Source organism: Embleya scabrispora DSM 41855, assembly GCF_000372745.1.
Taxonomy (GTDB): domain Bacteria; phylum Actinomycetota; class Actinomycetes; order Streptomycetales; family Streptomycetaceae; genus Embleya; species Embleya scabrispora.
Genome location: NZ_KB889596.1, coordinates 110798 through 165988, shown reverse-complemented (window position 1 = coordinate 165988; position 55191 = coordinate 110798). Strand labels below are relative to the sequence as shown.

At 72.1% G+C, this 55191-nt stretch carries 60 protein-coding genes, 3 pseudogenes and 1 riboswitch (2 of these 64 only partly in view); of the genes and pseudogenes, 35 read left to right on the top strand and 28 right to left on the bottom strand.

Translation table 11 applies throughout. The features are described 5' to 3' along the window. Positions 1-77, bottom strand: partial view of a sensor histidine kinase gene (locus tag A3IC_RS53550; RefSeq protein ID WP_158695891.1) — the start only. It extends 2479 nt beyond the left edge of the window; 77 of the gene's 2556 nt are visible here — the first part of the coding sequence; the start codon lies at positions 75-77; its stop codon lies beyond the left edge, outside the window. A 210-nt stretch (positions 78-287) separates the two neighbouring features. Between A3IC_RS53550 and A3IC_RS53545 the strand changes: the two genes are divergently transcribed. From A3IC_RS53545 to A3IC_RS0110365, 5 genes are all read left to right on the top strand, one after another. Further along, entirely contained in the window at positions 288-1544 is a 1257-nt protein-coding gene (locus tag A3IC_RS53545; RefSeq protein WP_020549994.1) for a helix-turn-helix transcriptional regulator, read from the top strand. A gap of 42 nt (positions 1545-1586) precedes the next feature. After that, positions 1587-1802 (top strand): hypothetical protein, encoded by a 216-nt coding sequence (locus A3IC_RS0110380; RefSeq protein ID WP_020549993.1) that lies wholly within the window; start codon positions 1587-1589, stop codon positions 1800-1802. 136 nt (positions 1803-1938) lie between these two features. Beyond that, positions 1939-2301, top strand: coding sequence for a DUF2203 domain-containing protein (locus A3IC_RS0110375; RefSeq protein WP_020549992.1), 363 nt, complete (start codon positions 1939-1941; stop codon positions 2299-2301). Positions 2302-2521: 220 nt separating this feature from the next. Next, positions 2522-3607: a WD40/YVTN/BNR-like repeat-containing protein gene (locus A3IC_RS0110370; RefSeq protein ID WP_020549991.1), complete on the top strand. Its 1086-nt coding sequence runs from the start codon at positions 2522-2524 to the stop codon at positions 3605-3607. 137 nt (positions 3608-3744) lie between these two features. Beyond that, a complete protein-coding gene (locus tag A3IC_RS0110365; RefSeq protein ID WP_020549990.1) occupies positions 3745-4410 on the top strand; it encodes an HAD family hydrolase in 666 nt (221 codons plus the stop codon). 35 nt (positions 4411-4445) lie between these two features. Here the strand turns inward: A3IC_RS0110365 and A3IC_RS0110360 are convergent, their stop codons facing one another. Further along, a complete protein-coding gene (locus A3IC_RS0110360) occupies positions 4446-5438 on the bottom strand; it encodes an aldo/keto reductase (protein ID WP_026218095.1) in 993 nt (330 codons plus the stop codon). Here A3IC_RS0110360 and A3IC_RS0110355 point away from each other — a divergent pair. Continuing rightward, positions 5437-5790 (top strand): hypothetical protein, encoded by a 354-nt coding sequence (locus A3IC_RS0110355; RefSeq protein WP_020549988.1) that lies wholly within the window; start codon positions 5437-5439, stop codon positions 5788-5790. The genes A3IC_RS0110360 and A3IC_RS0110355 overlap by 2 nt on opposite strands. A gap of 94 nt (positions 5791-5884) precedes the next feature. Here A3IC_RS0110355 and A3IC_RS0110350 read toward each other — a convergent pair whose 3' ends face one another. The 9 genes from A3IC_RS0110350 to A3IC_RS0110310 form a co-directional block, all read right to left on the bottom strand. Further along, the gene (locus A3IC_RS0110350) at positions 5885-7027 is read right to left on the bottom strand and encodes a zinc-binding dehydrogenase (protein WP_020549987.1); all 1143 of its coding nucleotides are present in this window, start codon (positions 7025-7027) and stop codon (positions 5885-5887) included. Continuing rightward, a complete protein-coding gene (locus tag A3IC_RS0110345) occupies positions 7024-7332 on the bottom strand; it encodes a putative quinol monooxygenase (protein ID WP_020549986.1) in 309 nt (102 codons plus the stop codon). Before A3IC_RS0110345 ends, A3IC_RS0110350 begins: the two co-directional genes overlap by 4 nt. Then, positions 7329-8012, bottom strand: coding sequence for a glycerol-3-phosphate responsive antiterminator (locus A3IC_RS0110340; protein WP_020549985.1), 684 nt, complete (start codon positions 8010-8012; stop codon positions 7329-7331). Before A3IC_RS0110340 ends, A3IC_RS0110345 begins: the two co-directional genes overlap by 4 nt. A 28-nt stretch (positions 8013-8040) precedes the next feature. Next, a complete protein-coding gene (locus A3IC_RS0110335) occupies positions 8041-9582 on the bottom strand; it encodes an FAD-binding oxidoreductase (RefSeq protein ID WP_020549984.1) in 1542 nt (513 codons plus the stop codon). 70 nt (positions 9583-9652) lie between these two features. Next, a complete protein-coding gene (locus A3IC_RS0110330) occupies positions 9653-11398 on the bottom strand; it encodes a glycerol-3-phosphate dehydrogenase/oxidase (RefSeq protein ID WP_020549983.1) in 1746 nt (581 codons plus the stop codon). 212 nt (positions 11399-11610) lie between these two features. After that, a complete protein-coding gene (locus tag A3IC_RS0110325) occupies positions 11611-13143 on the bottom strand; it encodes an FGGY family carbohydrate kinase (protein WP_020549982.1) in 1533 nt (510 codons plus the stop codon). Positions 13144-13209: 66 nt separating this feature from the next. Beyond that, complete coding sequence (locus A3IC_RS0110320; protein ID WP_020549981.1) at positions 13210-14682, bottom strand: MFS transporter; 1473 nt, start codon at positions 14680-14682, stop codon at positions 13210-13212. 291 nt (positions 14683-14973) lie between these two features. Further along, on the bottom strand, positions 14974-15180 hold the full coding sequence (locus tag A3IC_RS0110315; RefSeq protein WP_020549980.1) for a hypothetical protein: 207 nt from the start codon (positions 15178-15180) through the stop codon (positions 14974-14976). 224 nt (positions 15181-15404) lie between these two features. Next, the gene (locus A3IC_RS0110310) at positions 15405-15608 is read right to left on the bottom strand and encodes a hypothetical protein (RefSeq protein ID WP_158695890.1); all 204 of its coding nucleotides are present in this window, start codon (positions 15606-15608) and stop codon (positions 15405-15407) included. 155 nt (positions 15609-15763) lie between these two features. Between A3IC_RS0110310 and A3IC_RS73425 the strand changes: the two are divergent. The 4 genes and pseudogenes from A3IC_RS73425 to A3IC_RS0110295 form a co-directional block, all read left to right on the top strand. Then, positions 15764-15988 (top strand): annotated as a pseudogene (locus A3IC_RS73425) (helix-turn-helix domain-containing protein); the annotation flags it as partial. 151 nt (positions 15989-16139) lie between these two features. After that, positions 16140-17114 carry an NsdA family TPR-like regulatory protein gene (locus tag A3IC_RS70755; protein WP_483782873.1) on the top strand — a complete coding sequence of 325 codons (975 nt, stop codon included), beginning with the start codon at positions 16140-16142 and terminating at the stop codon, positions 17112-17114. 16 nt (positions 17115-17130) lie between these two features. Further along, positions 17131-17442: a 4a-hydroxytetrahydrobiopterin dehydratase gene (locus A3IC_RS0110300; protein ID WP_026218094.1), complete on the top strand. Its 312-nt coding sequence runs from the start codon at positions 17131-17133 to the stop codon at positions 17440-17442. Between the two features lie 167 nt (positions 17443-17609). Then, positions 17610-17909 (top strand): DUF6247 family protein, encoded by a 300-nt coding sequence (locus A3IC_RS0110295; protein WP_020549976.1) that lies wholly within the window; start codon positions 17610-17612, stop codon positions 17907-17909. Positions 17910-18086: 177 nt separating this feature from the next. On the opposite strand, the pseudogene A3IC_RS70750 reads toward A3IC_RS0110295, so the two are convergent. Beyond that, positions 18087-18218: pseudogene (locus A3IC_RS70750) on the bottom strand (DivIVA domain-containing protein); the annotation flags it as partial. A gap of 630 nt (positions 18219-18848) precedes the next feature. Between A3IC_RS70750 and A3IC_RS53535 the strand changes: the two are divergent. Beyond that, positions 18849-20036 (top strand): Dyp-type peroxidase, encoded by a 1188-nt coding sequence (locus tag A3IC_RS53535; protein ID WP_079026364.1) that lies wholly within the window; start codon positions 18849-18851, stop codon positions 20034-20036. A gap of 89 nt (positions 20037-20125) precedes the next feature. Next, complete coding sequence (locus A3IC_RS0110280) at positions 20126-20926, top strand: family 1 encapsulin nanocompartment shell protein (RefSeq protein WP_020549973.1); 801 nt, start codon at positions 20126-20128, stop codon at positions 20924-20926. 79 nt (positions 20927-21005) lie between these two features. Here the strand turns inward: A3IC_RS0110280 and A3IC_RS53530 are convergent, their stop codons facing one another. After that, on the bottom strand, positions 21006-21302 hold the full coding sequence (locus A3IC_RS53530) for a hypothetical protein (RefSeq protein ID WP_158695887.1): 297 nt from the start codon (positions 21300-21302) through the stop codon (positions 21006-21008). 164 nt (positions 21303-21466) lie between these two features. Further along, the gene (locus tag A3IC_RS0110270; protein ID WP_026218093.1) at positions 21467-21925 is read right to left on the bottom strand and encodes a MarR family winged helix-turn-helix transcriptional regulator; all 459 of its coding nucleotides are present in this window, start codon (positions 21923-21925) and stop codon (positions 21467-21469) included. Positions 21926-21988: 63 nt separating this feature from the next. Between A3IC_RS0110270 and A3IC_RS0110265 the strand changes: the two genes are divergently transcribed. Further along, entirely contained in the window at positions 21989-22357 is a 369-nt protein-coding gene (locus tag A3IC_RS0110265) for a VOC family protein (protein WP_020549970.1), read from the top strand. Between the two features lie 201 nt (positions 22358-22558). On the opposite strand, the gene A3IC_RS72445 is transcribed toward A3IC_RS0110265, so the two are convergent. Then, a complete protein-coding gene (locus A3IC_RS72445) occupies positions 22559-23380 on the bottom strand; it encodes a GNAT family N-acetyltransferase (protein WP_020549969.1) in 822 nt (273 codons plus the stop codon). A gap of 52 nt (positions 23381-23432) precedes the next feature. Then, positions 23433-23609, bottom strand: a complete 177-nt coding sequence (locus A3IC_RS68485) for a hypothetical protein (protein WP_158695886.1) — start codon at positions 23607-23609, stop codon at positions 23433-23435. A 258-nt stretch (positions 23610-23867) separates the two neighbouring features. Here A3IC_RS68485 and A3IC_RS68480 point away from each other — a divergent pair, with 258 nt between their 5' ends. The 4 genes from A3IC_RS68480 (at position 23868) to A3IC_RS62055 (ending at position 27178) form a co-directional block, all read left to right on the top strand. Next, the gene (locus A3IC_RS68480; protein WP_158695885.1) at positions 23868-24662 is read left to right on the top strand and encodes a tetratricopeptide repeat protein; all 795 of its coding nucleotides are present in this window, start codon (positions 23868-23870) and stop codon (positions 24660-24662) included. Beyond that, positions 24659-25324, top strand: a complete 666-nt coding sequence (locus A3IC_RS68475; protein WP_158695884.1) for a hypothetical protein — start codon at positions 24659-24661, stop codon at positions 25322-25324. Before A3IC_RS68480 ends, A3IC_RS68475 begins: the two co-directional genes overlap by 4 nt. A 514-nt stretch (positions 25325-25838) precedes the next feature. Beyond that, complete coding sequence (locus tag A3IC_RS62060; RefSeq protein WP_158695883.1) at positions 25839-26192, top strand: ATP-binding protein; 354 nt, start codon at positions 25839-25841, stop codon at positions 26190-26192. A 377-nt stretch (positions 26193-26569) separates the two neighbouring features. Continuing rightward, positions 26570-27178: a hypothetical protein gene (locus tag A3IC_RS62055; protein ID WP_158695882.1), complete on the top strand. Its 609-nt coding sequence runs from the start codon at positions 26570-26572 to the stop codon at positions 27176-27178. A gap of 208 nt (positions 27179-27386) precedes the next feature. Here the strand turns inward: A3IC_RS62055 and A3IC_RS0110235 are convergent, their stop codons facing one another. Then, entirely contained in the window at positions 27387-28223 is an 837-nt protein-coding gene (locus A3IC_RS0110235; protein ID WP_026218091.1) for an undecaprenyl-diphosphate phosphatase, read from the bottom strand. Positions 28224-28854: 631 nt separating this feature from the next. Between A3IC_RS0110235 and A3IC_RS73420 the strand changes: the two are divergent. Together A3IC_RS73420 and A3IC_RS72975 are read left to right on the top strand one after the other, a co-directional pair. Next, a pseudogene (locus A3IC_RS73420) lies at positions 28855-28995 on the top strand (sensor histidine kinase); the annotation flags it as partial. After that, positions 28947-29420, top strand: coding sequence for an ATP-binding protein (locus tag A3IC_RS72975; protein WP_425387325.1), 474 nt, complete (start codon positions 28947-28949; stop codon positions 29418-29420). The pseudogene A3IC_RS73420 and the gene A3IC_RS72975, both read left to right, overlap by 49 nt. Here the strand turns inward: A3IC_RS72975 and A3IC_RS53515 are convergent. Then, entirely contained in the window at positions 29356-29721 is a 366-nt protein-coding gene (locus A3IC_RS53515) for a YrdB family protein (RefSeq protein ID WP_020549962.1), read from the bottom strand. The genes A3IC_RS72975 and A3IC_RS53515 overlap by 65 nt on opposite strands. A 225-nt stretch (positions 29722-29946) precedes the next feature. Further along, the gene (locus A3IC_RS0110215; RefSeq protein ID WP_020549961.1) at positions 29947-30480 is read right to left on the bottom strand and encodes a hypothetical protein; all 534 of its coding nucleotides are present in this window, start codon (positions 30478-30480) and stop codon (positions 29947-29949) included. Between the two features lie 167 nt (positions 30481-30647). Here A3IC_RS0110215 and A3IC_RS0110210 point away from each other — a divergent pair, with 167 nt between their 5' ends. Further along, positions 30648-31079 carry a DUF3995 domain-containing protein gene (locus tag A3IC_RS0110210; protein ID WP_205354091.1) on the top strand — a complete coding sequence of 144 codons (432 nt, stop codon included), beginning with the start codon at positions 30648-30650 and terminating at the stop codon, positions 31077-31079. Then, complete coding sequence (locus A3IC_RS0110205; RefSeq protein WP_020549959.1) at positions 31076-31483, top strand: VOC family protein; 408 nt, start codon at positions 31076-31078, stop codon at positions 31481-31483. The genes A3IC_RS0110210 and A3IC_RS0110205 overlap by 4 nt, the downstream gene beginning before the upstream one ends. A 54-nt stretch (positions 31484-31537) precedes the next feature. Here the strand turns inward: A3IC_RS0110205 and A3IC_RS0110200 are convergent, their stop codons facing one another. Next, complete coding sequence (locus A3IC_RS0110200; RefSeq protein ID WP_020549958.1) at positions 31538-32302, bottom strand: ZIP family metal transporter; 765 nt, start codon at positions 32300-32302, stop codon at positions 31538-31540. Between the two features lie 504 nt (positions 32303-32806). Between A3IC_RS0110200 and A3IC_RS0110195 the strand changes: the two genes are divergently transcribed. The 4 genes from A3IC_RS0110195 (at position 32807) to A3IC_RS62050 (ending at position 36535) form a co-directional block, all read left to right on the top strand. After that, positions 32807-33010, top strand: a complete 204-nt coding sequence (locus tag A3IC_RS0110195; RefSeq protein ID WP_158695881.1) for a hypothetical protein — start codon at positions 32807-32809, stop codon at positions 33008-33010. Between the two features lie 340 nt (positions 33011-33350). Beyond that, complete coding sequence (locus A3IC_RS0110190) at positions 33351-35366, top strand: hypothetical protein (protein WP_020549956.1); 2016 nt, start codon at positions 33351-33353, stop codon at positions 35364-35366. Positions 35367-35438: 72 nt separating this feature from the next. Further along, positions 35439-35957, top strand: a complete 519-nt coding sequence (locus A3IC_RS0110185) for a cupin domain-containing protein (protein ID WP_106668845.1) — start codon at positions 35439-35441, stop codon at positions 35955-35957. A gap of 71 nt (positions 35958-36028) precedes the next feature. Next, positions 36029-36535 (top strand): MarR family winged helix-turn-helix transcriptional regulator, encoded by a 507-nt coding sequence (locus A3IC_RS62050; RefSeq protein ID WP_158695880.1) that lies wholly within the window; start codon positions 36029-36031, stop codon positions 36533-36535. Between the two features lie 98 nt (positions 36536-36633). Here the strand turns inward: A3IC_RS62050 and A3IC_RS0110175 are convergent, their stop codons facing one another. After that, on the bottom strand, positions 36634-37191 hold the full coding sequence (locus A3IC_RS0110175; RefSeq protein ID WP_026218087.1) for a CGNR zinc finger domain-containing protein: 558 nt from the start codon (positions 37189-37191) through the stop codon (positions 36634-36636). 104 nt (positions 37192-37295) lie between these two features. Here A3IC_RS0110175 and A3IC_RS0110170 point away from each other — a divergent pair, with 104 nt between their 5' ends. Then, the gene (locus A3IC_RS0110170; protein WP_020549952.1) at positions 37296-38345 is read left to right on the top strand and encodes a DMT family transporter; all 1050 of its coding nucleotides are present in this window, start codon (positions 37296-37298) and stop codon (positions 38343-38345) included. A gap of 95 nt (positions 38346-38440) precedes the next feature. On the opposite strand, the gene A3IC_RS0110165 is transcribed toward A3IC_RS0110170, so the two are convergent. After that, entirely contained in the window at positions 38441-39220 is a 780-nt protein-coding gene (locus A3IC_RS0110165; RefSeq protein WP_020549951.1) for an alpha/beta hydrolase, read from the bottom strand. Between the two features lie 51 nt (positions 39221-39271). Next, on the bottom strand, positions 39272-40228 hold the full coding sequence (gene pip, locus A3IC_RS0110160; RefSeq protein WP_020549950.1) for a prolyl aminopeptidase: 957 nt from the start codon (positions 40226-40228) through the stop codon (positions 39272-39274). A 308-nt stretch (positions 40229-40536) separates the two neighbouring features. Here pip and A3IC_RS70735 point away from each other — a divergent pair, with 308 nt between their 5' ends. Further along, positions 40537-41058, top strand: coding sequence for an excalibur calcium-binding domain-containing protein (locus A3IC_RS70735; RefSeq protein ID WP_020549949.1), 522 nt, complete (start codon positions 40537-40539; stop codon positions 41056-41058). Between the two features lie 162 nt (positions 41059-41220). Next, positions 41221-43335, top strand: coding sequence for a restriction endonuclease (locus A3IC_RS0110150; protein ID WP_245599197.1), 2115 nt, complete (start codon positions 41221-41223; stop codon positions 43333-43335). 31 nt (positions 43336-43366) lie between these two features. On the opposite strand, the gene A3IC_RS0110145 is transcribed toward A3IC_RS0110150, so the two are convergent. After that, positions 43367-43681, bottom strand: a complete 315-nt coding sequence (locus A3IC_RS0110145) for a type II toxin-antitoxin system PemK/MazF family toxin (RefSeq protein WP_040876411.1) — start codon at positions 43679-43681, stop codon at positions 43367-43369. Between the two features lie 29 nt (positions 43682-43710). Then, on the bottom strand, positions 43711-43956 hold the full coding sequence (locus A3IC_RS0110140; RefSeq protein ID WP_040876380.1) for a hypothetical protein: 246 nt from the start codon (positions 43954-43956) through the stop codon (positions 43711-43713). A 116-nt stretch (positions 43957-44072) separates the two neighbouring features. Here A3IC_RS0110140 and A3IC_RS0110135 point away from each other — a divergent pair, with 116 nt between their 5' ends. After that, positions 44073-46304 (top strand): primosomal protein N', encoded by a 2232-nt coding sequence (locus A3IC_RS0110135; protein WP_040876379.1) that lies wholly within the window; start codon positions 44073-44075, stop codon positions 46302-46304. Between the two features lie 332 nt (positions 46305-46636). On the opposite strand, the gene A3IC_RS0110130 is transcribed toward A3IC_RS0110135, so the two are convergent. Both A3IC_RS0110130 and A3IC_RS0110125 read right to left on the bottom strand, forming a co-directional pair. Further along, positions 46637-47749, bottom strand: coding sequence for a hypothetical protein (locus A3IC_RS0110130; protein ID WP_026218082.1), 1113 nt, complete (start codon positions 47747-47749; stop codon positions 46637-46639). Continuing rightward, positions 47746-48354: an RNA polymerase sigma factor gene (locus tag A3IC_RS0110125; RefSeq protein WP_020549944.1), complete on the bottom strand. Its 609-nt coding sequence runs from the start codon at positions 48352-48354 to the stop codon at positions 47746-47748. Before A3IC_RS0110125 ends, A3IC_RS0110130 begins: the two co-directional genes overlap by 4 nt. Positions 48355-48712: 358 nt before the next feature. Here A3IC_RS0110125 and def point away from each other — a divergent pair, with 358 nt between their 5' ends. The 5 genes from def to A3IC_RS0110095 all read left to right on the top strand — a co-directional run bounded on the left by def (position 48713) and on the right by A3IC_RS0110095 (position 53433). After that, on the top strand, positions 48713-49258 hold the full coding sequence (gene def, locus A3IC_RS0110115) for a peptide deformylase (RefSeq protein WP_026218081.1): 546 nt from the start codon (positions 48713-48715) through the stop codon (positions 49256-49258). A 6-nt stretch (positions 49259-49264) separates the two neighbouring features. Beyond that, positions 49265-50197 (top strand): methionyl-tRNA formyltransferase, encoded by a 933-nt coding sequence (gene fmt, locus A3IC_RS0110110; RefSeq protein ID WP_020549941.1) that lies wholly within the window; start codon positions 49265-49267, stop codon positions 50195-50197. Between the two features lie 5 nt (positions 50198-50202). Beyond that, on the top strand, positions 50203-51597 hold the full coding sequence (locus A3IC_RS0110105; RefSeq protein WP_020549940.1) for an RsmB/NOP family class I SAM-dependent RNA methyltransferase: 1395 nt from the start codon (positions 50203-50205) through the stop codon (positions 51595-51597). A gap of 179 nt (positions 51598-51776) precedes the next feature. After that, complete coding sequence (locus tag A3IC_RS68470; protein WP_020549939.1) at positions 51777-52568, top strand: hypothetical protein; 792 nt, start codon at positions 51777-51779, stop codon at positions 52566-52568. A gap of 91 nt (positions 52569-52659) precedes the next feature. After that, positions 52660-53433, top strand: a complete 774-nt coding sequence (locus A3IC_RS0110095; protein ID WP_020549938.1) for a class I SAM-dependent methyltransferase — start codon at positions 52660-52662, stop codon at positions 53431-53433. A 152-nt stretch (positions 53434-53585) separates the two neighbouring features. Here the strand turns inward: A3IC_RS0110095 and rpe are convergent, their stop codons facing one another. Beyond that, on the bottom strand, positions 53586-54260 hold the full coding sequence (gene rpe / locus A3IC_RS0110090; RefSeq protein ID WP_020549937.1) for a ribulose-phosphate 3-epimerase: 675 nt from the start codon (positions 54258-54260) through the stop codon (positions 53586-53588). Positions 54261-54447: 187 nt separating this feature from the next. Beyond that, positions 54448-54594: riboswitch (FMN riboswitch) on the top strand. Between the two features lie 163 nt (positions 54595-54757). Here rpe and ribD point away from each other — a divergent pair. Then, on the top strand, positions 54758-55191 hold the 5' end (the start) of the coding sequence (gene ribD / locus A3IC_RS0110085; RefSeq protein WP_026218080.1) for a bifunctional diaminohydroxyphosphoribosylaminopyrimidine deaminase/5-amino-6-(5-phosphoribosylamino)uracil reductase RibD. Its footprint extends 643 nt past the window's final position; 434 of the gene's 1077 nt are visible here — the first part of the coding sequence; it begins with the start codon at positions 54758-54760; its stop codon lies off the right edge, out of view.

Here is a 55191-nt window from a genome sequence, read left to right as displayed (position 1 = left end):
ATGGACAGCGTACGACCCGGCCGCGAGCGAGCCGCTCGGGTCCGACCGACCCCGGGGACACGCATCAGTTTTCTCATCGACTCTCCCGCAAGGGCAACCCGGCCCGAAATGCGGTTGCCGCGACCCGGCCGAAGGTACCGGCGGGGCACCCGACAGAATCCACGCAGTGTGCGTGGGGAACTTCCCGCCCGTGCGGCACAAACGGCACACAACGACGAACGTGCGGCGGCGCGTGGCGACTCGGTCACCGGGCGCGCACTCGGCAATACCCAAAGGAGCGGCCCGACATGCATACGGCGCCCGGAATCGGCCGGCGAATCGCCTACTGGCGCGCGCGTCGCGGCCTGACCCAGGCCGAATTCGCCCGTCTGATGGGCCGGTCCGTGCGCTGGGTGGAGGACGTGGAGGCCGGCCACCGACAGGCCGACCCGCGCCTGTCGGTGCTCGCCGAGGCCGCGCTCGTCCTGCACATCGGGATCGACCGACTGCTGCCCGCCGAGCGGAACCGCGAGCACCACGACCACGATCCGCTCGCCGCGGTGCGCGCGGTACTGCGCCGGGCGGACACCGCGCTCGTGGTCGGGGCCGGCGCCGCCCCGGCCGACATCGAGGTGCTGCGGCGGGAGCTGACCTACGGGTGGACCGCGTACGCCGCGGCGGACTACGGGTGCCTGGACCGGGTGGTGTCCTCGGTTCTGGCGGCGACCACCGAGGCGAGCGGGGGAGTGGCCGCGGGGGTGGGCCCGGGCGCGACGGTGGCGGCGGGCGGGCCCGACGAAAGCACCGGGGAAGGGGCGCTCACGCCGGCCGCCGTGCGCTCCGCCGCACTCGGCCTGGCCTCCGCCGTCGCGCACGTGTACGGCGAGCCGGACCTGGCCTGGCGCGCGGCCGACCGGGCGGTCACCTCGGCCGGCCGCAGCGCCGATGTGGTGGTGCTGGCCCGGGCGGCCCACCGGCTCACCGACGCCATGGTCGGGCACGAAGGCGCGAGCGCCGCCGTCGAGTTCGCGCTCGGGGCGGAGGCGGACCTGGCTTCGGCGCTGCACGCCCGCGGCCGGGCGGGCCGGGCGGCGCTGCGCACGCTGCGGCTCGGGGCGGCGCTGGCCACGGCCCGGCTCGGCGACCGGTCCGCGACGCGAGACCTGTTGGACGCGGCCGAGCGGGCCGACCCCGGCGCGATCCACGTGCCGCTGCACCGGGTCGCCGCCCACGTACTGCTCGGCGAGTACGCGCGGGCCATCGCCGCTCGGTTCACCCCCGCCGCACTCGGCGTGCTCCCGCGCGGTCGGCAGGCCCGCCACCTGGTCGACCTCGCCCGCGCCCTCGCCGCGGTCGGCCGCCGCGGCGAGGCGGTCGGCGCGCTCTTGGAGGCGGAGGCCGTGGCCGCCCAGGAGATTCGCTGCCGGCCGACGAATCGCCGCTTCGTCCAGGAGATCCTGCGGCTGGACTCGTCCACGGACGGCGACGAGTCCCGATTGCGGGCGTTGGCGGCCCGTTGCGCGGGAAACGGGTCGTCGGGGCCGGAACGGGCATGGATCATGTAGGACAACCGATCCATCCGACCGGGCAAACCCGCAGGGGGCACCGTGATCACGATCATCTCCTTCGCCGTCGGCCTGATCGCGCTGGTCGTGGCGATCACCATCACGGTCGGTAGGCGAACAAGCACCACAAGCCACGACGGCCTCCTGATCGAACAGGACCGGACCGGCCGGGCGGAATCCTCCGGCGGTGTCTTCGGGGTGCACGCCAACCACGCCTCCTTTCCCGGGGTGGAAGAGAACACCGGGTACTTCGGCTGACCTGTTCGCGGGGTGCCGCCCCACTTCGCAGGCGGCGCTCCTGCTCGTGGGCACCGACGCCCCCGCGAGCCGGCCGCGGCAGTACCATCGGCGCGCGCCATCGTCGGCCGGCGCACGACATGGGAGGTTGTGCCGCATGGGTCTGTTCACGGTCGACGAGGCACGCGCGGAGCTGGCCCGGCTGATGCCGGTGCTCGACGAGTTGATCGCCGTCCGGGCGGATGCCGCGGAGGTCGCGGTGGCACTGGAGCGAGGCGAGGCGCGATGCGCCCTGGGCGGGCTGCCCGAACTCAAGGGCATGCAGGCCCGGCTCGACGAATTGATGACCCAGGTCCAGCAGACCGGCGCGGAGCTCAAGGGCTTCGCGCCGTTGCTCGTGGACTTCCCGGCCGACCTGGACGGCGTACCCGTCCTGTTGTGCTGGCTGGAGGGTGACCGTCGGCTCGGCTGGTACCACCGCCTCGACCTCGGCTTCGCCGGCCGACGACCGCTGCCCTAGCGGCCGAGGGTGATCCCGGCCGACGCGATCGGGTGCGAGCGGTTTCGTGCCCGAGTTCGAGACCGAGCCTGCCGAAGAGTGTTCGTGCCCGCCGGCCAGGGTGCCCGGGGGCGATCGGTGTGACGCCGGCGCCGGTAAGGGGCGGATCGCGTCGAATCGGGCGATTGTCACCGCAGCCGCGTAGCGTTCCCCGAGTACGGAACGCTGCCTGGAGGTCACCATGACGAATTCCGTCCTGCTCGCCGTCGGCACCCGCAAGGGCCTGTGGATCGGTCGCTCACACGACGACGGGTCCTGGGCGTACACCGGGCCGCACCACCCGATGACGGGCGTGTACTCGGTCGCGATCGACACCCGGGGGTCCGCACCGCGCGTGCTGGCGGGCGTGGTCCACGAACACTTCGGCCCGATCGTGGTCAGCAGCGACGACCTCGGCGCGACCTGGCGCGAGCCGGACCTGGGCCGGGTCGGGTTTCCGGCGGACGCGGGCGCCTCGGTCGAGCGGGTGTGGCAACTGGTGCCCGGCGCCCGCTCGGAACCCGACGTGCTCTACGCCGGCGTCGAACCCTCCGCGCTGTTCCGCTCCGCGGACGGCGGGCGCTCCTTCGAACTCGTGCGCGCGTTGTGGGACCACCCGCACCGGCCGAACTGGGGAGCCGGCTTCGGTGGCCAGGCGATCCACACGGTGCTGCCGCATCCCACCGACCCGCGGCGGATCATCGTGGCGATGTCCACCGGCGGGGTCTACGTCACCGAGGACGGCGGGGCGAGCTGGAACCCGTCCAACACCGGTATCCACGTCACCTTCTCGCCGAACGAGTATCCCGAGTACGGCCAGTGCGTGCACAAGGTGGCCCGGCATCCGGACCGCCCCGACCGGCTGTTCCTGCAAAACCACCACGGCGTCTACCGCAGCGACGACGCGGGCGCGACGTGGGAGTCGATCGCCGACGGCCTGCCCGCCGACTTCGGCTTCACCATCGTGGTCCACCCGCGTCGCCCGGACACCGTCTACGTGGTCCCGCTCACCGCCGACTCGCTGCGCTTCCCGGTCGACGGCCGATGCCGCGTCTACCGCAGCGACGACGCGGGCAAGTCCTGGACGGCCCTGGCCGACGGCCTTCCCGACGACTTCTGGACCGCCGTCATGCGCGACGCGATGTGCACCGACGACGCCGAGGACACCAGCCTGTACTTCGGCTCCCGCAGCGGCGAGATCTACCGCGGCCGGCACGACGGCGACCACTGGGAACGCATCGCCCAACACCTCCCCGACGTCCTGTCCCTGCGCGCGGCGGTGATCTGAACCGGGTCCGGTCGCGCGCGCCGTGCCGGTGGGGGTTCACACACGTTCACGCGCGCGCAACTTGGTCGTGGCACTGTGCTCACGTCGGGCTGAGAGGGTCGTGACGTCCTCGCCTCACCCCGTCGAAACGAGTCAGTGTGTCCCCCGTCTTGCCCGCCGCCGTGTTGTTCGACATGGACGGGACCCTGGTCGACACCGAGCAGTTGTGGTGGGAGGCGGTCGCCGACGTGGCCGGGCGGGTGGGTTACGCGTTGGGGGAGACGGACGCGGCGGATGTGGTCGGGCACGCGATCGGGCACACGGCGGGCTACCTGCACGACGTGGTCGCCGAGGCGCCGTGCGTGCACGAGCTGACGGATGCGCTGGACGCGGCGTTCACGACCCGGGTCGAGGCCCGGATCGAGCCGCTGCCGGGGGTTCTCGCGCTGCTGGACGGGCTGGCCGCCGCCGGGGTGCCGGTGGCGATCGTGTCGGCGTCGCCGCGTCGGGTCGTGGACCTGGTGCGGGACGCGTTGGGGTCGGCCCGGTTCGCGGTCACCGTCGCGGCCGAGGACGTGGCGCGGACCAAGCCCGACCCCGCCCCTTATCTGGCCGCGGCGACCGCGCTCGGGGTCGAGCCGAGCGCGTGCGTCGCGGTCGAGGACACCATCGTCGGCGTCACCTCGGCGGAGGCCGCCGGGTGCGCCGTACTCGCGGTGTCCTCGACCACTACGATCGCGCCCGCCCCGGGCCGTACGGTGGTCGCCTCACTGTCCTCGATCGAGGCCGGGGACCTGGGCAAGTCCCCGGTGGCGCAGGCGTAATCGCGGCCGGCGGCGCTCCGACCGAAGCGCGGTGATCAGAGCGCGGCGCAGAGCCGGTCGATTTCGGCGATCTCCGCGGCGGTCAGATCCGGCTGCCCGACGGCGGACAGATTCTGCTCCAACTGTGCCACGCTGCTTGCCCCGACGATCACCGACACGACCCGCTCGTCGCGCAGGATCCAGGTCAGCGCGAGCTGCGCGAGGGTCTGTCCCCGGCCCTGGGCGAGCTTGTTCAGCGCGCGCAGCAGGGTCAGTCGCTCCTCGGTGAGCTCGTTCCGGGTGAGGAAGTGGCCCACCGCCATCCGCGAATCGGCGGGCACGCCGTCGAGGTAGCGGTCCGTCAACAGGCCCTGGGCCAGCGGCGAATAGGCGATCAGCGCGGTCCCGGTCTCGCCGACCGCGTCCAGCACGCCCTGCTCCGGCTCGCGATCCAGGATCGAGTACGCCGACTGGTTGAGCAGCACGGGCGTACCGAGGTCGCGCAGGATCTCGACCGCCCGGCGGTGTTCCTGCGGACCGTAGTTGGAGATGCCGGCGTACAGTGCGCGCCCGGAGCGAACGGCCGTGTCCAGCGCGCCCATCGTCTCTTCGAGCGGGGTCTCCGGGTCGTACCGGTGCGAGTAGAAGACGTCGACGTAGTCGAGCCCCATCCGGGCGAGCGACTGGTCCAGACTCGCGAGCAGGTACTTGCGCGAGCCACCGTTGCCGTACGGCCCCGGCCACATGTCCCAGCCGGCCTTGGACGCGATGAACATCTCGTCGCGGTACGGCCGGAAGTCGGCCCGATAGTGCACCCCGAAGTTCGCCTCGGCCGAGCCGTACGGCGGCCCGTAGTTGTTCGCCAGGTCGAAGTGCGTCACCCCGAGATCGAAGGCCCGCCGGAGCACCGCCCGCTGCACCTCCATGGGCTGGGTGTTCCCGAAGTTGTGCCACAACCCGAGCGAGACGGCGGGCAATTCGACCCCACTACGCCCGGCCCGGCGATAACGCATCGATTCGTAACGATCATCGGCAGCTGAGTGGATCATGCCCCCATCTTCGCCTGCCCCGGCCCGTCCTCGACACCCCGAGTGCTCGCGAAATCACATCCGCACCGAAAGCCTCGAGGTCGACGTCGCCGTCTTCGGCCGCGACGACCACGGCCGCGAATCCCTCCCGGCCATCGGCGAGGCCACGTGGAAGGCGCGGATGGGGCGAGCCCACCCGACCCGCCCGGAACGCATCCGCGAACTCCTCGCCGCCCGTGCCGGCCTCGACGCCACCCACACCCGCCTGCTCTGCTTCAGCGGCGACGGCTTCACCGACGACCTGCGCACGGCCGCCACCGACAACCCCGACCTCCGACTCGTCGACCCGGAACGCCTCTACAACGGATCCTGAGACCCATTGCCTCCGGATCGGTTCGTGTCCGAGGCGATATCGGCTTGTCGGGACCGGGGAGCCCGCGTCGTCGGTAGGTCCCTCGCCATCCCGCTCACCCCACCACGTCCGCCCCCGTCCGGATCACCTGCCTGATCGCCTCCCCGCTGGCCAGGGCCTCCATCGCCTCGTTGAGGTCGGTCAGTGGCACCGTCGCGGTGTGCAGGTGCTCGACCGGCATCAGGCCGGCGCGCCACAGCGCCAGGTAGCGCGGGATGTCCCGGCGCGGCACCGCGTCGCCCATGTACGAGCCGATCAGCGATTTGCCCTCGCCCGCGAAGGCCAACGCCGGTACCGCGTCCAGCGTGCGGCCGGGTGCGGGCAGACCGACCGAGACCACGCGACCGCCCCGGTCCACCGCGGCCAGGCAGTCCGCGACCACGGCCGCGCTGCCGACCGCCTCGATCGCGACGTCCGGGCCGCCGCCGGTGAGGTCGCGGATCGCGGTGACCGCGTCCGCCGGGTCGTACGCGTGTGAGGCACCCAGGCGCAGTGCCAGGTCGCGCTTGGCCGGCACCGGGTCGACGGCGACGATCGGGTACGCGCCTGCCGCCCGCGCGCCGAGCACTGCGGAGAGCCCGACCCCGCCGAGGCCGAACACCGCGACCGACTGACCGGGCCGGACCGCCGCCGTGTTGATCACGGCGCCCGCCCCGGTGAGCACCGCGCAGCCGAACATCGAGGCCACCGCGAACGGCACGTCGCGCGGGATCGGCACCACCGATTCCTGGGCCACCACCGCGAATTCGGCGAACGCGGAGACCCCGAGCTGGTGGTGCACCACATCGCCTGCGGCATCGCGCAACAGCGCGGGCCCGTGCAGCAGCCCGCCCGAGCCGTTGGCCGCGGCGGCGGCCGAGCACAGCGCCGGCCGGCCCTCGTCGCAGCGCGTGCAGTGACCGCAGCTGGGCACGAACACGAGCGCGACGTGTTCGCCCGGCGCGACCCGGTCCACGCCGGGCCCGATCGCCTCGACCACGCCGACCGCCTCGTGCCCCAGTGCCATCGGCAGCGGCCGGACCCGGTCGCCGTTGACCACCGACAGGTCGGAGTGGCACAGGCTCGCGGCGGCGATCCGGACCAGTACCTCGCCCTCGCGCGGGTCGCCGAGTTCGAGCTCCTCGATCGCGACCGGCCGGCTCCTCCCGTACGGACGCTCGTGCGATATTCCGCGCAGTACGGCTGCGTTGACCTTCACTGGGCGGCCTCGACCGCGGCCCGGGGGGTGAGCCGCACGACGTCCCGGCTCTCCAACAGCGGCACCACGCGGGCGAGCACGATGTCGCGGAAGTGTTCGGAGGCGCAGTGCGCGGTGAAGTCGGCCTCGGCCTCGTACTCCTCGTACAGCACGATCGTGCGCTCGTCCTCGACGCCCTGGTGCACCCGGTAGCCGCGACAGCCGGGTTCGGCCAGCGAACGTCGGGTCATCTCGTCGAGCAGCGCGAGGACCTGTTCCTGCGTGTCGGGGTTGGTGCGGTAGCGGGCGACGACGACATGACTCACGATGTGTTTCTCCTACTTGCCGATGAAACAGACGAAACAGAGGAAGACGAGGGGGACCCGAGTGCCGCGAGCCGGTCGCGGCGCAGGTCCCACAGCCGGGGGTCGGACGTGGCCACGGCGACCGCGCCGAGCGCGAGCGCGGCGGCCGCGTCCTCGGCGGTCTCCACGAAGCCGGCCGCGACGAACGGTGACATCGCGCGTTTGGCCTCGGGGGTCATCCGGGCCACGATCGGCGACGGCATGATCTCGACCAGGTCCGGGCCGCCGCGGGCGATGGCGTCGGTGCTGCGGCGCATGTTCGAGCGGTCGGTGACGAACACCTTCTGCATGGTCAGCAGCCCGAGCGGGCGACCCTTCTCCATCAGCGACAGCCGGGTGCTGACCATGCCGTGCGCACCCATCGTCTTGAGGAATTCCAGGGCGCCCTTGTCCTGGGCCAGCCCCGGGCAACTGTCCACGTTGACGAACACCGTCTTGGCCGCCCTGCCGAGCAGCTGCACGATGTTCGGCAGCTGCCCGACCGGGATGGACGCGAGGATGCACACCTCGGCCGGCGCGCCGAGGAAGTTCTGCAGGCGCTGGGGTCCGATGATCGAGGCGATCACCGGTACCTCGGCGAAGGCGGACGACAACACGGAGGACATCCGGGGAGCGCTCGCGGGGCGTTGACTGGCGTTCATGACCTACCTGCGCTGGGTCTCGGCCGCCTCACGCGTCGAAGCGGTTGGGAAGGCCCAGTTTGCCAGGATTGAGTATTCCGACCGGGTCCAGGGTCTCCTTGACCTTGACGAACGTGTCGAAGCCGGCGCCGAGCGCGGCCGACAGGTACGGGCCGCGCAGCAGGCCGCAGCCGTGGTGGTGGCTCAGCGCCGCACCCTGGCGGATCAGCACCTCGTTGGCCGCGTCCCACACCGCGCGGTACCACTCGCGCCGCTTGGGCCGGTCCACGTCGCCGCGCAGCGAGAAGTACACACAGGCCCCGTCGGTGTACGCGTGCGACTGGTGCGCGGACGCGGCCAGCGTGCCCGGCACCGACTGGATCGCCGCGACCACCTCGTCGTACACCTCGGCCAGGGCCGTCCACGACCCGGCGATCTCCAGCGTGTCGGCGACGAAGCCGGGGCCGGGGGTGAAGCCGTCGGAGGACTTGCCGACCAGCATCCGGTCCTTCAGCCAGCGCTCGAACACCGCGTCGCTGTCCAGTTCGGGACCGTACGCGAGGCAGACCTCCTCGCTGACCTTCAGCATCGCGTCGACCAGGATCGGGTCGCCCTCGTCCGCGATCAGCAGCAGGTTGGTCTCCGGGTGGTCGAAGTGCACCCCGCTCTCCAGCTTGTCGTACAGGCGCAGCACCGCCGGGGTCGCGCCGCGCTGCATGATCTTGCGGCACGCGTCCAGGCCCTCGGCGAAGGTCTCGAAGCCGAATGCGAGCGCCTTGGCGTAGGTGGGCAGCGGGTGCACCCGGATCCGGGCGGAGGTGATCACGCCGAGCGTGCCCTCCGAACCGATGAAGATCTGCCGCAGGTCGGGGCCGGTGGCGGCGCGCGGGTAGTCGCCGTAGGTGGCGCGCGTGCCGTCGGCGTGCACGACGTCGATGCCGACGACCATGTCCTCGATCTTGCCGTAGCGCGTGGAGAGTTGGCCGGCGCCGCGGCAGGCGATCCAGCCGCCGACCGTGGAGACGGCGAACGCGGACGGCCAGTGGCCGGTGGTGGCGCCGTAGGTCTCCTGGAGTTCCTTCTCGAACAGGTCGCCGAACATGCCCGCTTCGACGTCGACGACGAGCGATTCGGCGTCGAAGGAGAGGATGCGGTTCAGTCCGCACAGGTCGAGCACGACGCCGCCGTGTACGGGCAGGGCCGCGCCGGTGACGTTGCTGCGACCGGCGGAGGCGGTGACCGGGACGCCGGCCGCGTTGCAGATCCGCAGTACGGCGGCGACCTGGTCGGCGTCGATCACCTCGACCACGACCGCGTCCGGGGTGGCCGGGCGGCCGTCGGTCTCGCCGATCATGGTGCCGGCCCACCAGTCACGGGTGCGGGTGACCACGTCGGCGCGGTCGGTGTAAACAGCCTTGGCGACGCCGCGCAGGTCCGCGATCACCGACTCGGGGACCTCGACCACGGCGCCCTGGAGCGACGCGTCGCCGTCGCCGACCGGGGTGTTGCGGGCCCATTTGGGTGGGGTGGGCGCGCCCACGATGTAGTCGCCTCGGTTGAACGGGTTGGTGATGGTCTGCCTGCTGATCACTGCTGTACTCCTTCGGGTCCGGCGAGTCGTCGGGTGCGGCGGGTGCCGCGAGAGCTGTGCGTGCCGCGGGTCATGCGCGTTTCGCGGGCGCGGCGGTGCCGGCGGACGCCCTGGGGGCCTGGGGCATCGCGGGTGCCGCGGATGTTTCGGAGTCGCCGAGCAAAACCGCCTTCTCGTGCCGCACGGCCGCGAGGTAGTCCGTGACCTGCCGCTCGATCTGCGCCGCGGACAGGCCCAGTTCGGCGCCGAGCAGGCGACCCACCTCGGGCGCGGCGGCGGCCGACGCGTCGCGTGCGAACAGGCGCGAGCGGGTACGCCGGGAGAGCACGTCGTCCACCGAGCGGGCCAGCTCCGAGCGGGCCGCGTAGACCACCTCGGCCCGGATGTACGGCATGCCGGCCACCACCGGCTCGGCCAGCGTGGCGTCCTCGGCGAGCAGGTCGGAGACGAATCGGGCCTCGGTGCCGTAGCGCTCGCCCAGGTGCGCGGCCAGTCCGCCGGAGGCGGCCACCGCCTCGGCGTCGTAGCCGGCGCCGCCGATCAGCGGGAGGTTGGCGGTGCGGCTGCGGCCCTTGCGGCCGAGTACCTGCATCACCTTGTCGATCACCAGTTCGCCCATGTGCCGGCTGGTGGTGAGCTTGCCGCCGGTGACGGTGACCATGCCGCCGCGACCGACCGCGATGTGGTGGTCGCGGCTCATGTCGAGGGTGGCGCCCTCCTTCTTGCCGACCAGCGGACGCAGCCCGCCGATGCTGCCGACCACGTCGTCCGGGGTGAGCTTGCCCTCGAACGCGGTGTTGGCGCCGTCGAGCAGGAACTCCATCTCCGGGCGCGTGCAGTGCACGTCGTCGACGGAGCCGCGGTAGTCCTCGTCGGTGGTGCCCAGGACGACCGCGTCGCCCCAGCGCGTGCACGTCGCCCGCCGGGCCCGACCCGGGATGGGCACGGTGACCGTGCAGTCGATCCGGACCTTGCTCCACGGCACCACGATGTGCACGCCCTTGGCGGGCCGTACCTGCGGCTCGTGGCCGCTGTCGGCCATCCCGTCGACCGCGTCGCTCCACACGCCGGTGGCGTTGACCACGGCCGAGGCGCGTACGTCGAACCGCTCGCCGTCCACCTCGACCCGGGCCCCCGCCGCGCGACCGCGTTCGTCCAGGACCCGGTCCACCTTGGCGCCGTTGAGCACGGTGGCGCCGAGGGCCGCGGCGGTACGCACGATGGTCAGCACCAGTCGCGCGTCGTCGGCGCGGCCGTCGAAGTACATCAGCCCGCCCTTGAGGTGGTCCGCGCGCAAGGTGGGGGCGTGCGCGAGCACCTCGTCGACGGTCAGCCGCTGGTGCAGCTTGCCGATCCGCCAGCCGCCGACCAGGTCGTAGGTCCACAGCAGGCCCTCGAAGCCCTTGGCCAGCCGGGCGTCGAAGATGCCCTCCTTCTCCAGGATCGGGAACAGGAAGGGCAGCCGGTGCACCAGGTGCGGTGCGTTCTTGCGGAAGCGGTGCCGCTCCAGCAGCGAGTGCCGGACCAGGTTGACGTTGCCCTGCTCGATGTAGCGCAGGCCGCCGTGCACCATCTTGGACGACTTGGAGGAGGTACCCGAGGCGAAGTCGTCCTTCTCCACCAGGGCCACGTCCAGACCACGCGAGGCCGCGTCGAGTGCGGCGTACGCGCCGGTGACGCCGCCGCCGATCACGAGCACGTCGAACACGTGGTCCGCCAGCCGGCGCTTGGCCCGGCTCCGGTCGAGAAGCAGCGGCTTCCCTCTCGTGGCCGCCGCTGACGCACGCCGAGGCTTGCGGGCGGGCAAGGTGATCACAACATCAACTCCTGGGATCTGTCCGGCGGTTCGATGACCGGACCGCCGGGTGGTACGTGGTGCGGGTGGCCTTGCGGCCGGCCGGGGGTGAATGGCCCGGGGGCGGCCACCCGGGTCGGCCGCCCGGGTCTCGGGTGGCCTCGGGCGGGTGGCCTCGGGCCGACCGCGCCGCGGGTGGTCGCGCGGCCGGCCGAATGGCGCGGGCCCGCGCCTCAGTCGAGGTGCGGCGCGAGCACGGTCCGCCACGCGGCCCGCTGTTCCTCGCGTTGTTCGGGGGTGGTGGTCGGTGCGAAGACCCGGCCGCGCGGTTGCGCCTCGACCACCTCTTCGAGCGAGGACCACAGGCCCTCGCGGACGCCGGCCAGATAGGCGGTGCCGCGCAGGCTCGCGGTCGCCGAGTCCGCGGCGCGCTCCAGCGGCAGGCCGACGATGTCCGCCTGGATCTGCATCAGCGTGTCGCTGCCGGCCACGCCGCCGCCCACTCGCAACCGCCCGAACGGCGCGCGCATGGTCTCGGCGACGCCGTCGATCAGGTCGCATACGGAGTGCGCGATCCCGTCCAACACGGCGCGGGCCACATCGGCCCGGGTGGTGGCCAGGGTCAGGCCGCTGAGCGCGGCCTGCGCCTCGGGCCGCCACGCGGGGGTGCGGATACCGGCCAGCGCGGGCACGAACCACTCGCGCCGACCCGACCCGACCTGCCCCCGCGCCCGGGCGGCGAGTTCGCCGATCTCCGCGGGTGAGGCGAAGAAGCCCAGGTCGTCACACAACCAGCGCAGTGCGGACCCGGTGGTGGAGCAGTACGCCTCCAGGCTGAAGTGCGTGGTCTCGCCCTGGCGCCAACCGGGCTGGGCCAGGACACCGGTCACGCCCGGGATCGGCAGCGCGGGGGTGTCCCCGGTGGCCGCGTCCACGAACGTGCCGGTGCCGTACACGCACATCCCCTGCCCGGCGGCCAGCCCGCCCAGCGCGATCAGCGCCGCGTGCTGGTCGCCCATGACCGCAGCCAACGGCAGGTCCACACCCAGGAGTTCGGGATCGATGCGGCCGTAGCCGAGGTCGTCGTCGGCGAACAGATCGGGCAACAGGTCGAGTGGACAACCCAGTTGCCCGATCCACTCGCGATCCCAGGCGTGTTCGCGGAGCAGGTAGGCGCCGACCGAACCGGCGTTGCTCGCCGAGACGGCGTGCGCGGCCCCGCCGGTGAACTTCCAGGCCAGCCAGGTGTCCACGGTGCCGAACAGCAGCGTCCCGGCCGCGTGGGCCGCGGCCACCTCGGGCTGCTCGGCGATCTGCCGGGCGGCCCACAGGAACGGCGCCCTGCTGCCCACCGGCCGACCGAGCCGGGCGGTGAGCCGCTCGTCCCACTCGGCCTCGTAGGCGAGCAGGTCCCGGGCGTACCGCCGGTCCTGCCACACACAGGCCGGCACCAGCGGCCGGCCGGTGCGCCGATCCCACAACATCGCGGTGGCCCGCTGGGTGGACAGCGCGAGTGCGGTGATCTCGACGTCGTTCGCGCGCGCCCAGGCCAGCGCCTCGCGACAGACGGTCAACGTGGCCGTCCAGATCTCCACCGGGTCCTGTTCGACCGAGTGTTCGTCGGGATGCCGCACCGCGATCTGCCGGTACGCCACGTGGCCCACCGTCCCGGAGTCCAGCACGACTCCGGCCCGGGTCCCCGTGGTGCCCTCGTCCACGGACAGGATGCCGAGGCGCCGTCCGGGAGCGTGCAACGTCTTCGTCATCACAGCCCTTTCGGTCCGAATAATCCGATTCCAAGCTCCGCGTGAGTCTTTCGCGGGAGGTCTCCGTCAGCGGGTGACCAGCGCGGGATTCGCGGGATTCGCCGGATTCGCGGGTTGTTCGGTGAGCATCGGCACGTCCGGGTCCTCGTCGGGCGAGACGGCCCGGGTCGGGTCCCACTTGATCGCCACGCAGGTGAGCAGGCCCAGCAGCGGGACGATCGCCAGGACCAGGAACGTCTTGTCCAGGCCGATGCCGTCCTTGATCTGCGGGAACAGGTACAGCCCCGCCACGCTGCCGAAGCTGCCGATCATCCCGGTGATGCCGGTGCCCAGCGTGCGCACCTCACTGCGGTAGGACAGCGCGGCGATCGACTTGCCGTTCGCGCCCGGGCCGGCCGAGTGACAGAAGATGAACAGCGCCGGGAGGATGAACGCGATCCAGGTCGGCACCCGGTCGAAGGTCAGGCCCATCCCGACCAGCATCACGAACACGCCGCCGAAGCCGAGCGCCGAACTGATCCGCAGGCCGAGCCTGCGGGCGAAGTACGCGGAGAGGATGCCGCCGACGATGCCGAAGGCGTTGAACACCATCGAGCCGATGGTGGCCTTCTCGAAGCTGTTGCCGAAGATCGCCAGGCTGATCACCGGCAGGTACCAGCCGACCGCGAAGTACTGCATGGACTGGCAGAGCGAGATGGCCGAGGACAGCAGGGTGCGGGGCAGATACTTGCCGCGGAACAGGATCCCGGCCTGCTTCATGCCCACGTTCGGCGGCACCTCGTCCGCGTCCGCGTCGTCGCGCACGGCTCCGGCGGCGGCCGACTTGGCGGCGACGGCCTCGATCCCGTAGATCCGGTGCAGGTTGCGCACCGCATCCTCCAAGCGACCCTTGGTGGCCAGCCAGGTGGGGCTCTCCACGAGGAAGGCCCACTGGAGCAGGAACAGGGACAGCGCGATCACCCCGGCCGAGCCGACCGACCAGCGCCAGATGTCCGCGCCGACGTCGAACTTGAAGCAGATCAGGGTGAGCAGCAGGTTGCCGGTGGTGGCGATGTACCAGATGCCCTGCCACAGATTGAGCCGCCCGCGCAGCGACTTGGGGGTGTACTCGGCGAGCAGCGCCATCGCCACCGCGAAGTCGACGCCGTAGGCCATGCCGACCAGGACTCGGCCGATCCACACCACGGTGAAGTCGTCCGCGGTGGCCGCGATCACCGCGCCGGCCAGCGCGAACAGCTTGGCCATCAGCAGTGGGGGCACCCGCCCGATCCGGGTGGCCAGCCACCCGCCGATCGGGTTGAACAGGATTGCGAGCGCTGGCGCGGTGGCGGTGAGGATGGAAACCTGCGTAGTGCTCAGGTCCATCTGCTTCGTCATCGGGGCGAGCCCGGCGCCGAGCGCGGCGTTGGAGTACGCGTCGAGGAAAAGGCCCCCGAACACGAGGAACCAGATGACCTTGGCCCGACCGGAGATTCTCCCCAGTCGGTCGATGAGCGCGACGACGTCCTTGACGCCTCTGACGCTCTGCTGCTGTGCCATGTACCCGTCCTCGGAAAAAGGAAGGACCGGTCGGCGACACGCGAGCGCTAACGCGTAGGAGGGCACAGCGAAGCCACCGACAGGTGGTCTTCGTCTGTTCCTGCCAAAGAATGATCTGGACCTTATGAGGGACATTTGGGGGTGTCAAGGGTCCTGATCGGGATGAACCCGGCTCGCACCCCCGCTGATCTGCCTTATCCGTCCGTCAAGGTTGATGGGTGTTGGTCAAGGCTCAGCGTGTTGGTGTGGCCGGCCCCGCCGGTGTGGCACCGCTTGGTTTGGGGGCGGTTGTCATACCGGCCGTGTGGGCGGGCCGCCCTCGTACATCTCGTCGGCGGGTGCGGTCACCGTCTCGGTGGTTCGGATTCCGTGTTCGTATTCGACCATCCACCGGGTGCCGTCGTGCCAGATCTCGGTGATGGTGCCGAGGTGGTGGTTGCGGGGGCCGAGCTTGCGCCAGAGGTGGTCGCCGATCGACCACGGGGGTGTGCTGGACATGGGGTCTCCGGAGGATGTGGGTGGTGGTTTCGCCCGGGCCGGTGTGCGGGGGTCATCGGGCACCAGGCCGGGCGAGGGGGGTGGGCCCGGCGGCGTCGCGGTCACCGCCGGGCCGGGTCGCCCGCTGTTCACGACGGACGACCGGGGCCGGGCCGGCGACGCGCACATTCGCCGCCGGGCCGGAGCCGCCCGCGGGGATGGAGGCGGGCGGCGACGGGCGGTGGTCAGCCGCCCGAGTTCGAGATGCGGCCGATCCCTGTCGGCGGCGCCGTGCGCACCAGGCACATCCGGGCCTCGTGCACGAGCACGGTCAACTCGGCGCGCGACACGTCCAGATCGGGCCGGCCGGGCAGCGAGACGCGGTGTGGACGCTCCGAGTCACCCGAATCGGTGACGCTTACCTGGACGAGGATCTCGCTCCGTGGCACAGGGACCGCCTCCATTCCGTCGTGCGCCCCCGACGCAGATCACCGAGGGTGTGTACTGGGAACCAGCTTGTGACCATTCAGCGGGGACTACCCCTTCGATGTCCACGGTCTGATCCGGACGCCGGGGTTGTCCGCTTCACGAGGACGAGGCCGACATGCCGTACCCCCTCCGCCCCCTCGACGGCTCCCGATCGCCACGGCATCACCTCGGTGCCGAACTGCGGCACTGGCGCAAGCGCGCTCGGCTCACGCAGGACGCCATTGGTGCATCGGTGCACGTCAGCGGCGATCTGATCGGCAAGATCGAGAAGGCGGAGCGACGCTGCGACGGGGATCTCGCCGCGCGTCTGGACGCCGCACTCGACACCGGCGGCGTCCTCGTCCGGGCCTGGCGCCTGGCCGACGAAGCGGACAGACAAGCCGCTGAAGCGGACAATCGACCGCCGCCGGCGCTGTCGTCGCTGAGTCTGGAGCAGCTATCCATCGCCGCCCCAGACAGGACCACTGTGCTCCGCAGGGACTTCATCGCTGGTGCCGCCGCCATCACCGGCACCGCGTCCACATTCGCGCCGCCCCCCGCCCCAGCGCGCGCCGGCATCACGCCGGCCCGTCGACCCCGCGCTCGTCCATTATTTCCGCGAGCAACTCCAGGGCCACTACTGGGCGGACATGCTGCTGGGCCCACACCAGCTCGTCGCCACGGTCACCGCCCAGCACCAGCTCATCTGCGAACTGTCCACGCAGGCGGCGGGCGAACTCCGGCGCGACCTTTTGCGGGTCGGCGCCGCCTACGCCGCGCTCCTCGGCTGGCTCCACCAGGACGCCGGCGACCATGCCTCCTCGATCCGGTGGCGCGACATCACCCTCGACATGGCCCACCGATCCCGCGACCACCAGCTCGTCGGGTACGCCCTCGCGAACAAGGCGTCCCTCTGCGTCGATATAGGGGATGGTTCCGGCGCTGTCGACCTCGCGGACGCGGCCCTCGCCGACCCGCGAGCCCTCGCCCCGAAGGTCCGCGTGATCGCCTCCGTCCACGGCGCGCACGGCCGATCCCTCGCAGGCGACCGCGCAGGCGTCGACGCCCTTCTCGGTGAAGCCCAGCAACTCGTCGAGCGAATCGACGACGACCTACCCTGGGGCGACGCCTGCCGCCGCACCCCCGGATACATCGACGTCCAACGCGCCACCTGCTACGGCCGCATGCACGACCCCGACGCCATCCGCGAGGCCGACCGCGTCTGGACACGGGTGCTCGCCGCGATGCCCGACACACACCGCCGGGACGTTGCCGTATTCCAGGCTCGGCACGCTGCCGTTGCCGCAGCAGCCGGCGAGCCCGAGCGCGCCCTGTACCTCGCCGGGCGGGCGACGCTGGTCGGCACCAGCACCGGATCCGCGCGCACCCGTGGGGAGTTGGCGATGCTCCGCACCCGGATGCAGCCCTGGTCCGACCACGCATACGGGCGCGACCTCGGCGAGCTGCTGGCTACGATCGGCCTCTGACGACATGGGGGTGGACATGGCACTCACGCCACTGACCGACGACCAGATCACCAAGCTTCTCGCCGAACTGCCCGGCTGGCAACGAGTCGGGGACGCGATCGAGCGGACCTACACGCAGGCGTACCACGAGACCTTGCACCTGGCGATGTACGTCGGCGCCAAAGCCCGGGAGATCCGGCACCACCCCGACATCCACATCACGTGGCAGCGAATTCGGTTCTCGATCACCACGCACGACGCCGGCAACAAGCTGACGGACCGCGACTTCGTGCTGGCCCGGTGGATCGACTCGATCGCCGAGGGCCACGGAGCGACACCGATCGACTGACCGGCCGTAGCATCGACGCACCCAGCGGCTGCCGGGCCGGAACCGAGCGACCGGATCCTTCACTTCGTCGCGGTGGTCTCCGGAGCCGCGGGGCGCGCGCTCGGTCGCGTGCACCACCCGAGGGCGCCGGTTACCGACGACCACCGCCGCGGTGCCACGCTGTTCCCATGGACGAGACCACCGACCCCCGCTGGCCACAGCGCACCATCGGCTTCGGCGGCCCCGAACACGCGACGCCCGCCGAGCTGCGCGCCGAGCTGCCCGACGACTTGCGGATGGATTTCGAGGAGGAGTATCAGGATGCCCTCGCCGAAGCCAACGCCAACGGCAACCTGCTGCCACTCGCGGAAATGCTTCCCGGATGGCAGGGCAAACTCGCACGCCACCGCGCGACCCACTCCGAGCCGGAACAGCCCAGCCGCCGGCTCGACATCGGTCCAGCCGGCGACCACACGGGTGCACGGTAAGGGCTGATCCCCACGTCCGCGTTCGTGCCTCGGCCCGTTTTCGCGTTCGCCCCCCCATGGGCCGTCGGCGCCCCGGTTACCCCTCGCGTCCACGCCCGTGGTTCGCCCGCCTCCCGGTCACGTCTCGCGTCCGAGCCCCCGTGGCCCACCCGAGCCCCACGCCCCGCCGCGGGCTGCGAGTCGGGCCTCGATCTCGTCGAGTGCGGCGTCGACCTCGTCCTCGTCGTAGCCCGTGCGCAGCCGCACGGTGGCGAACCGTTGCTCGCGCACCCGAGCCGGCGTCAGCGGTACCGCGGCCGTGCCGTCCAGGCTGCTGCGCACCAACGCCAGGAACGCGTCCACGTCGGCGATCGCGTACCCCTCACGCAGCCGCGTCCGAGTGAAATCCCACTGCATTCCCGCCCCCAAGTACTCGCTGCCCCATCCACTCGACCCCGTTCGCGAAGGCTACAACCGCCCCGTCGCCGCCACTCGCGCAACGGACGGCGAGATCATCGCGGCGGTAAAGGCTCGGCCGGATCAGGTTTGCCGGCCACATGATCGGTCGATGGTGCAGTGGGTGGTGAGTGACGGCGACATCGCGGCCCGGTGCGGCATGCGCGTACGGGGCTTCGTCGTGCCCACCGACCGGTACGTCCGACTCGACACCGAGCCCGAGCGGGCAGTCGACCCGTCGGCCCGCATGACGATCGCGGGCCCATACACAGCGAACTCGGGGCGTGGGCGGCGCGGATGGGTGCGCTCACCTCCACCGACATCACGGGCACCACCGGCGCCACCGGGCTCGGCAGCCTGATCACCGGACGGACCCGCGAGCCCATCAGGGCCTGCCGCCGGGGCCGCCGATCATCGGCCCGTCAGCCGTCAGCCGTCAGCCGTCAGCCGTCAGCCGTCAGCCGTCAGCCGTCACCCGTCACCATCGGCGAGGAGCCACGCATCATGACCCAGCCGCGGAAAGCCGCTCCGCCCCAGCCACAAGCGATCCTGGGCCCGCCGGCCAAGACGGCGATGTTCGTCGTCCTGACCATCGACGCCGGCGCCGAGGCCGAGGACACCGTGCGGGACTTCCTGGCCGACCTGGCCGGACTGCGCCGATCGGTGGGCTTCCGGATCCCGGACGGCGACCTGCGGTGCGTGGTCGGCATCGGTTCGCACGCGTGGGACCGGTTGTTCGCGGGGCCGCGCCCGGCGGAACTGCACCCGTTCCGGGAGTTGGTGGGCGCCAAGCACCGCGCGGTGTCCACGCCGGGCGACCTGCTCCTGCACCTGCGGGCGGGGACGATGGACCTGTGCTTCGAGTTGGCCTCCGTGATCACGGATCGACTGGCCGGCGCGGCGACGGTGGTCGACGAGGTGCACGGTTTCAAGTACTTCGACCAGCGCGACCTGATGGGCTTCGTCGACGGTACGGAGAACCCGGAAGGGCAGGACGCGCTCGCGGCGATCACGATCACAGCCGAGGACGACCCGGACTTCGCCGGCGCCGGCTATGTGATCGTGCAGAAGTACCTGCACGACATGCGCGCGTGGAACGCGCTGCCGGTGGAGGAGCAGGAGAGGGTGATCGGTCGGACCAAGCTCTCCGACCTCGAACTGCCCGACGAGATCAAGCCGATCGACTCGCACGTCGCGTTGAACACGATCACCGATCCGGACGGTACCGAGCGCGACATCCTGCGCGACAACATGCCGTTCGGGACGGTCGGCAGGGGCGAGTTCGGCACCTACTTCATCGGCTACTCCGGCACCCCGAGCGTCACCGAACAGATGTTGCGGAACATGTTCATCGGCAAGCCCGCGGGCACCTACGACCGGATCCTGGACTTCTCGACGGCGATCACGGGTGGGTTGTTCTTCGTGCCGACTGCGAATTTCCTGGCGGACCTGCCGGAAGCCCCGACCGAAGCACGCGCGGCGTCGGTCGGTTCGGGCGGTTCGGGTGGTGTGGCGGAGCCTGAGAAACCGGAGCCGGTACGGCTGCCCGCGCGGACCCCGGCCGGGCTCGCGTCCCCGGCCGTTCCCGCCGCCGCGCACTCCGCCGACGGATCGCTCGGCATCGGCGGCCTCGGTGCGGCGGCCGGTGCCGGTGCCGAGTCGGTTTCCGATACCGAGTCGGGCCCCGCCTAGCCTCGCCGGTCCGACTCCACCCCGCCATTCGACCAACGCCACCTCGTGTACCGCCGTATCGACCTCGAATGAAACAGGAGCGCCACTCCATGAACAACCTGCACCGGGAACTCGCCCCCATCTCCGACGCCGCCTGGACGGACCTGGAGGACGAGGCCAGACGAACCTTCAAGCGGCACGTCGCGGGCCGCCGGGTCGTGGACGTGGAAGGTCCGGACGGCAGCGAGACGGCCGGAGTGGGGACCGGTCACCTGACCGACCTCGCGCCGCCGGCCGACGGAGTGCGGGCGCGCAGCCGGGACTTCCGTCCGTTGATCGAACTGCGCGTGCCGTTCACCGTGGCCCGCGGCGCGGTCGACGCGGTCGAGCGCGGTGCCAAGGACGCGGACTGGCAGCCGGTCAAGGACGCCGCGCGCAAGATGGCGTTCACCGAGGACCGGTTGATCTTCGAGGGCTATGCGGCGGCCTCGATCGAGGGCATCAGGGCGGCGTCCACCAACGCGCCGGTGACGCTGCCGGCGGACGTGCGGGACTACCCCGACGCGGTCAGCCGCGCGCTCACCGAACTGCGCCTGGCGGGCGTCAACGGCGCATACCAGTTGGTGCTGGGGTCGGAGGCATACACCGCGGTCAACGAGGCGGCCGATCACGGCTACCCGATCCGGCAGCACCTGACCCGGATCCTGGGCGGCGAGCCGATCTGGGCGCCCGCGATCGACGGCGCGTTCGTGCTGTCCACCCGAGGCGGCGACTACGAGCTGCGACTGGGGCAGGACCTGTCGATCGGCTACCTGTCGCACGACGAGGACAACGTGCGCCTGTACTTCCAGGAAACGCTGACCTTCCTGATGTACACGGGCGAGGCGGCGATCGGGTTCGCTCGGCCATAAGCGCTTCTGCCGCGGTCGACGGGGTCGCGGCAAGCGAGCGGCGCCCGAGCCGGGCGCCCGCCGCCTCGGGCCCGAAGCCTCACTCGCGCGCCGCGAACAGCGCCTCGGTATCCCGTCGCAACAACGCGATCAACCGTTCCACCCGCTCCGGCGCGATCTCGAGTCGCCAACACAGCTCCCGGTCCGCCGGCGCGGCCGGCGCCACCACGACCCGCACCTCGTACGCCCGTTCCGCCGCTCCGGGCGCTGCGTTGTGCCATCCGAGCAGCGCCTCCGCCAACCGGCGCGCGGGCCCCTCGACTGCGGGCAACTCGCCTACCACGGACGCCCGTTCCAACGCGTCGTCCCCCGGATGCCGGGGAAGCCAATTCTCCATGCCGACCATGCTCACAGCCCGCCCCCACGCCGACCCGCAAAACACGCACGCCGATCGGGTTCCCCGACTCCGGCCGCCCGACCAAGGCGCAAACCTTCGGTGCGGTGATTCACGCTCGACTGCACTCCCGTCCGGGCGCGGTGGGACGTGCGCCAGGGAACGAGCTATGCCCCGTCGTTGCCATCGCGCAGGGAATGGATCATGCTCCGCAGGATCCGGAAAGCGTCCGACTGCTCGGTCTCGGTCATGCCGGCCAGCATTCCGACCTCGACGGACCGGACCGCTACGGTCGCCTTCTCCAGGCTCCGTCGGCCGCGAGGCGTGAGCCGCGCGGGAAGAACCTTCCCGACGGGTGCCTCCGCGGGCCTGGTCACGTAGCCCTCTCGTTCCAGGGCCTGGAGCAGCACGTTCATCGTCTGCCGTGTCACGAACGCGCCCCGCGCGAGCTCGGAGTTCGACAAGCCCGGCCGTTGAGCCAGCAGCTCGAGGCAGGAGTAGTGCGTCACGCTCATGCCGAGCGGCCGCAGCACCTCCTCCATGGCTGCGCGCAGGGCGCTCGAAGCCTCTTTCAGCAGGTAGCCCAGTGATTTGTCCAGGTCGACGCCGACACGGTTTTGACTCATGTCAGGATTCTGACATACATTGATCCGTGTCAGGAATCTGACACGAAGAGAAGGAGCATCATCGTGCCCGCCACCGGCCCCGACTTCATTTCGCTCCAGGCGCGCGACCTCGACGCTTCGCAGGCGTTCTACGAGCAGTACCTCGGCCTCGTCCGCTCGCAGGCCGGGCCTCCGCACGCCGTCGTCTTCGAGACGAAGCCGATCGCGTTCGCACTCCGCGACGTCGTTCCCGGCACCGATCTCGCATCCGTTGCCCAGCCCGGCATCGGTGCCGCGATCTGGCTCCACGCCACCGACGTCCAGGCCATCCACGATGCTCTCGTCGCCGACGGTCACACCATCGTCTCCGCACCGATCGACGGCCCCTTCGGGCGGACATTCACCTTCGCCGACCCCGACGGCTACCAGGTCACTCTCCACGACCGCGCCTGATAGGCCCGACACCACCGACGATCACCGTTCCCCCGAAGACCGCCGGTTGCGCCCGAGGCGCGAGAATCCGGGCGACATTCATTGGCTCTTCGCATTCAACCGCGTAGACCGGTCCGGTGCGCTGTTGGGACGCGCGGGTGGGGCGGGGAATACATTGCGCCCGAGTTCCGCAGGCAACCGGAACCCCTCGCTTACGCGTGGCTACGCACCTGAGGACGTCCCGAACGAAAGCCGGTCGAGTTGGATTTGGGTTTCCGAGTCGGTGAAGCCGAGGGCTCGGTAGAGGTTGATGGCCAGGTAGGTGGGGTCGGCGACGATTACCAGGGTTTCGGTGGACCAGTGGGCTTGGGCGTGTCGGGCTGCGGTGTGGACCAGGGTTGAGGCCAGGCCCTGGTTGCGGTGGGCCGGGTGGGTGGCGACGGTTTGGTAGCGGGCGAGGCCCTGGCCGTCGGTGAACAGGCCCAGGCCGGCGCGGAGTTGGTTGCCTTCGAAGGCGCCGAACCAGGCTCCGTGGCCGCGGGCTTGGAGGTCGCGGAAGCCGGCGATGCGGCGCGTGGTGAAGGCGTGGTGGTCGGCGGGGTCGAAACCGGGGTTGGTGGCCTCGCTGAGGGCCACGGCCTGGGCCCAGTCGTCGTCGGATTCGGCGACGCGGACGGTTGCGGTGGTGTTGGGGCGCGCGGGCGCGTCGAGCGTTGTCGCGGTCAGGACGGTGCTGCGTTCGACGGACAGGCCGGCGGCGGCCAGGTCGGTCGGGTCGCCGGCTGCGCCGGTCGTACCGTCGACGCCGAGGGCGACGTGGGCCGCGTCGGGGAATTCGCGGCGGAAGGCGTCGATCCGGGCGGCGGCCGTGCCCGGGGCCGGCGGCGTGGCCAAGAGGAGGAAGTTGCCCCAGTGGAAGGTGGGGTTGGCCGGGCTCCGGACGACCAGGTAATCGTCGCGCTTCTCGATGTGGCTGCCTTGGAGGGTGAGCAGCATCAGGTCGGTGCGGTAGGCCAGGGAGGTCACGGTCGCGGTCACGTTCATTCGTTCACCCCATCACATCGGGGTGCCGCCTGGGCGGGCATTTGTCGCGCGCTCACGCGGAGGCGAACGGTGGCGAATCGTCGGCGCGGCGCGCGTCGGCGACACGGCCGGCCGGAGCGGGTGGCGTTGCCGCGTGGGCGGGTTCGGTGGCCCTCCTCGGCACTTGGGCCACCCGCTCCGGTTCGGTGGCCGAGTCGCTCGGGTCCCGGTCCTTGCTTGCTGTGCACACCTGGGCGCTCCTCGGCATCGCGTCCCTCGGCCCGGCGCTTCCTCCACGGCCACCGCGCCCGCGCCGACGCCTGCGTCCATGCCCACGGACCGCATCCGCGCCCCGCGCCGACGGCCGCGCCCGCGCCGACGGCGCCGACGGCCACAACCACGCCCGCGCCCCGCCCCAAGCGCGTCCCGCGGCTCGTGGCGGGCGCGGGGATCGGTGCGGGATGTGGCAGGCTCGTGGGTCTACGCTCCGCGATCCGAAAGCAGGACCATGTCCGGCACTGACCACCTCGCCCAAGCCGACCAAGCAATGCGCGAGGGGCGCATGGACGCCGCCGTCAAGCTCTATCTCGATGCCGCCGACTCCGGCGTGCCCGAGGCTCGGCGCAAGGCCGGCGAGTTGATGTTCGCGGGAGGTGACGAGACCGCCGAGGCGATCCTGCGCGAGGCGCTGGCGGAGGGGGACGCCGAGGCGGTGGACGCGCTCAGCGAACTGCTCGAGGTCACCGGCCGGCCGGACGCCGCCGTCGACCTGCTGATCGAGCGGCATCGGCTCGGCGAGACGCAGTGGGCCCTGCCGATCGCCAACCTGCTGGCCGACGCGCTGGACGAGCCCGAGGCGGCCGAGCGCTGGTACGTCTCCGCGCTCGAAGCCGGCGACCCCGACGCGCCGAACGACTTCGCCGCCTTCCTCCAGGACTTCGACCGCGCCGCCGAGGCGGAGGCGCTGCTGCGCCCGGCGGCCGAGGCCGGCGACGAGTTCGCGATGGCCAACCTCGGCCGGTTGTTGCTCAACGGCGACGCGGTCGACGACGGCATCGCGTGGCTGACCCGTGCGGTCGAGGCGGGCCAGGAGGACGCGCTGGTCGACCTCGGCGACGCCGAACTCGACGCGGGCCGGATCGACGCCGCGCGCGAGCACATCCGGCGGGCGCTCGACTCGGGTATCGACGGCTCGCGCCTGCTGTACGCGCACCTGCTCGACCGCGAGGGCGCGGACAAGAGCGAGGTCGAGGCGGCCTACCGCGCCGCAGTCGAGGCGGGCGACGTGGAGATCGAGGGATGAGGCGCGCGGTACTGGGGATGACCGTCGCCGCACTGATAGCCGTCGGCGCGTGCGGCCCCGCCGAGGACAAGGACGCCAAGGCCGAGCCGTCCGCGACGCCGTCGCCCACGCACTCGGCCCGGCCCGGCGAGATCCGCGACCCCAAGGCGCACATCTCGTACGTGCTGCCCCAGGGCTGGTACCCCAAGCCGCCGGACGCCGTGATCGGCCTGTACTCCTCCGTCGCCTCCACGGTCGACCCCAAGACCGCCAACCCCGCGGCCAACCCCACCGCCAACCCCACGGCCGGGCCGACCGCCGACCCGAAGAATCCGCTCGGGACGTTCATGGTCGGCGTGGTGGACACCAAGGTGTACGTGTCCAAGCCGCGCTCGATGCCGGAGATGGCCGAGACCGTGGGCCGGACCCAGCTGGAACTGATCTACCCGGCCAAGGCCCAGGACTCGGTCCGCTCCAGCGAGGCGGCCCGACTCGACGGCCGCAACGCGTGGCTGATGGACATCGAGTGCACCCCCGAGGACAAGAACGTGGCGCCGTTCCGGCTCCGGGTCACGGTCATCGATACCGGGGCGGTACCGATCTACATGTTGTCCTCGGCGCCGAGCAGCGCCACCGAACGATTCGGTGAGATCGAGTCGATCGAACGGTCGGTGCGGTTCTGACCGAGGGCGGGTCGGGTGGCGGCGTGGCGCCGAGGCCGGCATCTCCGCGCGCTGAAGCGCGTCTTCACGCCCCCGCGCGCCGCTCGGCCTGCCGGCCACGCGCCCTTCCGCGCCTGTTCGCGCCCGTCCGGCACGCCCGACCCGACCCGCGATTTCGCCACCGTCGCAGTGCCGCCCGCTCCCGTCGTGTCGTCGGTAGGGTGGCTGTGACCTGCGGGTTCGGCGAACTGCCGGACTCGGATGGTTGGTTGTTGTCATACGCGCGGGTTGTCCGGTCCCATTCGCGGTTTTCTTTGCCAAGCGATCCGCCCGGAAGGCGCTCGGATTCGGTAACTTCCAAGTGGTCCATCGATCTTGCCGCGGTTCTACCGGATCGCGGACGTTCGGCGACCGATAATCGCAGTTCGGGCCCGTTTCCAGGGTGTATTCGATCACGGTGCTCTCAGCAGCCCGACCGACTGGAGGGGGAGACGTGGCCACCACCGTGTCCAGAACGCGCGCGACCGTACGGCTCGTGTCGAAACCGCAAACCGTCTCCGCCGCCCGCGCACACGTGCGGCGCTTCTGCGAGCGGGTCGGCTTCGAGTCCGACGACCCGGTACGGGTCACCTCCGAGCTGGCCTCGAACGCCGTCGAACATGCCGGGGACTACGGGGATTACGAGGTCTCCGCGTCGTTGCACGGCCGGGTCCTGTGGGTGGAGGTGCTCGACTGCCTGCCGTGTTCGTTGCCGTCTCCCGTCGAGGTACTGGAGGACGCCGAGGCCGGCCGCGGCCTGCTCGTGGTCGCCGCGCTCACCCACCGGTTCAAGGTGGAACTGCGCAGCAGCGGACGCAAGGCGGTGTGTGCCGGGTTCGAGGAGGACTGAGCCCGCCCGATACGGTCGGACACGTACCGGCGCGCAGGCGTACGGGCAGGGTGGTGCGATCGCCCGGACGGCTGGGTCTGCGCGGACGACCTCCACCCGCCCGCCTCCGCGCCCATCCACGTGTCGTGACGGGGAAGAACGGGGCTCGGATGGTGTTCGGCAGGGGTAGGGCGCGTCCGGAAGCGGAACCGACCGCGACAGCGGGGCCGGACGCGGAGGCGCCGGTACCGGGGTCGCTGCCGGAGCCGGGCCACGTGGCCGATTCGAACAGGACCGCCACGCGCGAGCCCGAGTCGAAGACCTCGGGCGGCGCGAAGCCCGCATCGGATGAGTCGGACGAGTCGGCATCCGCCGCGGACCCGGCCGATTGGCAAGCCGTGACCGCGTTCACATACGGCCCGCTCGCATCCTCCTCCCCTTCCTCCACCACAGCCGCCGCGAAGTCCACACTCGGTTCGCGGGTCGGGATCCGCATCCTCCGCGGCGGCGGATCGGGCGGCTTCTTCACCCCATGCGCGTTCGCCGGCGACGACCGCCGCTCGCTCCACCTGCCCGACGGCAGCCTGCTGTGCACGGTGGACGCCGCCGAGACGATCGACGGCGTACGCCACGACCGGGTCCGGGCCGCCGACGGCGAACTTGTCGGCACCATCCGCCGGATCCCGCCCGCCAGTCGTCTGCTCAAGCACACGTGGCGGATCGACCAGGCCGGCCGGCCCGAGATCGTCGGCCGCAACCTCTTCGCCACGACCGATCCGCGCAGGTTGGCGGCGCACACGGCGGACACCGCGATCAGCCTCACCTTCGACACCCTGCTCTCCGGCAACGACGGTTCGCTCGGCCCGGTCCGCCCACGCGTGCTCGGCTGGAAGGCCGCCGGCGAACTGGTGATGACCACGGACGGACGACATCAGCCGGTTCGCGTCCTGGCGCCCTGGGTCGACCGCCGGCTGGCCTTCGTCTTCGCCATGCTCGGCGACGCGTGAGCGCCGAGGGAGTGCCGATTGAGGGACAGGCCAGTTCCGCGTGTGCCGATACTCCCGTGCCGCACGTCCTGGTGCCCGAGCCCGTCCGGTGCCCGAGCCGGGGTGACGGCACGACGCCCGGGTCCGCCGTGCGTGGGTACGCGGCGGGCGCGGGCGTCGTGCCGTCGGAACGGTTCGGGCCGAGCGGCGCCGAAACGAGAGTGGAAACCTACTCGGCCGCTCCCGCCGTCGGCTCCAGCGCACCGAAGATCACCAGGCCCAGGACGACCAGGCCCAGGGCCACGCGGTAGGCGACGAAGACCGTGAAGCTGTGCGTGCTGATGTACTTCAGGAACCACGCGATCGCCGCGTAGCCGACCACGAAGGCAACCACCGTGGCCAGGATCGTCGGCCCCCACGCCGGCGCCGGCCCCTCGCCGATCTTGAACAACTCGAGGCCGCCGGAGGCCAGTACGGCCGGAATGGCCAGCAGGAACGAGTACCGCGCGGCGACCTCGCGCCGGTATCCCATCAGCAGGCCCGCCGTGACCGTACCGCCCGAGCGCGAGACGCCGGGAATCAGTGCGAGCGATTGCGCGAAGCCGTAGATCAACGACTCCTTGCCGTTGAGCTTGTCCATCCCTCGGTTGTTCAGCGCCATCCGGTCCGCGAACAGCAGGATCAGACCGAACACGATCAGCGTCGTACCGATCAGCCGCAGGTCGCGGAACGTGGTCTCGATGGTGTCCTGGAACACCAGGCCCAGGACCGCGATCGGCAGTGTGCCGACGATGATGTACCAGCCCATGCGCGCGTCGAGTTCGCCGCGCAGGGACGGGGTGTACAGCGACTTCACCCAGGTCGCGATGATCTTGCCGATGTCCTTGCGGAAGTAGATCAGGACGGCGGTCTCCGTCCCGATCTGGGTCACGGCGGTGAACGCCGAGCCCGGGTCCTCCCAGCCGGCGAACGCCGACACGATGCGCAGATGTGCGCTGGAGGAGATCGGCAGGAACTCGGTGAGCCCCTGGACCAAGCCGAGTACAACGGCCTCGAACCAACCGATCACCGGACGACTCCGAGGGACGAAAGAGGGATGCGGATCATGCCGGCAACGGTAGCGGCGGTCCACGGTGCGCCAGGTGGACATCACATGGCCGAAATTGGACGGAACGGTAACGGCCGAACCGCCGGTACGAATCCCGTACCTGGTCGCTCCGCCGGAGGGAGGGGCTGACGCGCGACGGGCGGACGCAGGCGCAGGGTGCACTCCTGTGGTTGCGGGGACGTCCGTGGTGACCGGTGTCGGAAGGCTGGTGTTGGGTAGCTTGGCGAGGACGATCGGCAGCGTGGGGAGGGACGAGCATGGGCGGCGACCGTGCGGACGGCGTGTTCCGGGGGGAGCGGACCTCGCCGCCACCGGGCACACGCCTGTGCGGCGAGGTCGGCCTCGCCAACGGCGTGCACGTGCGCTCGACCCTGTTCGGGCAGAGCACGGGCAGCGGTACCGGTCCCGCACCGCGCATCCGGGGAACCGTGCGTGCTCGTTCGGCTCGCCGGGTGGACCCGGGACCCGGTCTCGGTGTCGGAGAAGGTGAAGACCGGATGACGAGTGCCACGATGTTCCGGCACGACGCCTTGCTCTACGCGGGCATCGAGGATTCGTCGAGCACGCCGCGGGCTACGTTCGGGCCGGCCTGGCCGCCGACGAGGCGGTCGGCGTCGCGGTGATCGAACCGCGGGCCGGCGCGCTGCGCGACGAACTGGGCGCCGACGCCGACCGGGTGGCCTGGATCGACATGGAGCGGGTGGGCCGCAACCCGGCTCGGATCATCCCGGTCTGGCAGGACTGGGCGGAGCGCAACGGCGCACGCGTGTTCCGCGGCATCGGCGAGATCGCGGGCAACAGCATCGTGCACGGCGGCGGCCACGGGACGGTCGCCGTCTGGACCGAGGAACCTCGTTCGTCTGCGAGATCCACGACGCGGGCCACATCGTCGACCCGCTCGCCGGCCGCCACCGCCCCGCCCCCGATCAGGACGGTGGCCGGGGACTGTGGATGGCCAACCAGCTCTGCGACCTCGTCCAGATCCGCTCCACGAAGGCAACAGGCACAACGGTGCGCTTGACCCCACCGAGTCGCAGGACGCCGGCTGCGCGCGACCCGGTCGTCGGACGGGAAGCGCATCGACCGATTCTCAGTCGGAGGTCCGCGCACCGCGCTGTGCGCGGGCCTTGCTGCGCTGGGCGGCGAGCCCGGTAAGGCGGGTGACGGCGACGCCGATCGCGCCGGGAAGGAGGCCGGCGGCGACGAACGCGGCGATGCCCGTACCCCACCACGCCACCTCGAAGAGGATCCGCGGGAGGCCCGTGAGCGCGTCCGCATTGTTGGCGGCGGCGAACCGACCCCAGAGGAGCATCATCACCGCGGGCGCGGCCAGTCCGACCAGGATCCGGATCGGCCAACCGGCATCGAGAGTGAACCCCCAGAAGCCGGTGGCTCCGACAACTGCCAACTCGGCCAGGAACAACGCCACCATGGCGGTCCAGTAGAGCACGATCACGCGAGCCTCCCCCGTTGCCGCGAGAGCACCGCTCTCGTCTGAGAGCATCCTTCTGCGTTCGCTGCTCCGAGTCAAGAGCAGTGCTCTCGTTTGAGATCGGCGCTCTCATTGCTCATCGGCGGCTCCCGGGTGGGCCCGTGTCCGTGCCCCGGGCATGGCTCGGCCGCGCGTGCGGGCATGACGGGCGCGGCGAGTGGGGAGGGTCGGCCCGGGCCCGGGGTGGGGTCAGGCGGTGGGGGTGGTGGTGTCGGGGCCCTGGGTGCGGATGCGTTCGACGGTTTCGAGGGACTCGCGGAGGTCGGTGAGCCAGGTGTCGGTGTTGCGTTGGACGAGGCGTACGCACCAGGCCAGCGCGTCGCTGCGGCTGCGGGCGACGCCGCCGGCGACCAGGGTGTCGAGGACTTGACGCTCGGGCTGGCGGAGGCGGGTCATGACCGGTACGGAGACCGTGGTGTAAAGGGCGCGGGTGCTGCCGCATTCGACGCCCCAGGAGACCTTGCGGCCGAAGCGGCGCTCGGCTTCGCGGGCCACGGCCATGCGGTCCTCGCGGGTGCGTTCGCGGAATTCGGCGATTCGGCCGTCGCGGGCCGCGTCGCGCTCGTCGGCCGAGACGGCGTCGGCGAGTTCCGGCTCGGGGATGCGGCCGATGACGGTGATTTCCTCGCGGTCGACGGTCACGTCGACGAGTGCGGTGAACAGCCCCTCGGGGAGGCGTCCGGTGAACCAGCCTCGTACGGCTTCCTGCTTGGTTGTAATCATGTAATTCAACTTACGCCGATGTGGGTGGAAGGCAAGGAGGTCCGCCCACAGCGGAATTCGGAGGAGGGATCCGAGCCCGTCACCACGTGGCGGCGTCGGTGCCGGCTCCCCGGGTGGGCGTCGACCCGTGCCGGGGGTGTGTGGGTGCGTGAAGGTAGCTTGGGCGCATGAGCATCGAGGGCGTTGCCGTGCGGATGTCGGTCGGGAGTCTGACCGCGCTCGCCGGTCTGCATGTTGCGTGGGGGCTGGGGTCGTCGTGGCCGTTGCCCGATCGGGAATCGCTGTCGGATGCGGTGGTCGGACAGTCGAGTGTGCCCGGGCCGGTGGCGTGCTTTGTTGTCGCCGGTGCGTTGGGTACGGCAGCGCTGTTGGTCGCGGGGCGGCCGAGGAGTCGGCCCGCGGTGGCTCGGCTGGGGGCGTTCGGAGTGGCCGGCGTACTGGGTCTGCGTGGTGTGCTCGGCCTTGCCGGGCGGACGGACCTCGCGTCGCCGGGATCGTCCTCCGCGCGCTTTCGGCGGTTGGATCGCGTGGCCTACTCGCCGCTGTGCCTCGCGCTCGCGGCCGGCTCGGCGGTCGCGGCCGGCGGGAGTGGTCGATGAACCGGCTCGGGCTGGTGGCGGTGGTGGTGCGGGATTACGACGAGGCCATCGCGTTCTACACCCGCGCCCTCGGGTTCGACCTGCGCGAGGACACTCCGATGGCGGACGGCAAGCGGTGGGTCGTGGTCGCGCCGCCCGGTACGGGGCCGAACGAGGCGGCGGTCCTGCTGGCCCGGGCCGTGGACGACGAGCAGCGGTCCCGGGTGGGGGATCAGACCGGCGGGCGGGTCGGACTGTTCCTGTACACCGACGATTTCGCCCGCGAGCACGCCCGGATGCTCGCCGCGGGCGTGGTCTTCGAGGAGCCGCCTCGGCGGGAGAAGTACGGCGTCGTCGCGGTATTCCGAGATCTGTACGGCAACCGCTGGGACCTGATCGAGCGCACCGGCCCGCTGCTGCGCTGAACGACGGCCGGGGCAGCGGCGCGCCCCGGCCGGCCCCGCCCGCCCCGCCCCTGCCTACTGCGCCAGCGCGATGACCCACCAAAGGAAGCCCACCCCCACGATCGTGCACAGCAGGGTCGAGCCCGAGGGGTGTGGGCTGTGCGCCTCGGGGAGGATGTCGGCGGTGGCGAGGTAGAGGAGGAAGCCGGCGAAGAAGCCCAGGTAGAGGCCGAGGGCCTGTTCCGGGATGGTGAACGCGAGCGTGATGGCCGCGCCGGTCACCGGCGCCAGCGCATCCGCGCCCAGCAGGGCCAGGGCGCGGCGGCGGTCGTTGCCGTACATGCGGGTGACCGTGTACGTGTTGAAGCCGTCCGCGAAGTCGTGCGCGACCACCGCGATCGCGACCGTGGTGCCCACCGTCGTACCGGCCTGGAAGGCCGCGCCGATCGCGAAGCCGTCCATCACGCTGTGCCCCACCAGCGCGACGGCGGCGGTCAGGCCGATGCCCTTCGCCCGCCCGTCCGCGCCCATGGTCGGGCCGTGATGGTGGGCGTGTGGTGCGTACTCGCCCTCGTGACCCCGGTGGATCGCCACCGAGCGCTCGACCACGTGCAGGACCAGGAAGCCGAGGACGAACATCAGCAACGCCTCCGGCACGCCGCCCAGCCGGTCGCCCGCCGCGGACAGCGCCTCGGGCAGCAGGTCGAACGCGACGACTCCGAGCATCAGCCCGGCGGCGAAACCGAGTACGAGGTGTCGGCGGTCGCCGATACGCTGCGCCACCCAACCGCCGAGCAGGGTCATCAAGAAGGCGCCGGCGGCGACCAGTACGGCGGTCATGCCCGCGCCTGCCCGGGATCCGCAGGCTCCATCCGCGACGACGTCATCGATCAATCGTCGGCCGGCGGATGTCCGGACGCGCCGGTTGTTGCGCCGTGCGAGTGAACACACGCACGTCCCGCGCGCCTCCCGCGTGTCCGCGGGAGCACCGTGGCCGACGGCAAATGGGTTGATATGGAGCCGAGTTGTTCGCGCCGTCGCGCGTCGGCCGGGAAACCGACGATCGGGCACGCACGGTACGCCGACCGACCACACCGGACGACAATCGGGACTCGGCCATGAAACAGCGGCGTCTCGGCCCCGAAATACAGGCGCCAAGGCGAGCACGTCCGCCGTAGTCTGGTGCCGGCCGCCCCTATGACCCCGCCCGGCACGCATGCCGATGGCCCGGTCCCGGCGAGCCGTACTCCGTGCCACCCGCCGCCGCGCGACTCGGGCGACCCGGGAAAGCCGCGAGGTGTGTGGGCGACCCATGCCATATACGCAACGGGGAGAAACGGAACGATGAATGTGAAGGTAGGCGACAGAGTCAAGGCGAACCGGCCGATCGGCGGCTTCACCAAGCAGACCGTCCCGGCAGGTGCACCGGGAGTGGTCGTACGCACCACGATGGGCCGCGCGGACGTGTGCTTCACGCTGCCCGGCGTCGCCGGTGGCTTCCGCACCGTCGAGGTATCGGTCGACCCGGGCGCGCTCGCCAAGGTCTGACCGACCGGCACACCGGAACGGAACCGAAGCCAACCGAGCCGAGCCGAATCACAGCCGGAACCGGTGGCCCGATCCCAACCTCCAGCCCCATCCGAAGCCGACATCCACCCCCCACCGCGTTCCCCGCCACGGGACTTCTCGTGGCGGGGAACGCGCACGCTCGCGCCAAAGCCACCCGAGCTGCGGGCCCGAAGCCCGCCCCCGTCCCAACCACCCCCAACCGCCAACCCCCAACCCCCAACCTCACTCGCCTCCTCCGTTCCCCTCGCACCGCAAGCGCTGCAAGATGTCGGTGGATATTCCTGCACAGCCCTCGCTTGCCGTAGGAGTTGGAGGAATAGTGAGCCGAACCGCGCACCGTCCTCGACGCCGGCTGCCCGCCGCGGTCGCCGTCGCCGTGGCCGCCCTGCTGGTGTCGTTACTGGTTCCACCCGTCGCCGAAGCGCACCCGAACCACCCGGGTGGCGAACCCGGTTGCGATCCGATCGACCCGGCCGCGTGTCTCCTGCCGTTTCCGAACAACTGGTACACGCAGGCCGATTGGCGTACCGACACCGGGCGTCGGGTCGCGTTCACGGCGGCGATGATGCCGCATGGCGCCACGCCCGACGCCTGGAATCGCAACGACGGCTTCTCGCCCGGCTCGACGCTCATCACCCGGGTCCCCGGCGTCGACCTCGCCCGCAGCGGCGCGGCACCGGTCACCGATGTCGGCGCGTCGCTCGCCCGGAACGCGCCGATCGTCATCGTCGACACCGCGACCGGTGAACGGTGGCCGCACTGGGCCGAAGTCGACGCCAACGCCACGGATTCGACCCGCCAGGCGGTCCTGATACACCCGGCCGAGAACTTCGTCCCAGGCCACCGGTACGTCGTCGGCCTGCGCAACCTGCGCGGCGCCGACAACCGGGTGATCGCCGCGCCGGAGGCGTTCGCCAGGATCGCGGGTCGGACCCTGCCGCGCCGTGACCCGTTGGCCGCTCGCCAGGCGCAGCTCCGCCCGGTGCTGGATCGACTCGACCGCGCCGGCGTCGACCGTCGCGGCCTCTACCTGGCCTGGGACTTCACCGTCGCGAGTGAGCGCAACCTCACCGGCGGCATGCTCCGGATGCGAGACGATGCTTTCGACCGACTCGGCGAGCGGGCACCGCAGTTCGCGGTGACCGGGGTGAAGAACCTGACGCCGGAGCAGGATGCGCGAATCGCGCGCGAGGTGACCGGCACGGTCACCGTACCGAGCTACCTGAACCGTCCCGGCGGCCCCACCGGGTCCACGCTCAATCTCGGTCGGGACGGACTGCCACGGCAGTTGCCGGGGAACACCCAACCGGCGCAGTTCCGTTGCGAGATCCCGCGCGCCGCGTTCGACCGGCCCTCGCAGGCGTCGCTGTACGGACACGGGCTGCTCGGCAGCAACAACGAGGTGGGTGGCGGGAACGTCAAGGCGATGGCCGCCGAGCACGACATCACGTTCTGCGCCACCAAGTGGATCGGCATGGCCGACGAGGACCTGCCCACCGTCGCCCGCGCGCTCGCCGATCCGGGCAGCTTCGGCGCGGTGCCGGATCGTACCCAACAGGGCTTCCTGAACGCGCTGTTCCTCGGCAGGGAGATGATTCACGAACAGGGCTTCGCAGCCGACCCGGCGTTTCGTACCGACAGCGGGCGGCCGTTGATCGACGTCTCGAAGGGCCTGGTCTACGACGGCAACAGCCAGGGCGGCATTCTCGGCGGGTCGCTGGTCGCGGTGTCCCAGGACGCCAAGCGCGGCGTCCTGGGGGTGACCGGCATGAACTACAGCGTCCTGCTCAACCGCAGCTCCGACTTCGGGCCGTACGGGCGGATCCTGGATGCGGGCTTCCCGGACAAGCTCGATCAGCAGGTGGTGCTGTCGCTGTTCCAGATGTTGTGGGACCGCGGCGAGACGAACGGCTACGCGAGCGGCCTGGACCACAGCCCGCTGCCGCGTACCCCGCGCCATCAGGTGCTCATGCAGATCGCCTTCGGTGACCACCAGGTGTCCACGGTGACCGCCGAGACCGAGGCGCGCACGATCGGCGCGCGGATCCACGAGCCCGCGATCGCACCCGGGCGCAACCCCGACCGGGATCCCTATTGGGGGATTCGGCCGCTGCCGCGCGAGCCGTACCGGGGGTCCGCGTTGGTGGTCTGGGACAGCGGGTCGCCCGCGCCACCGGTGACCAATACGCCGCCGATCGGCCCCGAGTACGGGCGCGACCCGCACTCGGACCCGCGCAACTCGCCGGTCGCCCGACGACAGAAGGCGGAGTTCCTGGCCACCGGTCGGGTCGTCGACGTGTGCGGCGGCGCGCCGTGCACGGCACCTGCGGGATAGCGCCTGTTCGTGTGAAGGTGTGGGTTCCGGCCGCGTGCGGTGCCGGAATCCACACCAGCAGAGGGAACACACATGTCCTCCACGCCCGGCCCCGACTCCGCCCCTTCGGCGCCTGCGGACGCGCCCGCGCCCCGTCGTGATCCCGTTGCCCCGGCGCGGCTCGAACCGCCGGACCTGGCCCGGATCATGGGACTCACGCAGCATCCCGAAGGCGGTTGGTATCGGGAAACCTGGCGCACCGGGGTGAGCGTGACCCCGCCGGGATATCCGGGCCCGCGCGACACCGCGAGCGGCATCTACTTCCTGCTCGGTCCGGGCGAGGAGTCCCTCTGGCATGTCGTGCGATCGGCCGAGTTGTGGCTCTGGCATCGCGGCGGACCGCTCGAACTGCGCCTGGGCGGAGACGGTACGACTCCTGATGCCGAGCCGCACCGGATCCTGCTCGGCCCGGACGTGGAGGCGGGCGAGGAGCCGCAGGTGCTGATCCCGCCGGGGGTGTGGCAGTCGGCTCGGCCGGCGTCCGGGCGCGAGGTGCTGGTGTCGTGTGTGGTCTCGCCCGCGTTCTCGTTCGAGGACTTCCGAATGCTGTGAGCCGGCGGCGGGTCGCCGATACTACGGTGGCGGCCGAGACCAAGCGGGCGCGGGCTGCCAGGGAGTACGACGTGAGCGATGCACGGACCGACTACGCCGATTCCGTGGTGGCGGCATGGTCGGCGGTACTGCCGGATGTGGAGGCGTCGTCGGTCGGATTCGTGGTGCGGCTGCATCAGGCGATGATCGCGATGGAGGACTTCGACCGGCGCAGCATCGGGGCGCTGGGGCTGACCGCGCCGGAGTACATGGTGCTGGTCGTGCTCGCGACCCGACCGGATCGGCCGGGACTGACGCTGCGGGAGCTGCAACCGCTGGTGATGTATTCGTCGGGCGGGATGACGCACTGCGTGGACCGGCTCGCCCGCAAGGATCTGATCGAGCGGCGGCCCAACCCCGAGGACGGCCGCTCGGTCCTGGTCTGCCTCACCGAGGCGGGCCGTGAGGGTGCCCGCTCGGCGATGCGTGCGCGGATCGACGCGCTGGACGGCCTGCTGAAGCCGATCGGGGCGGCGGACCGAGACGTGGTCGACAGGGCGCTGCGCATCCTCGCCTCGACACTGGGCATGCCCGGGTAGCCGACCGCTGCCCGGAGCATTCCCCAGTGCCCGGTGGCGCGTCCGGTGTGTCGAGTCCGCCGGGCGCGTCGGCCGTGGCACGCGGGTATCGGGCCGCATCAAGCGTCGGCGGCCTGACCGTCCCGGTGGCGGGCGCGGAAGTTCGCCGCCTTGGCGCGGTTTCCGCAGCCGCGCATGTCGCACCAGCGCCGGCTGCCGTGGCGGGACGAGTCGACGTAGAGGCGGGTGCACGTCGGCGCCTCGCATTCCCGGACGCGCGCCGCGTCCGCGCCGCCGAACAGCGTGACCGCCGAGCGCGCGACCGTGGCCAGGACGGCGGTGATGTCGCCGGTACGCCGTACCCGACCGTCCGCGGCGAGCGCGACCGCGACCGGAGTGCCGGCCGCGAACCCGTTCAGCGTCGCGCGATCACGTGCGCCGTACCCCTCGGGCGTGTCCCGGGCCGACGCGAGCCGGTACAGCGCTTCGCGCAGCTCGATCGTGCGCGCGAGCGCGTCCTCGTCGACGGTCGGCGTGGCGTCCACGAGGCCGGCGGCGACCGCCCAGGACCCGAGTGCGGCCGGCGTGTCCAGCAGGTCACGGGGTTCGGTGCGGCGCTTTTGCAACGTTCCGACCAGGTCGAGCGCGATGTCGCCGCCGATGAAGGTGTAGGTCACCACGCCAGCATAACCGGATTGACAGGTTAGCGTCGGGCGCGCCATGGCGAGTAACCGGATTGGGGAGTTACCCGTCCGACGCTTCGGCATGGGAGTGGACCTCGATGAGCCCTGCACACACCGCACGCACCGCACGCAACGCAGGAGCGGCAGGCACCGCGGGCCTCACCGACCCGGTGGACACGACGGTCACCACGAACACAACGGACACCACCGGCGCCACGGACAGCTCGCGCCGACCCGGGCCCGCCGCCGCCGGCGCGCACCCGCCCGATCCCGACGGCCGGGGTCGTCGGGGCTCGCGAGTCGCCGTGGCCGGCAAGGCGATACCGCCCGTGTTCGTGCTGCTGTGGAGCAGCGCGTTCATCGTCGCTGCGATCGGAGTGGACGCCGCGCCGCCGCTCCTGCTGACCTTCTTCCGATTCGCGCTCGCCGGACTGTTGCTCGGCGCGTTCGCGCTCGCGGTTCGGGCGCCGTGGCCGCGGGGGCGTCGACTCGGCCACGTCATGGTCGCCGGACTGCTGTTCCAGGCGGTTCAGTTCGGCACGCTGTACACGGCCCTCTCGATGGGGCTACCCGCAGCCGTGGTGGCTCTCGTGCAGGGGCTCAATCCGGTGCTGATCGCGCTCCTGGCCGGCCGATTCCTCGGCGAGCGGGTGAGCGCGCGGCAGTGGTCGGGTTTCGGGCTCGGCACGATCGGCGTGATTCTCGCCGTCGCGGATCCCACCGACCTGTCGATCCCGGCGCTGGTCCTGGCCGTGGTGGGGCTGTTCGGGCTGAGCGCGGGCACCGTGTACCAGAAGCGCTATGTGCACGACGTCGACCTGCGCACCGGAACGGCCGTGCAGTTCCTGGTCAGCGCGCCGTTCATGGGGCTGGCCTCGCTGCTGTTCGAGACGCCGCACGTGGATGCGTGGGGGCCGTTCGCCGGGACGCTCGCGTGGATGGTGCTGGTCAATTCGATCGGCGTGTTCATGTTGCTCAACCTGATGTTGCGGCAATCCTCGGCGAGTCGGGTCGGCACGCTGTTCTTCCTGACCCCGGCCGCCACGGCGGTGCTCGCGTGGCTCCTGCTCGACCAGGCACTGCGGCCGGCCGCGGTCGCCGGGATCGTGATCGGCGGGATCGGCGTACTCCTGGCCAATCGGCGGTAGCGAACCCCCCGACCCCGCCCTCCACTTCCCGCCGACCGAACGTCACCGGCCCGGACGGAGCGCCATCCGCCCCGACCGCTCCCCGGCCACCCCGGTCAGCCCGCCGGCTCCCCGACCGCCCGGACGACCTCCGGCCAGGCCGCCGAGAGCGGGTCGACCGGCTCGAAGTGGCCGACGCCGGGCAACTCCCGCAACGTCGCGCCCGACGCGGCCGCGAAGGTCCGGCTCAGGGCGATCGGTACCTGCTCGTCGGCGTCGCCGTGCAGCAGGATCAGCGGACGGTCGCCCACACCACCCGCCGCCAACCGCGTCGGGTCCGCCTGGGCGAGCACCGCCTCGGAGCGGTCCTCGCCCAGGAAGGCCGCCGCCGCACCGTCGTCCAGGTCGAGGGCGAGGGCCGCGTCCAGGTCGAGTACGCCGGCCAGCGACACCACGCCCGCAACCGGCGGCGCGGCCGGCAGGCGGCCCACGCCGCCCACCGGCAGCCGATCGCGCAGCGCCGCCCAGACCGCCAGGTGTCCGCCCGCCGAGTGCCCCAGCAGGACCACGGGCCGATCGGTCTCCGCGCACAGCAGATCGAGCGCGGCGGCGACATCCTCGAACGTCCCGGGCAGGCCACCGCCCGGCTGCCCGGCCCGGCGGTACTCGATACTCGCGACCGCATGGCCCTCGGTCGCCAGCGCGACGCACATCGGATACGTGTACTTGCGGTCGTACTCGGCCCGCCAGTACCCCCCGTGCACGACCACCACGAGCGCGTGCGGCTCGGTCGCGGGCTGCCAGAGGTCGATGACCTGATCCGCCGCCGGTCCGTAGCGCAGCGTGCGATCGGGTCCGGCGGCCGGGCGCGTGAGGATGTCACGGGAAGCACTCATCCGAGCATTGTCCCGGGACCGCGTGCCCGGCCCCGACTCGACCCGCGCACCTCACCGCGCGAAGCGGTCCGTGGCCTCGATCAGGTGGTGGGTGATGCCCGGTTCGGAGAAGGCGTGACCCGCGTCCGGCACGATCACGAATTCGGCCTCCGGCCAGGCCCGGTGCAGGTCGTACGCGGTCGCCGGGGGAGTGCACATGTCGTAGCGACCCTGCACGATCACGCCGGGGATGTGGCGCAGTCGGTCCGCGTCGCGAATCAGTTGGCCCTCCTCCAGGAAGCCGCCGTTGCGCACGTAGTGGTTCTCGATCCGGGAGAAGGCCAGGGCGAACTCCGGCTGCCGGTGCAATTCGACCAGGTCGGGCCGCGGCAGCAGCGCGATCAACGTGCCCTCCCACGCACTCCACGCGATCGCCGCCTCCTCGCGCACCTCGGGATCCGGATCGTTGAGCCGGCGGCCGAACGCGCCGATCAGGTCCCCGCGTTCGGCCTCGGGAATCGGCGACAGAAACTCCTGCCAGGCTTCCGGGAACAACATCGACGCGCCGCTCTGGTAGAACCACGCCAGTTCGTGCCGCCGCAGGGTGAAGATGCCGCGCAGGACCAACTCGGTGACCCGCTCCGGACGGGTCTGCGCGTACGCGAGCGCGAGGGCGCTGCCCCACGAACCGCCGAAGACCAACCACCGCTCGACGCCCATCAGTTCGCGCAGCTTCTCGATGTCGGCGACCAGATGCCAGGTGGTGTTCGTGCTCAGGTCCACCTCGAACCGGCTCACGTGCGGCGTGCTCTCCCCACAGCCGCGTTGGTCGAAGAGCAGGACGTCGTACCGCTCCGGATCGAACGTCCGCGCATGGTCGGGCAGGCAGCCTCCGCCGGGGCCGCCGTGCAGGAAGACGGCCGGTTTGCCGCCCGGGATTCCGTACCGTCGCCAGGCGATCGACTGACCGTCGCCGACATCCAGCATGCCCCGGTCGTAGGGCTCGGTGGCCGGATACATCGTGCGCATGGGGATCTCCCTGGCTCGGTCGTGCGGTCTCGGGTGAACCACACGAACGGAATCGACAGGGCCCAGCACATCACGAGGATCGCCCACCCGTCCCCGGCCGGTCGCTCGCCCCGGTTCCGGATCACGAGCCACCACCGCCGGTACGACGGTCACCGGCGACACCGCGCAGGCCCCACCGGCACCGCGACTCCCGCCCATCGGTGTCGCGCAAACATCACAGGCCGTGCGCGAATCGACGGTTGTCCGGATCCGTGCGCCCGAGGAGGGCTAGAGTCCCGGGCGGCACATATCGAGGGGGGAACTCGCACATGCGCATCTCGGCTACCCGTTTGCCGAAAACCCGGTCGGTCCTGCTCCCCGGGATCGTCACGGCGACCTTGACGTTGACGCTGACCCTGACCGGTTGCGACGGGGACGGGGGCGGGAAGTCCGACCGGCCCAAGCCGTCGCAGAGCGGCAGCGCACCGGCGGGCACGGCGCCGCCCGGTTCGGCGCCGCCCACCACCCGGGCACCGTCCACGGCAGCGCCGAAGACCACGCAGCCGAGCAGCACCGCACCGACGCCGCCCCGCAGCGGGTCGGGCGGCGGCAACGGCGGCTCCACCGTCGGTGGTTCCTCGACCGGTGGTACGTCCGGCGGCGGAACGTCCGGCGGCGACCCCGGCGCCGGCGGCACGACGAGCGACGGCAGCAGCACCGGCGGCGGCGGTCCGGCCTACTACAAGAACTGCGCCGCCGTCCGAGCCGCGGGTGCCGCGCCGATCCACCGCGGCGACCCCGGCTACGGCCGGCACCTCGACCGCGACGGGGACGGAGTCGGCTGCGAATGACACGGGCCGGTCGTCGCCGGGAGCGGGCACGCACGAACTCCCGGCGGCGGCCGAAGGCGCGTTCACGCCAGGACGCCGACCGCCTTCGCGTCGGTCGGTCCGACACGGCAGGATGTGTTCGAGCGCGGGGGGCGGACGGGTGCGGGGCGGAAGGGCGATAGCGTGGCGAGTCGGCGGAGCACCGGCGTGCTGGGGGCATGGGCCGAGCTGCAGCGGCAACAACAACGGCAACGCGAGGCCGAGTTGCGAGCGCGGCAGCAACAACTGCGAGCCGACGAACGCAACCGGCGCGAGGCGCAGAAGGCCGCCGCGCGGGCCGACCGCGAGGCGCAGCGCGCCTATCAGCAGTCCCGCGAGGCCGAAGTGGCGCGCCGGACCGCCGAGATCGAGGACCGGGTGGCCGAGCTGCAGGGCGTGCTTCGGGCCCGGCTGAGCGCGCCGGGTTTTCGGATCGAGCGGTTGCGCGCTGCCGTGGAGATCCCGCCGTTCCAACCGGGTGAACTCGCCCGACCGATCCCGATGCCCGACCCGGCGCGCTATCAGGTGGCCGCGCCGTCCGGCCTGGGCAGTTTCGCGCCCGGCGCACAATCGCGCTACGAGCAGGACCGGGCGCAGGCGCAGGCGCGCTACGACCACGACCTGCGGGCCGCACAGGCCGCCGAGTACGAGCGGCAGCAGCAATACAACGACTACCACCGCCGGTTCGAGGACTGGGCGAACGGTCAGCGGGCCCTGGCCGCGCAGCGCAACCAGCAGGTCGACGATCTGGTGCGGCGACTCGCGGCGCGCGATCCCGAGGCGATCGAGGACTACTTCGAGGGCGTCCTGCTGGCATCGCCGGATTGGCCCGAGGGCTTCTCCGACCATTCCACGGTGGCCTTCGACGCCGCCGCGCGGCAGTTGGTGGTCGACCACGAGCTGCCGACGACCGATGTGGTGCCGGCGGTGGCCCGCGTGCGCTACGTGAAGAGCGACGACCAGGAGAAGGAGGTCGCGCGCACTGCGACCGACCGGCGGACGATCCACCGCGACGTGCTGGCGCAGAGCGCGATCCGGATACTGGCCGAAGTCTTCTTCGCCGACCACGAGGGCATCCTCGACTCGGTGGTGCTCAACGGCTTCGTCCAGGCGGTGAACCCCGCCACCGGCCGACACGGGCGCACGTATCTGCTCACGGTGACCGCGCAGGCCCAGGAGTTCCGGCAGATCAGCCTCGATCGGGTGGATGCGGTCGCGTGTCTGGAGGCGATGGGCGGGAACCTGTCCACGCGCCCGGACCGGCCCACCCCGGTGCAGCCGAGCCGGCTTGCGGACAGCGTCGCATCGACGTCGACCCCGACGCCGGCTCCCACCATCACCCCGACGCCGGCGCGCCCCGGCGACGACGACCCGGACCTGTTCGTGATGGACCCGATCGCGTTCGAGGACCTGATCGCCGAACTGTTCAAGCGGATGGGCATGCAGGTCGAGACCACCGCGCGCAGCGGCGACCAGGGGGTGGACGTGGTCGCGGTGGATCCGGACCCGATCCGCGGCGGCAAGATCGTCGTGCAGGTCAAGCGCTACCGCAACACGGTCCCGCCCACGGCCGTGCGGGACCTGGCCGGCACCGTGCAACACCACGGCGCGAACAAGGGTTTGCTGGTCACCACCTCCGGCTTCGGCCCCGGCAGCCACGAGTTCATCCGGAACAAGCCGCTGGGCCTGGTCACCGGTCCCGAACTGGTCGGCCTGCTCGCCCAACACGGCCTGCGCGGGCGCCTCGGTCCCGGCTCCGCCGGCGCCGCGGCCGCCGCGCCCGGCAGCCGGATCCTGGTGCAACTCGCCTGGGAACCGGGCAACGCGCCGCCCCTGGACCCGTGCGCCTTCGTCTGCCGCCGCGGACGGGTGCTCGGCGACGAGCACTTCGTGTTCTTCAACAATCCGGCCAGCCCCGAGGGCGCGGTCCGGATCGGCGACGGCGTGGCCTTCCTGGTCGATCTGACCCTGCTCCCTCGTGAGGCCGACCGCCTGGTTCTGGCCGCGGCCGTGGACCAGGAGCGCGCTCCGAGCGGCGACCTGGCCGCGCTGCGCGGAGCCAGGCTGACCCGGCTCGACCAGGCCGACGGCCGCCGCATCGGCGACCACCCCGTACCCACCCGCCGCCCGGGTGAGACCGCCATGGTCCTGGGCGCATTCGTGCGTACCGACGACGCCTGGACCTTCTCGCCCACCACCAACGGCTTCCGCAACGGCCTCCTCGGCGTCGCCGAGTCGCACGGGGTGGAGGTGGAGTAGGCCCGGAAGGCCACCGACGCGCGTCGCCCGATCAGATGTCGAGCATCAGCCGAAGGTAGGCACGGATGTCGTCGGCCTCCTTATCGTCGACGCTCCCCAATGGGCGTCCCATGAGTCGCTGTTCGGGAACCGCCCGCACGTCGTCGGTGCGTGCCCAACTCCGACGGCGGAGGCCGGACTGCGCCGAGGACACCGAGACGTGATGAGGCAGTCCCCGGTCCTGGGTGGTCAGCGGCACGACGATCGCCACCGCGATGGGGAAGGAGGCGTAGAACGGCGAGTTGACGACCACAACCGGCCGTCGACCGGACCGCTCCGAGCCGACGACGGGGGAAAGGTCGGCCATCCACACCTCCCACGGGGCGGACTTCCGGCTCACTGCCCACCGCCCAGACCGTCGCCGGCCAGGCCGTCCCACTCGTCGAGTTCGCTCTCGTAGTCGGTCCATGCGGAGGCGTCGGCCTCCAGCCGCGCGTAGGCAGCGAGCACGGCCGCCTTGCGGTGCTCGGTGAGCAGATGAGTGAGTGCGGTGTTCAAGGTGACGCCGCCGAGATCCTCCGCTGCCACCCGAGCGAGATCGTCCCGGACGCTCGTCTCAACCTTTATGGTGGTCGAAGTCATACTGTGAAGTATTCCCGGAGGTATGCAAGAGGTCCGAGAGTCACCCGACAATGTCGAAGCTCCGCGCCGCAGGGCGTCTCGGGACCTGCGCAGGATCGTCGTACCCGTCTGTCAGGATGCCTGGTGTGGCGACGAACGATCCGGATGTGGGCGATGAGGAGGACGGGCAGCTCACGCTCGGGGTCGAGGACGCGCGGCGGGAGGCGCGGGCCGCCCGGGCGCGCAAGCCCAAGCCCAAGGCGCAGGCCGAGCGGCTGCCGGTGGCGCGGGTCGTGGTGGACAAGGGGCTCGTGCACCTGGATCGGCTGTTCGACTATTCGGTGCCGGCCAAGCTGGCCGAGGTGGCCCAGCCCGGGGTGCGGGTGCGGGTGCGGTTCGGGGCCAAGGTCGTGGACGGCCGGCGGCAGGGCGGTGGGCTGATCGACGGCGTGATCGTCGAGCGGGTCGAGCGCAGTACGTACGGTGGGCCGCTGGCTCCGTTGGCGAGCGTCATCTCGCCCGAGATCGTGCTCGCGCCGCCGATGATCGAATTGGCCCGCGCGGTCGCCGACCGGTACGCGGGCACGCTCGCCGACGTGGTTCAGATCGCCCTGCCCGCCCGGCACGCGCGCGCCGAGGCGGAGCCGTCGGGCGAGCCCCTGGTCGGCCCCGCGGCGCCGGCCCCCGGGCCGTGGACGCGCTACCCCGCGGGCGCCGCGCACCTGGCCGAGCTCGCCGCCGGGGAGTCGCCGCGCACCGTGTGGACGGCGCTGCCCGGGCCGTACTGGCCGGACGAGATCGCCCGGGCGATGGTGGCGACCCTGGCGGGCGGCCGCGGCGCACTCGCGGTCGTCCCGGACGCCAAGTCGGTGGAGCGCGTGGACGCGGCGCTGACTGCCCTGCTCGGCCGGGGCCGACACGTCGCGCTGACCTCGGGTCTGGGCCCGGAGGAGCGCTACCGGCGCTGGCTGGCGATCAACCGCGGGAGCGTGCGCGTGGTGGTCGGCACCCGTGCGGCGATGTTCGCGCCTGTGGTGGAACTGGGCCTGGCCCTGGTCTGGAACGACGGCGACGACTCACACGCCGACCCCAACGCGCCCTACCCGCACGTGCGCGAAGTGCTGGCGATGCGGGCCGCGCGCGAACACGCCGCGTTCACCGTCGGCGGGCACGCCACCACGGTCGAGGCCGCACAACTGGTCCGCTCCGGGTGGGCTCGGCCGCTGGACGCCGACCGGGCGGCGGTGCGCGCCGCCGCCCCGCTGGTGCGCACCACCGGCAGCGATCTGGACCTGGCCCGGGACGAGGCCGCGCGAGCCGCACGGCTGCCGAGCCTGGCGTGGGACATCGCCCGCAAGGCGTTGCAGACCGGGCCGGTGTTGGTGCAGGTCCCGCGCCGGGGCTACCTGGTCCGCACCTCGTGCCTGCGCTGCCGCGAACCCGCACGCTGCGCACACTGCTCGGGGCCGCTCGAACTGCCCTCCGGGAACGGCGTGTTGACCTGCGGTTGGTGTACCCGTCCGGCGCCGAACTGGCACTGCCGGGTGTGCGGCGGAGATCGCATCCGAGCCGGTGTGATCGGTGCGCGCCGGACCGCCGAGGAACTCGGTCGGGCGTTCCCGACCGTGCCGGTACGCACCTCCGGCCGGGACGCGATCCTGACCACCGTGCCGGACCTGCCCGCGCTGATCATCGCCACGCCCGGCGCCGAACCGGTCGCGCCCGGCGGCTACGCGGCGGCCCTGCTCCTGGACGGCTGGGCCCTGCTGACCCGCCCCGACCTGCGCGCCGGTGAGCAGGCGCTGCGCCGCTGGCTGGACGCGGCGAGCCTGGTCCGGCCGGCGGGGGAGGGCGGCACCCTGGTGGTGGTCGCCGAGTCCACGCTGCGCCCGGTGCAGGCGCTGGTGCGATGGGACCCGCAGGGGTACGCGCTGACCGAACTGGTCGAGCGGACGGAATTGAACCTGCCACCGGTGTCGCGGATGGCGTCGGTGACCGGCCCGCCGGCTGGGATCGCCGACTTCCTGGCGGTGCTTCGGCTGCCCGACGGGGCGGATGTGCTGGGCCCGGTCCCGGTCGCGCCGACCGTGCCGCGCACACCGCCTCCCGCGCCGGCCAAACCCAACCCCAAGGCGGCCGACACCCGCGCCGAACTCACCCGGGCACTGTTCGGCGACACCCCACCGCCGACCCGCGAACCGGTTCGGCGGACCGCCCCGCCCGCCCGCCACGAACGCGTCCTGCTCCGGATCGAACCGGGCCGCGGCGCGGAATTGGCGCACGCCCTCAAGGCGGCCCAGACCCTGCGCCTGGCCCGGGCCGCGGGCGATCCGGTGCAGCTCAGGATCGACCCGCCGGACATCGGCTGAGCGGAGCGCGACGCGACGGGCGGTTCCGCGCCGCCCGCGACCACACCCGCGACCGGGTGCGGGGATCGGGACATCGGCCCGGTCGCACGCGCCCGGGCCGGACACGACCGGCGTCGCGCGCGCGTTCCGCGGGCCATGCGGACCGGGCAGCCGGTACGTGCCGGCGCGAGCCCACGCGCGCACACGCGCCCGGGCCCGCGCGGCGGCCGGCTCTCGGGTGTCCCGACGGCGGGGCCCCCGCGCTCGCGGGCGCCCCGCCGTCGGGCCACGACGCGGGACGCCCGTCTCGGCGGAGCCGTCGTTTACACGCGGGGATCAGGCCCCGCCGGTGCTCAACCCCAGCGCGTTCGGCTCCCGCACGCCTTGGTCATCGGCGCGTCCGCGCAGCGCAGCGATTCGGGATCGGCGCCGCGTTCGTGGAGCAGGGCGCCTGCCCCGTCGTAGGCCCTGATCCGGGCCGGGCCGCCGTTGTGGCCCGGCATGCTCGCGAGCCACACACCGTTGCGTACCACCGCGCCCACCGTGCTCCCGTCGGGCAACTCGACCACGACCCGCGCCACCGCGCCGGTCGTGCGGCCCCACCAGGTCACGAAGGAGGCCAGGCGCTCCACGAGTGGTTCGGGCAGACGCGGCGAGGCCAGACTCCGGCGCACCTCGAACGTCCCCGCGAGGGTGCCGTCGGCGGCCGTCGGCGCCGGCAACTCCGGCGGGAACTGCTCCCCGTGGCAGACCACCAGATCGGGCTTGCCGGCCTTGCCCAGCACGAACGGGCGCAGCGCGCCGGTCCAGTCCTGCTCCCACGCGGTGAAGTACGGCTTGAACGCCGCGTCCGGCTCGCGCACCTTCCACACCGGACGATCGGGCGCGGTCGAGGCCCCGGACGGCCGCGGAGTCGAGGTGGGCGGCACGGTCGGGCCGCCGGTGCCTGCCGGGCCGGCGACGGTCGACCCGCCCGTGGGCCACCACAGGGGAGTCGACCCGGTGGATTGCGTCGGCAGGCCGGTCGCGTCCGCTGGCGACCCCGACACCGGCGGCGAGGACGCCGGCCATCCGGCGGCGATTTCGGATGGGGACAGTGGGTCCTGCGGCGCGGCCTCGAAAGTCGGCGGCGGAGATGCAGCCGCCGTCCGACCCTGCTTCAGACACCCGGCCAATGTCCGGCTCGCCACGTCCCACGGCACCGGATCACCGGCCTTGGCCGCCTCCCGGGGTACCCCCTGCGTCGGATCCTGCCCGGCCACCGGGCCGGCCGGCGCCAGATTCTGCGGGCCGCGCCACGGCTGCGCGACCAGAATCCCGGCCGCGCACACCGCGAGCACCGCGCCCGCGGCGATCCCCGGCACCAGGGCCCGACTCCGGGACGGCCCCCGGGTGTCGAGAATCGCGAGCAGTTCGCGCCTGCGTCGCTCGTGTCCCGGCAGTCGGTCCTCGTTGTACGGGCTCATCGTGCCTCCTCGATGCCTCGGTACGTGCCCGCGTGCACGCCCTCTTCGGCCAACAGGCCGCCCAATCGTTTCCGCGCCCGGTGCATTCGCGCCTTGACCGTGCCCAGCGCGACGCCGAGCGCGGTGGCGGCCGCCTGCTGGTCCAGACCGCCCCAAACGCACAACTCCACGACGTCGCGCTCGTGCCGGGGCAGCCGCGCCACCGAGCGCCGCAGCGCCTCCGCCGTGCGTTCCCGGTCGATCCGCCGGGCCACCTCGTCCGCGTGGTCGGGGACATCCCGCGGCAGCGGTACACGCGCGGCCAGCGCCCGATACCGCTTGAGCGCGCGCCGCCGGTTCGCGAGCGTGCGATTGGCCGTACCGAGCAGCCACGGCAGCGCGCTGTCCCGGTCGAAGGTCACCTCCGCGCGGCGGCGCCAGGCGGTCAGGAACACCGCCGACGTCAGGTCCTCGGCCTCGCCGCCGTCCCCGATCCGCCGCAGCACATGCCCATACACCGCCCCCGCGTGCCGGTCGAACACCACCGCGAACGCATCGCGATCCCCCGCTCGGACCCGGGACCACAACACGTGGTCCCCGTCCTCCTGCTCCTGATCCGTCGTCACATCCCGAGAGTGTCCGCCTCGCACACCGAGGTTGCCCCGCCCCGACCCCACACGACCTCGCCCCGAAACCCACGCGACCCGCCCCGGCCCGCACGCGACCCGAACCCCACCCCGAACCCCATCCGCATTCCACCCCGATCCCCACCCCGGCCGGACCCGCGAACGACCCGCGAACGACCCACCCCGCGTGGCCTCCCCCCGTGCCCCGGTGCGTGCGGGGATCGAGGCCCGGCCGCTCAGTAGACTTGCCGCTCTCCGGTTTCGACCGGCACCACCGCGCAGCAGTACCGCGCCGGTGTGCCGTGGCGCGCCGGCGACGCTCGGCACCACGCCCGACCACCGATGGGGGAGCACACCCGTGGCAGTCCAGCCGATCCGCCTGTTCGGGGATCCCGTCCTGCGGAGCAAGGCCGACCCGGTCACCGTGTTCGACAAGGAGTTGCGGCGACTGGTCGCCGACCTCACCGACACGATGCGCGACGCGCCCGGCAGTGGTCTGGCCGCGCCGCAGATCGGGGTCGCCCTGCGGGTGTTCACCTACCAGGTGGACGGCGAGGTGGGTCACCTGATCAACCCGGACCTGGACCTGTCCGAGGACGAGCAGGACGGCCCCGAGGGCTGCCTGTCGCTGCCGGGCCTGCGCTACGACACCAAGCGCGCGTACGGCGTGGTCGCCAAGGGCTTCAACATGCACGGCGACCCCGTCACCATCGAGGGCACCCGGTTGCTCTCGCGCTGCATCCAGCACGAGACGGACCATCTCGACGGCATCCTGTTCATCGACCGGCTCGACCGCGAGCAGCGCAAGGCCGCACTGCGCGCGCTGCGCGAGGCGGAGTGGGCCGGCCAGGCCGCACCGCAGGTCAAGTTCTCCCCCCACGGCACCTTCGGGAAGGCCCTCTAAACCCTCATGCGCCTAGTCTTCGCCGGCACCCCCGAGGTTGCCGTACCCGCACTCGAAGCCCTGCTGGAATCCCGGCACGAGGTGGTCGCCGTCGTCACCCGGCCGGACGCGCCCGCCGGCCGCGGCCGCAAGCTCGTCGCGAGCCCGGTGGCCGAACGCGCCGCCCGGGCCGGGATCGAGATCCTGCGCCCGGCCAAGCCGCGCGACCCGCAGTTCCTGGCCCGGCTCGCCGAGATCGCCCCCGACTGCTGCCCCGTGGTCGCCTACGGCGCGCTGCTGCCCAAGACCGCGCTGGAGATCCCCGCGCAGGGCTGGGTCAACCTGCACTTCTCGCTGCTGCCCGCGTGGCGCGGCGCGGCGCCCGTACAGCACGCCGTGCTGGCCGGCGACGACATCACCGGCGCGTGCACCTTCCGCATCGAGCAGGGCCTGGACTCGGGCCCCGTCTACGGGACGGTCACCGACGAGATCCGCCCCACCGACACCAGCGGCGACCTGCTGGAGCGGTTGTCCCGGTCCGGCGCGCGCCTGCTGGTGGCGACCATGGACGGGATCGCCGACGGCAGCCTGGAGGCCCGCCCCCAGCCGCCGCACGGAATCACCCTGGCGCCCAAGCTGACCGTCGAGGACGCCCACGTCGACTTCACCGCGCCCGCGCTGCGGGTGGACCGGGTGGTGCGCGGCTGTACGCCCGCCCCCGGCGCGTGGACCACCTTCCGCGGCGAGCGCCTCAAGCTCGCCCCGGTCCGCCTGCGCGGCGGCGACAACGCGCTGGCCCCCGGCGAGATCGCGGTGGAGAAGAAGGTGGTCCGGGTGGGTACCGGCAGCCACGCGATCGAACTCACCCAGGTCCAACCCCAGGGCAAACGCATGATGGCCGCCACCGACTGGGCCCGGGGCGCACACCCCGAGCCCGGTGAAACCCTCGGCACGAACTGAGCACCGTGACCAACGCCCCCGCCGCACGCCCCTACCGCCGCCCGCGTCCCGACGCCGCGCGCCTGGCCGCCTACGACGTCCTGCACGCGGTCGGCGAACGCGACGCGTACGCCAACCTGGTGCTGCCCGCGCTGCTGCGCGAACGCCGGATCATCCCGCGCGACGCCGCCTTCGCGACCGAACTCGTGCACGGCACGCTGCGCCGCCAGGGCACCTACGACCGGATCGTCGCGGCCTGCACCGACCGGCCGATCAAGGAAATCGACCCGCCGGTCCTGGACGTGCTCGCGCTCGGCGTGCACCAGTTGCTGAGCATGCGCACGCCCGTGCACGCCGCCGTCTCGGCCACCGTGGAACTGGCCCGCGCGGTGCTCGGCGACGGCCGCGCCAAGTTCGTCAACGCGATCCTGCGCCGCGTCTCCAAGCAGGACCTGGACACCTGGCTTCGGCAGATCGCGCCGCCCTACGACGAGGACCCCGAGGGCCATCTCGCCGTCCTGCACTCGCATCCGCGGTGGATCGTGCAGGCCCTGTGGGACGCCCTGGGCGCGCGCGGCAATCCGCACGACCGCGCCGCGATGGAAGCGCTGCTGGCCGCCGACAACATCGCCCCGGTGATCTCCCTGGTCGCCCGCCCGGGCCGGGTCGAACTCGCCGAACTGTACGAAGCCGGCGCCACCCCCGGCCGTTGGTCGCCGTACGCGGCCACCCTCCCCGAGGGCGACCCGGCCGGGATCAAGGCGATCCGCGACGGCCGGGCCGCGGTCCAGGACGAGGGCAGCCAGCTGGTCGCCGCCGCGCTGGCCAACGCCGAGGTCGAGGGCGCCGAGAGCCGCTGGCTGGACCTGTGCGCCGGCCCCGGCGGCAAGGCCGGCCTGCTCGCCGCGATCGCCACCGGACGCGAGGTGTCGCTGCTCGCGGTCGAGCGCCGGCATCACCGCGCCCGTCTGGTCCGCAACGCGATCGGCCACCTGACCCACCATCAGGTGATCACCGCCGACGGCACCCGACCCGCGTGGCGGCCCGGCAGCTTCGACCGGGTGATCGCCGACGTGCCGTGCAGCGGCCTGGGCGCGCTGCGCCGCCGACCCGAGTCGCGCTGGCGCCGCAAGCCCGAGGACATCCCCGAACTGGGCGAGCTGCAACGCTCGTTGCTGCGCAGCGCGGTGGCCGCTGCCCGGCCCGGCGGAGTGATCGCGTACGTCACGTGCTCGCCGCATCCGGCCGAGACGCGGGTGGTCGTGGACGACATCATGCGCGCGGGCGAGGTCGAGCTGATCGACGCCCGACCGCTGTTCCCGGGTGTGCCGCACCTGGGCACCGGGCCGGACGTGCAGTTGTGGCCGCACCTGCACGGCACCGACGCGATGTACCTCGCGCTGCTTCGTCGTACCGGCTGATCACCCGCACGCGCGACGCGATCACCCGCGCAAATGGGGTGATCAAGGCTGAATCCGTCCCAAGTGGGGCATAACGGCGAAGGTGGTCGTCACTTCGGGCTCGGCCGCACCGGTCGTCCCTCGGGTTTCAGGCAATCCGGGGGCGATCGCCAGTCGCCACCGCAGGAGCCGCCGTACCCATGTCCACGCTCGCCCGCAGCTCCGCGCGCCCCGGCCCGCTCGTCCGCGCGGGGGGAGCGGTGCGCGGCGAGTGGAGGAGGCTCACCGCGGTCCCGGTGCGCGAGCTGCGTGCGCACGGCTTGTCGGCGATTCCGCTCACCGTGTGCACGGTGCTGCCGACCCTCGGCTTCTGGCTTGCCTGGCGCACCACATGGGGCGGCGACCTGGCCCGCGTGCTCGGCGGGGTGAGCGCGGGCATCCCGCTGCCTCTGGCGCTACTGCGCACGCCCGTCTCGCTGTTCGTGCCCGCGCCGGACCTGCCGGTGTGGGGTGCGCTGATCCAGGTGCTGATCCTGTTCGGGCTGGCCGAACTCGACCTGGGTGCTCGCCGCACGTTGCTGATCGCCTACGTGGCCACGCTGTGCGGCACGCTGTCCGCGCGGGTGATGGTCGGACTCGGCCCGGACCACCCACTGGGCATCGACGCCCGGCAGGGCGACATCCTGGACACCGGGCCCTCGGCCGCGGTGGTCGGCCTGGTGGTGTGCATCGCGATGGTGCGCCACGCGCCGATCCTGTTCACCGGCGCCTGGATCCTGATGGTCGCCGAGGTGACGGTCAAGCCGAACCTGGCCGGCCGCGAGCACATCGCGGCGATGGCCGGCGTCACGCTGTGCGCCGGCGTGTACCTGGCCCGGCAGCGCCGGCGCACGCGGCTCCGCCGGCCTGCGCCCACCCGCGATCGATCGCGGGCACCCGCGCCCACCCGCCATCAAGGGCGGCCCCGCGAGACGACCCACAACCAGCCGTGAACCGCCGCGGATCCTTGAGGGCCATCTCGATATCGAGTATCTTGACATCAAGATAGTGCGCGGGAACGCAGCCTCGACCGGGAGGACGGCCATGCCGATCGACTTCCACAGCGACGCCAACCGGCTCACCTATGCCCGGCGCACCGCCGGCGAGGACTGGGCGCGCGCGGTCCGCGACCTGGTCCGCCCGGCCGGTGCGCGCGTGGTGGACGTGGGCTGCGGCGGCGGGGTGTACACGACGGCGTGGTCGGCCCTGGGGGCAGCGAGCGTGGTCGGGGTGGACTTCTCCGCCGCGATCCTGTCCGGCGCCCGGGAGCGGGCGGGCGACCGCCCGGGAGTGTCCTTTCACCAAGGCGACGCATACGCCACCGGCCTGCCGGATGGCGTGGCCGACATCGTCTTCGAGCGAGCCCTGATCCACCACCTCGACGACCTCGCCGGGTGCTTTCGCGAGGCCCGCCGGCTGCTCGCGCCCGGTGGCACGCTGATCGTCCAGGACCGCACCTTGGCCGACGTCACCCGCCCCGGTACGCCGAGCCACCTGCGCGGCTGGTTCTTCGAGCGGTTCCCCGCCCTGCTCGACATCGAAGCGGCCCGACGTCCCACCACCGAGGCTGTGACGGCGGCCCTGCGCGAGGCCGGCTTCGGCGCGATCCGGACCACCGCGCTGACCGAGACGCGCCGGGAGTACGCCGACGCCCGCGAGGTCGCCGCCGACCTCATGGCCCGTACCGGCCGGTCGATCCTGCACGAGCTCACCGATGACGAACTCGCCGAGTTGGCCGCCTACATCCGGGCCAGGCTCCCGGCCGAGGGCCCGATCCACGAAACCGACCACTGGACGATCCGGTCCGCCACGAACTGAGGGCCTCCCGCCCCGGCGAGGACGACGAGAGGCCCACGGCGTTCACTCGTTGTGACGAAGCCCGCCAGGCCCGTCGGTCTCGCCCCGAGCCCGTGAGACCGCAGCCTGCTCACCCAGCGCAACGGGTGGGCGGTCGGGCGAACCGAACCGACCTAGTGAGCGCAGCGCCCCGCGGCCCCGGTCGCCAACGCGCGCAACCTGTCCACCGCCGCGCCGGGATCGCGGCCGTCGAAGACCGCCGACCCGGCCACGAACACGTCCGCGCCGGCCTCCGCGCACATCTCGATGGTCTTCGCGGAGACCCCGCCGTCCACCTGGAGCCACATCTGCAGGCCGTGCTTGGCGATCAACTGCCGGGTCCGGCGGATCTTCGGCAGCATGATGTCCAGGAAGCTCTGGCCGCCGAAGCCCGGCTCGACGGTCATCACCAAGAGCATGTCCAGCTCCGGCAGCAGATCCTCGTACGGCTCGATCGGAGTGGCCGGCCGCAGCGCCATCGACGCCCGCGCGCCCTTGGCCCGCAGGTCCCGGGCGAGCTTGACCGGGGCGGTCGCGGCCTCGACGTGGAAGGTCACGCTGCCCGCGCCGGCCTCGGCGTAGGCGGGCGCCCAGCGGTCCGGGTCCTCGATCATCAGGTGCATGTCGATGGGCGTTTCGGTGGCCTTGATCAGGCTCTCGACCACGGGCAGGCCGATGGTCAGGTTCGGGACGAAGTGGTTGTCCATGACATCCACGTGGAGCCAGTCGGCGTTGCGCACCTGCGCGACCTCGTCGGCGAGGCGGGCGAAGTCGGCGGACAGGATGCTCGGATTGATCTGCACGGTCATGCGCACAGAATCTCATCGACGGGGCAGTCCCTCGGCACCGCCTCGACCGTCGAGCTGACGATACGTCAGATCATCCTTGCCCAGGTCGCGTTCGGGTATACGAACGCACCGTGACGGACGGCACAGGTTGGCCAAGGTCAACGTTGTCGGCCGTCGTGGCACACTTCGAGGTGTACGAAAGTCACGTACGCGCGCTCCGGGGTCGGTGAAAATCCGAACCGGCGGTTACAGTCCGCGACCCGGTCGATGCCCCACGGCACGTGGAGCAACGGCCGGCTGAACCGGTGGAATTCCGGTACCGACGGTCAAAGTCCGGATGGGAGGTAGCGCGCGGCGAGCGACTGCGGCATGTTCGCGTACCCACGGTGCGCCGGCATCCCCGCCCGTCGATTCGTCGTGCCGTCCTGCCCGAAAAGCACCCCGGTGCCCCGCGTCGCAACGCGAGGAGGCACGAGGTGCAGGGCAACACCGTCCCGCCGGTCGACGAGACCACCGCGATGCGCCGCGCCATCTCGCTGGCGAGCCGTGCCCTCGGCCACACCAGCCCCAATCCCGTGGTCGGCTGCGTCGTGCTCGGCCCGGACGACACCGTGGTCGGCGAGGGCTTCCACACCCGCGCCGGCGCCCCGCACGCCGAGGTCGAGGCACTGCGCGCGGCGGGGTCCGCGGCCCGCGGCGGCACCGCCTTCGTCACCCTCGAACCCTGCTCGCACACCGGCCGCACCGGCCCGTGCACCCAGGCCCTGATCGACGCCGGCATCCGCCGGGTGCGCTACGCCGTCGCCGACCCGAACCCGGCCGCTGCCGGCGGCGGCGCGGTCCTGCGCGCGGCGGGCGTCGAGGCCGAGGGCGGCCTGCTCGCCGCCGAGGCCGAGGCGGGCAACCGGGCCTGGCTGACCGCGACCCGGCTGGGCCGCCCGCACGTGACCTG

Bases quoted from the DNA above. Each gene is read 5' to 3' on its own strand.
- A3IC_RS0110170 (WP_020549952.1), top strand. From the start codon at position 37,296: ATGAGCCCTGCACACACCGCACGCACCGCACGCAACGCAGGAGCGGCA.
- A3IC_RS0110095 (WP_020549938.1), top strand. From the start codon at position 52,660: ATGCCGATCGACTTCCACAGCGACGCCAACCGGCTCACCTATGCCCGG.
- A3IC_RS72445 (WP_020549969.1), bottom strand. From the start codon at position 23,380: ATGAACGTGACCGCGACCGTGACCTCCCTGGCCTACCGCACCGACCTG.
- A3IC_RS68480 (WP_158695885.1), top strand. From the start codon at position 23,868: ATGTCCGGCACTGACCACCTCGCCCAAGCCGACCAAGCAATGCGCGAG.
- A3IC_RS0110200 (WP_020549958.1), bottom strand. From the start codon at position 32,302: ATGACCGCCGTACTGGTCGCCGCCGGCGCCTTCTTGATGACCCTGCTC.
- A3IC_RS0110375 (WP_020549992.1), top strand. From the start codon at position 1,939: ATGGGTCTGTTCACGGTCGACGAGGCACGCGCGGAGCTGGCCCGGCTG.
- A3IC_RS0110325 (WP_020549982.1), bottom strand. From the start codon at position 13,143: ATGACGAAGACGTTGCACGCTCCCGGACGGCGCCTCGGCATCCTGTCC.
- A3IC_RS0110340 (WP_020549985.1), bottom strand. From the start codon at position 8,012: ATGAACGCCAGTCAACGCCCCGCGAGCGCTCCCCGGATGTCCTCCGTG.
- pip (WP_020549950.1), bottom strand. From the start codon at position 40,228: ATGCGCACGATGTATCCGGCCACCGAGCCCTACGACCGGGGCATGCTG.
- A3IC_RS0110145 (WP_040876411.1), bottom strand. From the start codon at position 43,681: ATGGCCGACCTTTCCCCCGTCGTCGGCTCGGAGCGGTCCGGTCGACGG.
- A3IC_RS0110185 (WP_106668845.1), top strand. From the start codon at position 35,439: ATGTCCTCCACGCCCGGCCCCGACTCCGCCCCTTCGGCGCCTGCGGAC.
- rpe (WP_020549937.1), bottom strand. From the start codon at position 54,260: ATGACCGTGCAGATCAATCCGAGCATCCTGTCCGCCGACTTCGCCCGC.
- A3IC_RS0110295 (WP_020549976.1), top strand. From the start codon at position 17,610: ATGGACGAGACCACCGACCCCCGCTGGCCACAGCGCACCATCGGCTTC.
- fmt (WP_020549941.1), top strand. From the start codon at position 49,265: ATGCGCCTAGTCTTCGCCGGCACCCCCGAGGTTGCCGTACCCGCACTC.
- A3IC_RS53545 (WP_020549994.1), top strand. From the start codon at position 288: ATGCATACGGCGCCCGGAATCGGCCGGCGAATCGCCTACTGGCGCGCG.
- A3IC_RS0110140 (WP_040876380.1), bottom strand. From the start codon at position 43,956: ATGACTTCGACCACCATAAAGGTTGAGACGAGCGTCCGGGACGATCTC.
- A3IC_RS0110130 (WP_026218082.1), bottom strand. From the start codon at position 47,749: ATGAGCCCGTACAACGAGGACCGACTGCCGGGACACGAGCGACGCAGG.
- A3IC_RS0110355 (WP_020549988.1), top strand. From the start codon at position 5,437: ATGCCCCCATCTTCGCCTGCCCCGGCCCGTCCTCGACACCCCGAGTGC.
- A3IC_RS0110300 (WP_026218094.1), top strand. From the start codon at position 17,131: ATGGCACTCACGCCACTGACCGACGACCAGATCACCAAGCTTCTCGCC.
- A3IC_RS0110205 (WP_020549959.1), top strand. From the start codon at position 31,076: ATGAACCGGCTCGGGCTGGTGGCGGTGGTGGTGCGGGATTACGACGAG.
- A3IC_RS0110370 (WP_020549991.1), top strand. From the start codon at position 2,522: ATGACGAATTCCGTCCTGCTCGCCGTCGGCACCCGCAAGGGCCTGTGG.
- A3IC_RS53535 (WP_079026364.1), top strand. From the start codon at position 18,849: ATGACCCAGCCGCGGAAAGCCGCTCCGCCCCAGCCACAAGCGATCCTG.
- A3IC_RS68470 (WP_020549939.1), top strand. From the start codon at position 51,777: ATGTCCACGCTCGCCCGCAGCTCCGCGCGCCCCGGCCCGCTCGTCCGC.
- A3IC_RS0110320 (WP_020549981.1), bottom strand. From the start codon at position 14,682: ATGGCACAGCAGCAGAGCGTCAGAGGCGTCAAGGACGTCGTCGCGCTC.
- A3IC_RS0110165 (WP_020549951.1), bottom strand. From the start codon at position 39,220: ATGAGTGCTTCCCGTGACATCCTCACGCGCCCGGCCGCCGGACCCGAT.
- A3IC_RS0110270 (WP_026218093.1), bottom strand. From the start codon at position 21,925: ATGAGTCAAAACCGTGTCGGCGTCGACCTGGACAAATCACTGGGCTAC.
- A3IC_RS0110280 (WP_020549973.1), top strand. From the start codon at position 20,126: ATGAACAACCTGCACCGGGAACTCGCCCCCATCTCCGACGCCGCCTGG.
- A3IC_RS68475 (WP_158695884.1), top strand. From the start codon at position 24,659: ATGAGGCGCGCGGTACTGGGGATGACCGTCGCCGCACTGATAGCCGTC.
- A3IC_RS0110135 (WP_040876379.1), top strand. From the start codon at position 44,073: ATGCCTGGTGTGGCGACGAACGATCCGGATGTGGGCGATGAGGAGGAC.
- A3IC_RS0110215 (WP_020549961.1), bottom strand. From the start codon at position 30,480: ATGATTACAACCAAGCAGGAAGCCGTACGAGGCTGGTTCACCGGACGC.
- A3IC_RS0110210 (WP_205354091.1), top strand. From the start codon at position 30,648: ATGAGCATCGAGGGCGTTGCCGTGCGGATGTCGGTCGGGAGTCTGACC.
- A3IC_RS0110360 (WP_026218095.1), bottom strand. From the start codon at position 5,438: ATGATCCACTCAGCTGCCGATGATCGTTACGAATCGATGCGTTATCGC.
- A3IC_RS70735 (WP_020549949.1), top strand. From the start codon at position 40,537: ATGCGCATCTCGGCTACCCGTTTGCCGAAAACCCGGTCGGTCCTGCTC.
- A3IC_RS0110195 (WP_158695881.1), top strand. From the start codon at position 32,807: ATGAATGTGAAGGTAGGCGACAGAGTCAAGGCGAACCGGCCGATCGGC.
- A3IC_RS53530 (WP_158695887.1), bottom strand. From the start codon at position 21,302: ATGGAGAATTGGCTTCCCCGGCATCCGGGGGACGACGCGTTGGAACGG.
- A3IC_RS0110315 (WP_020549980.1), bottom strand. From the start codon at position 15,180: ATGTCCAGCACACCCCCGTGGTCGATCGGCGACCACCTCTGGCGCAAG.